A 57,671-nucleotide genomic window follows, 5' to 3' on the forward strand; every position below is an offset into this window, starting at 1 on the left:
CTGGTGTACTCTCCAATCTGCGGAAAGTGACAAGCTATGCGGCAAAGCATGAAGCCCGGTTTATGAAGCTCTTGATTGAGCAGAACGAGGACGGGGGCAAGCGCAGGAACGCCGCCAAGAAAAAGGAACTGGAAGCCGCCGAGAAACGCATAGCCGAGTTATCCGCTATCTTCAAGCGGCTGTATGAGGACAGCGTGACCGGGCGCATATCAGACGAGCGTTTCACAGAGCTGTCGGCAGACTATGAAGCAGAACAACGGGAGCTGAAAGAAAGAGCCGCCGCTATCCAAGCGGAGCTTTCCAAAGCACAGGAAGCCACCGTGAACGCAGAAAAGTTTATGAATGTTGTCCGGCGGCATACCAGCTTTGAAGAACTTACCCCTACTCTGCTGCGGGAGTTTGTAGAGAAAATCGTTGTGCATGAGTGCAGCTATGACGAGAACAAGACCCGCAGACAGGACATTGAGATTTATTATTCTTTTGTTGGCAAGGTGGACTTGCCCGAATAACCGCCCGACCTATCCGACACAAGAGCTAAGTGCCGGATAGGAACGGCAAAATTTTTTACACTTCTATTACTTCTTTATCGCACATCAGTAAAAAGCCAGGGCATGAAGCAGCTCATGGCTGGCGCTGGCGTCGCCGTGGTCGGCATGGTCCTCGTACCCCTGCTTTCCGGCTTGTTCACCGTCTGATCGTTCCCGTCGTTAAGCTGTCATAAGAAATCCTTGCCGCCCCTGCCCCCAAGCGGGGGCGGCTGAAAGGAGGTTGACACCGTATGGATTTCTTACTCGATGCCCTTACTGACTGGCTCAAGGAAATGTTGGTAGGCGGCATTATGAGCAACTTATCGGGGATGTTCGATAGCGTGAACCAACAGGTCGCAGACATTGCGACACAGGTGGGCCAGACCCCCCAAGGCTGGAACGGGAGTATTTTCAGCATGATCCAGAACCTCTCCAACTCCATCATGGTGCCGATTGCTGGCGTGATCCTGGCTATCGTGATGACGCTGGAGCTGATTCAGATGATTACCGACAAAAACAACCTGCACGATGTGGACACCTGGATGATCTTCAAGTGGGTGTTCAAATCTGCCGCCGCTATCCTCATTGTCTCCAACACCTGGAACATCGTGATGGGCGTGTTTGACGCGGCCCAAAGCGTGGTGACGCAGGCGGCAGGCATCATTGGTTCCGACGCTTCCATCGACATCTCCTCTGTCATGACCGATATGGAGTCCCGGCTGATGGATATGGACCTGGGGCCGCTGTTCGGCCTGTGGTTCCAGTCGCTCTTTATCGGCATTACCATGTGGGCGCTTTACATTTGTATCTTTATCGTGATCTATGGCCGTATGATTGAGATTTACCTTGTGACCTCGGTGGCCCCCATCCCAATGGCCACCATGATGGGCAAGGAATGGGGCGGCATGGGCCAGAACTATCTGCGCTCGTTGGTCGCCCTGGGCTTCCAGGCATTTCTCATCATCGTCTGCGTGGCAATTTACGCCGTGCTGGTGCAGAGTATCGCTACCGAATCCGACATCATTATGGCCATCTGGAGCTGTGTGGGCTATACGGTCCTGTTGTGCTTTACGCTCTTTAAGACCGGCAGCCTCGCCAAGTCTGTGTTCAATGCACACTAAGGAGGGCCTGTATGGGAAAATATCAAATCATTTATGCAGATCCTCCCTGGAGCTACCGGAGCGGCAAAGTAAGCGGGGCAGCCCAAAACCATTACCCAACCATGGCGGATGAACAGCTGTACCAGCTTCCGGTATCTACGCTGGCAGCAGATACCAGTGTCTTATTTCTGTGGTGTACCTTTCCTAAACTGCCTGAAGCATTGAAACTCATTAAGGCGTGGGGATTCACCTTCAAAACCATTGCGTTTGTCTGGGTCAAGCAGAATAAATCCGGCAACGGCTTCTTCTTGGGCCTTGGCTGGTGGACGCGAAGCAATGCTGAGATTTGCCTGCTGGCTGTGAAAGGAAAACCCAAGAGAAAGAGCGCCAGCGTCCGGCAGCTGGTTTTTGCACCTGTTGAGCAGCACAGCAAGAAACCTGATATTGTTAGGGAACGCATTGTGGAACTCATGGGTGATTTGCCGCGCATTGAGCTGTTTGCCCGTCAAACCGCACCCGGATGGGATGTGTGGGGCAACGAAGTAAACAGCTCGATTTCATTTCCATAAAGAAGGAGGTAATCCCTTTGGCTTATGTACCCGTACCCAAAGACCTTACGAAAGTCAAAACCAAGGTCGCGTTTAATCTGACCAAAAGACAGTTAATCTGCTTCGGCGGCGGGGCGCTCATCGGCGTACCGCTTTTCTTTTTGCTCCGGGGGCCTGTGGGAAACAGCGTGGCTGCCATGTGTATGATGCTGGTCATGCTGCCCTTCTTTCTGATGGCAATGTATGAGAAGCACGGCCAGCCCCTGGAAAAGATCGTGGGCAACATCATCAAGGTGGCCGTTATCCGCCCCAAACAGCGCCCGTATAAGACCAACAATTTCTATGCCGTTCTGGAACGGCAGGAAAAACTCGACAAGGAGGTGTATGACATTGTTCACCGCAACGAAAAACCGGCAGGCCGATAAGGATGGCAAACAGCCGCCGGTTTCCAAGAAGAAACGATTGTCCCGTGCCGACAGAAGGCAGATCGAGGCCGCCATCGCCCGTGCCAACCGCACAGACCGGAAAGAGAAGTCGGCCCAGGACAGCATCCCCTATGAGCGGATGTGGCCGGACGGCATCTGCCGGGTGGCAGACGGCCATTACACCAAGACCATCCAGTTCCAGGACATCAACTATCAGCTCTCGCAGAACGAGGACAAGGCGGCGATCTTCGAGGGCTGGTGCGATTTCCTCAACTACTTTGACAGCTCCATTCAGTTTCAGCTGTCCTTTTTGAACCTGGCAGCCTCCGAGGAGACCTTTGCCCGCGCCATCAACATTCCTCTCCAGGGGGATGACTTTGACAGTATCCGGGTGGAATACATGACCATGCTGCAAAACCAGCTGGCAAAGGGCAACAACGGCCTTATCAAGACCAAGCACCTCACATTCGGGGTTGACGCTGACAGCCTCAAGGCTGCCAAGCCCCGCCTGGAGCGCATTGAGACCGATATTCTCAACAACTTCAAGCGCGTGGGCGTGGCCGCCGAGTCCCTGGACGGCAAGGCGCGGCTGGCACAGCTTCATGGCATTTTCCACATGGATGAACAGGTGCCGTTCCGTTTTGAATGGGAGTGGCTGGCTCCGTCCGGTCTGTCCACCAAGGACTTCATCGCGCCGTCCGGCTTCGAGTTCCGCACCGGCAAGCAGTTCCGTATGGGTAAGAAATACGGGGCTGTTTCTTTTTTGCAGATTCTTGCGCCGGAGCTGAATGACCGGATGCTGGCGGATTTCCTGGACATGGAAAGCTCTCTGATCGTCAGCCTGCATATCCAGTCCGTGGACCAGATCAAGGCCATCAAGACGGTCAAGCGGAAAATCACTGACCTGGACAAATCCAAAATCGAGGAACAGAAAAAGGCCGTCCGTGCCGGATATGACATGGACATCATTCCTTCTGACCTTGCCACCTACGGTGCCGAGGCTAAAAAGTTATTGCAAGATTTGCAGAGCCGGAACGAGCGAATGTTCCTTGTGACCTTCCTGGTGCTGAACACGGCAGACAATCCCCGGCAGCTGGACAACAATGTGTTCCAGGCCAGCTCCATCGCGCAGAAGTACAACTGCCAGTTGACCCGTCTGGACTTCCAGCAGGAAGAAGGGCTGATGTCCGCGCTGCCCCTGGGCCTCAATCAGATCGAGATTCAGCGGGGGTTGACCACCAGCTCCACGGCTATCTTTGTGCCGTTTACAACCCAGGAGTTATTCCAGAGCGGCAAGGAGGCGCTGTACTACGGTATCAACGCCCTGTCCAACAACCTCATCATGGTGGACCGCAAGCTGCTGAAAAACCCCAACGGCCTGATTCTCGGCACACCGGGCTGCTTCGATGGAAAAACCCGTATCCTGCTGGCGGATGGGTCCACCCCGTCCTTTGCCGAGTTGGTGGAGGCCGGTATCACGGAAACGATGGTGAAAGCCTATGACTACGATACCGGCGAGATCGTGGACGCCAGGGCCATAGACATCCGCATTGAGAAATATATGGACGAGCTGAAGGTGATCGAGCTGGAGGACGGGACCCGGCTGTGTTGTACGGACACCCACCTGATTATGGACGCAGATGGTCAGTTCATCGAGGCAAACAAAATCATAGACGGCCAGCGGCTCAGCGGCGGCCATGTGGCGGTCCGGGAGGCCTTTCAGCGGCTGCCGGAAAAAGTGCCGGTCTATGACCTCACCGTACCCAAGTACGGGAATTTTCTGCTGGCCAATGGCCTGATCGTCCACAACAGCGGCAAGAGCTTTTCGGCCAAGCGTGAGATCGCCAACTGCTTCCTGCTCACCAACGATGACATCATCATCTGCGACCCGGAGGCCGAGTATGCGCCCCTGGTGGAGCGCCTGCATGGGCAGGTCATCAAGATTTCGCCTACCTCCACCAACTACATCAACCCGATGGACCTGAACCTGGACTACTCGGACGATGAAAGTCCGCTGTCCCTCAAGTCTGACTTCATCCTGTCTTTGTGCGAGCTGATTGTGGGAGGCAAAGAGGGCTTGCAGCCGGTGCAGAAAACCATCATTGACCGCTGTGTGCGGCTGGTCTATCAGACCTATCTCAATGACCCCCGCCCGGAGAATATGCCCATTTTGGAGGACCTTTACAATCTGCTGCGGGCGCAGGAGGAAAAAGAGGCACAGTACATCGCCACGGCGCTGGAAATCTATGTAACCGGCTCCCTCAATGTGTTCAACCACCAGAGCAATGTGGACATCAACAACCGCATTGTCTGCTATGACATCAAAGAATTGGGCAAACAGCTCAAAAAGATCGGTATGCTGGTGGTCCAGGACCAGGTATGGAACCGTGTCACCATCAACCGTGCCGCCCACAAGTCCACCCGCTATTACATCGACGAGATGCACCTGCTGCTGAAAGAGGAGCAGACCGCCGCTTATACCGTCGAGATTTGGAAGCGTTTCCGCAAGTGGGGCGGCATTCCCACCGGCATCACGCAGAATGTCAAGGACCTGCTTTCTTCCCGCGAGGTGGAGAACATCTTTGAAAACTCCGACTTCGTGTATATGCTCAACCAGGCGGGCGGGGACCGGCAGATTCTCGCCAAGCAGCTGGGCATTTCCCCGCACCAGCTGTCCTATGTGACCCACTCCAGCGAGGGCGAGGGCCTGCTGTTCTATGGCTCCACGATCCTGCCTTTCGTGGACCATTTCCCAAAGAACACCGAGCTGTACCGCATTATGACCACCAAACCCCAGGAACTGAAAAAGGAGGATGAATGACCATGAAACCCAACACCGAACTGGATACCATGATGTTTTTTGACGATGCCCTGGAGAGTGAGCGCACCTATCTGCTCACCGAGCTGGCCGATGCCGTCAGCGAGACCCGCACGGCGGCGGATCAGGCGGCGGAGCTGAACGAGGACGGCGAGGCGGGCCTGCTACGCCTGACGGAAATCTGGTGCGCCATGAACGGTGTTCCCGCCATCGTCATCTTCGAGGGCAGCCAGTCTGAGCTGCTGGCCAATGTGGTGGCGCAGATCTACGCCCATCTGCTTCAGCACCCCTTCCATGACCCTGTGGGGCTGGCCGTCTGTGTGGAGCTGCGCTACATGACGGACGCCCTCATGCTGGGTGAATGGTTTGAATAAGGAACCGCGCCTGCGCTTTACAGACGAGGAACGGGCTGACCCGGCGCTGGAGAAGCCCATCCGCAAGGTGGACAAGGCCGCCGCCAAAGCGGATAAGGCGCAGGCTAAAATTCCCAAAAAGCAGGTCCGGCAAAAGACGGTAGACCCGGAGACCGGTAAAGTGACCACCAAACTGGTGCTGGAGGACAAGAAGAAGCCGCCCTCCAAGCTGTCCCATGCGGTGCGGGATACCCCCGCCAATGCCGCCCTGGGGAAAGTTCACAAGGAAATCCGGGAGACCGAACAGGACAATGTGGGCGTTGAGAGCGCCCACAAGTCCGAGGAGGCTGCCGAGACCGGCGCACGGCTGATGCGGGAAAGCTACCGCAGCCACAAACTGAAGCCCTACCGCAAGGCAGCCCAGGCCGAGCAGAAGCTGGAAAAGGCCAATGTAAACGCCCTGTATCAGAAGTCCCTGCGGGAAAATCCCCAGCTTGCCAGCAACCCCATTTCCCGCTGGCAGCAGAAACAGGCCATCAAAAAGGAATACGCTGCCGCCAAGCGCGCTGGTCAAGCTGCCGGGAATACCGCAAGCACAGCCCAAAAGACCGGCAAGGCCGCCAAGACGGTCAAGGAAAAGGCACAGCAAGCGGGCGCGTTTGTCATGCGCCACAAAAAGGGCTTTCTGATTGCGGGCGCGATCTTCCTGCTGGTCTGTATGCTGCTCAACACCATGTCCTCCTGTTCCATGATGGCGCAGAGCATCGGTTCTGTGGTGTCCGGCACCACCTATCCGTCGGATGACCCGGAGCTGGTGGCGGTGGAGGCGGACTACGCTGCCAAGGAAGCGGCGCTGCAAGCCGAAATCGACAACATTGAAAGCAGCCATCCGGGGTATGACGAGTACCGCTACGACCTCGACATGATCGGGCATGACCCCCATGAGCTGGCGGCCTATCTGTCCGCCGTGCTGCAAGGCTATACCCGGCAGAGCGCCCAGACAGAGCTGGAGCGTGTATTCGACGCACAGTATGAACTGACGCTCACCGAGGAAGTGGAGATACGATACCGCACCGAAACTTCCACGGACCCTGTGACCGGCGAGACAACCACCGAGGAAGTTCCGTATGAGTATTACATTCTGAATGTAAAGCTCACCAGCAAACCCATATCTTCTGTGGCATCAGACTTGCTGACCCCGGAACAGCTGGAAATGTATCAGGTGTACCGGCAGACGCTGGGCAACAAGCCGCTGATTTTCGGCGGTGGTTCCTCCGACACCAGCGATTCCGAGAGTTTAGCTGGTGTTGAGTTCGTCAACGGCACCCGCCCCGGCAATCAGGCCGTGGTGGATATAGCGAAAAGTCAGGTGGGCAATGTGGGCGGTCAGCCCTACTGGAGCTGGTACGGCTTCAATTCCCGTGTGGAATGGTGCGCCTGCTTCGTGTCCTGGTGCTACGGCCAGATGGGGCTGTCTGAGCCGCGCTTTGCCGCCTGCCAGTCCCAGGGTATTCCGTGGTTCCAGTCTCACGGACAATGGGGCGGGCGTGATTACGCCAATATTGCCCCCGGCGACGCCATCTTCTTCGATTGGGACCTGGACGGCAGCGCCGACCATGTGGGCCTCGTAGTCGGTACAGACGGCAGCCGAGTTTATACGGTCGAGGGTAACAGCGGCGACGCCTGCAAGATCAAGAGTTATTCCCTGACCTACGAGTGTATCAAGGGCTACGGCCTGATGAACTGGTAACAGAGTTTTTTCAAGAAGGAGTGATTGATTATGGCTAAGAACAAAATCCAGCGCATTGACCAGGAGATTGCCAAGGTCCGCGAGAAGATCGCGGAGTACCAGGACAAGCTAAAAACCCTGGAGGCGCAGAAAACCGAGGCGGAGAACTTGGAGATCGTCCAGATGGTGCGCGCCCTGCGGCTGACCCCGGAGCAGCTGAACGCCATGCTCTCCGGCGGCACGGTCCCCGGCATGGCCGCTGCCTCCACCGACTACGACGAACAGGAGGACACCGACCATGAAGAATAAGAGAATTTTCAAGACCTTTTCGGCCCTCTGCGCCGCCCTGGTGCTGATGATGGGCCTTTCCGTGACAGCCTTTGCCCAGGGGACGGAGCAGCCCCCGGCAGAGGACGCCACCAACGACGCCAATGTGGTGGTGGAAGAAACCGAGGATAGTCCCGCCCTGACCCCGGAGGGCAACGCTGCCCTGGTGGATGATTTCGGGGGCAACAAGCAGCTCATCACCGTCACCACCAAGGCAGGCAAATACTTCTACATCCTTATTGACCGGGCCAACGAGGACAAAGAAACCGCCGTTCACTTTTTGAATCAGGTGGACGAGGCCGACTTGACGGCGCTGATGGAGGAAGGCCAGACCACCCAGGAGCAGCCCGCCACCTGTACCTGTACGGAGAAATGTGTGGCCGGTGTGGTGAATACGGCCTGCCCGGTGTGCGTCACCAATATGAGCGCCTGTACGGGCAAGGAGCCGGAACCGGAGACCCCGGAGGAAACCCCGGAGCCGGAGGAACCGGCGCAGAAACCCGCCGGACTGAATCCGGCCATTCTTTTGGTGGTGCTGGCCCTGCTGGGCGGCGGCGGTGCCTTTGCCTACTTCAAATTCATCAAGAATAAGCCCAAGACCAAGGGTAGCGACAATTTGGACGATTACGACTACGGCGAGGACGATACTGACCAGGAGGACGAGGACCCCTGGGAGACCGAGGAATCTGACGAGCCGGACGCTGACGGGGGCGGCGATGAGGAAAGCGAGGACAAGGCGGATTGACCCGCTTTACCGACAGCCCCTATGAACGCATGATGACACGCAGGCCGGAGGGCGGGAAGGAAACTTCCCGCTCTCCCTCTTTATCTCCCGGCCACCCCTGTTATGGCTGCGGGAATTACCGTGACGGACAGCCCTGCGTGGGATTCTGCCACCGGCAGCTGACCGCATGGCTGCGGGAAAGGAGGATGAAAAACCATGAAGCTGGTGATCGCTGAGAAACCGTCCGTTGCCCAAAGTCTGGCCGCCGTGATCGGGGCCACCGCCCGCAAGGACGGCTACCTGGAGGGCGGCGGCTGGCGGGTGAGCTGGTGTGTGGGCCACCTGGCTGGGCTGGCCGACGCCGACGCTTATAACCCGGACTACGCAAAGTGGCGCTATGACGATCTGCCCATTCTGCCGGACCATTGGCAGATGGTGGTGGGCAAGGACAAAAGGAAGCAGTTTGATGTGCTGAAACAGCTGATGAACGCCCCGGATGTGACCGAGGTGGTGAACGCCTGCGACGCCGGACGCGAGGGCGAGCTGATCTTCCGCGCCGTCTACGAGCTGGCGGGCTGCCAGAAGCCCATGAAGCGGCTCTGGATTTCCTCGATGGAGGATTCCGCCATCCGGGAGGGCTTTGCGAACCTGCGCCCCGGCGCGGACTATGACGGCCTGCGGGATGCGGCCCTCTGCCGCGCCAAGGCGGACTGGCTGGTGGGTATCAATGCCACCCGGCTGTTTTCCGTGCTGTACCACCGGACCCTCAACATCGGGCGCGTCATGTCCCCGACGCTGGCCCTCATCGTCCAGCGGGAGGCCGAGATCAACACCTTCAAGCCGGTGCCGTTCTACACGGTCACGCTGGAGCTGCCCGGCTTCACCGTTTCCGGGGAGCGCATGGCGGACAAAGCCGCCGCCCAGCAGCAGAAAACAGCCTGCCAGGGTGCGGCTGCCACGGTGAAAAAGGTGGAGCGCAAGGACAAGTCCGAGAAGCCGCCCGCCCTCTATGACCTGACTACCCTCCAGCGGGACGCCAACCGGCTGCTGGGATACACCGCCCAGCAAACCCTGGACTATTTGCAGAACCTCTATGAAAAGAAGCTCTGCACCTATCCCCGGACGGACAGCCGCTATCTGACTTCGGATATGGCGGCGAGTCTGCCGGAGCTGGTTCGGCTCACCGCCGAGGCGCTGCCCTTTGCCGCTGGCATGGAGATTTTCTGCAATGCGGCCCAGGTCATCAACGACAAAAAAGTGACCGACCATCATGCAGTGATCCCTACCCGCAACCTCCAGGGCGCGGACCTGACCGGCCTGCCGGTGGGCGAAAAGGCGGTGCTGGAGCTGGTGGCCCTGCGGCTGCTGTGCGCCGTTGCCCAACCCTATACCTTTGCGGAGACCGCCGCCACGGTGGAGTGCGCCGGAGCGGAGTTTACCGCCAAGGGCCGCACGGTAATACAATCTGGCTGGCGGGCGCTGGACGCTGCCTACCGCGCTGGGCTGAAAAATGTGGAGCCGGACAAAGAAGCCGAGGACAAGGCGCTGCCGGAGCTGTCTGAAGGTCAGACGCTTCCCCTTTCCGGCGCTGCCGTCAAGGAGGGCAAGACCACCCCGCCCAAGCACTTCACCGAGGATACGCTGCTTTCTGCGATGGAGACTGCCGGGAAGGACGATATGCCGGAGGACGCCGAGCGCAAGGGGCTGGGGACCCCGGCCACCCGCGCCGGGATTCTGGAAAAGCTGGTGTCCACCGGCTTCCTGGAGCGCAAAAAGAGCAAGAAAACTGTGCAGCTCCTGCCATCCCATGATGCGGTGTCCCTTATCACTGTGCTGCCGGAGCAGCTGCAATCGCCCCTGCTGACCGCTGAATGGGAGTACCGGCTGGGCGAGATCGAGCGTGGCGAGCTGGCCCCGGAGGATTTCATGGATGGAATTTCCACCATGCTCAAGGAGCTGGTAGGAACCTATCAGATGATTAAAGGCACCGAGTATCTGTTCACTCCGCCCCGCGAAATGGTGGGCAAATGCCCCCGCTGCGGCGGTGATGTGGCGGAGCTGCAAAAGGGTTTCTTCTGCCAGAACGAGGGCTGTAAATTTGCCATTTGGAAAAACAACAAGTGGTGGGAGCTGAAGCGAAAGCAGCCCAACAAGGCCATCGTGACGGCGCTGCTCAAGGATGGCCGCACCCATGTGAGGGGCCTGTACTCCGAGAAAACCGGCAAGACCTACGACGCCACCGTGGTGCTGGAGGACGATGGGCAGTACGCCAACTTCAAGCTGGAGTTTAACCAGCAGAAAGGCGGCAAACGATGAAGCTCTCCCTCTACGAACAGGAAACCATTATCCTCTACAACCAGGCTGAGGCTACCGCCGAAGTCTATACCCATGATTCCCGGCTGCTGGAGAAATTGCGGCGGCTGGCGGAGAAATATCCGGACCAGATCGTGAAAAAGGACCGGCAGACCTTCACGGTTCCCAAACGCTGCGTGTCCGTCCGGGAACCGTACAGCGCCGAGCGTCGCAAAGCTGCCAGTGAACGGGCCAAGGCTGCTGGGTACAGGCCGCCCACCCCCAAGAAGGGCAGCGAGTAAGCATGGCCGAGAGCGTCTTTGAGGCCGTCAAGCAGTCTGTCACCGTCCGGGAAGCGGCGCAGATGTACGGGATGGAGGTCAATCGGAGCGGCATGGCCTGCTGCCCGTTCCACGATGACAAAAATCCCAGCATGAAGCTGAACGAGGAATACTTCTACTGCTTCGGATGCGGGGCCACCGGCGATGTGATTGACTTCACGGCAAAGCTCTACAATTTGTCCCCCAAAGAAGCCGCCGAAAAGCTGGCCCAGGATTTTGGCCTGGCTTATGACAGTCAGGCTCCTCCCCGGAGGCGCTATGTCCGGCAGAAATCGGAGACACAGAAGTTCAAAGAGGACCGGGATCATGCCTTTCGGGTCCTGGCTGACTACTATCATCTGCTGAGAAAATGGGAAACCGACTATTCCCCCAAAACGCCGGAAGAACATCCCCATCCCCGTTTTATGGAGGCAATTCAGAAAAAGGACTATACGGGCTATCTGCTGGATTTTTTCCTGGAGGACGGCCCGGAGGAACAAAAGCTGTGGATTGCCGAACATCAAGCAGAAATCGCCAATTTGGAAAGGAGAGTGAAAATCATGGCTGATAAGCCCACCAACCGGGAGCGGTTGCAGGAAATCACGGCAGGCATTGAACAGGGTATCAAGGAGCTGTTCGAGAGTGAGAAGTATATGCGCTACCTGTCCGTCATGTCCAAGTTCCACCGCTACTCCGTCAACAACACCATGCTCATCTATATGCAGCGCCCGGACGCCACCCTGGTGGCCGGGTTCAACAAGTGGAAAAACCAGTTTGAACGCCATGTGAAAAAGGGTGAGCATGGCATTACCATCATCGCCCCCACGCCTTACAAAAAGAAGATCGAGGAAATGAAGCGCGACCCGGACACCCATGCCCCCATCCTGGACGCGGATGGCAAGGCGGTCATGGAGGAAAAAGAAATTGAAATCCCCATGTTCCGACCGGTCAAGGTGTTCGATGTTTCGCAGACGGACGGCAAACCTCTGCCGGAGCTGGCCTCCAGCCTGTCCGGGACGGTGCCGCACTATGAGGCGTTCCTGGAGGCGGTGCGGCGCTCCGCTCCGGTCCCCATCGAGTTTGAACCGATGACTGAGAACATGGACGGCTATTTTTCCTCCGAGCAGCAGCGGATCGCCCTCCGGGAAGGTATGAGTGAGGTGCAGACCATTTCCGCCGCCGTCCATGAGACCGCACACAGCAAGCTCCACGACCCCAAAAAGTATGAGGCGGAGCCGACCTGGAAGATCGTGATGGTGAGTGAGGGCGGCGTCAAGCAGGACTTCCGCCTGGACTTTACCACCGAAGCGGAGGCAGAGCAGGCCGCCGCCGAGGAAGGCTGGCGGTATGTGGACGAGAATCAGTTTGAGTGGCGGCTGGAGGGACAGGAAGATCTGACGGCGGTGAAACAGGCCGCCAAGAACCGCAACACCGAGGAAGTGGAGGCCGAGAGCATTTCCTATGCGGTCTGCCAGTATTTCGGCATACAGACCGGCGAAAACAGCTTCGGATACATCGCTTCCTGGTCCAAGGACAAGGAGCTGAAGGAGCTGCGGGCCAGCCTGGAGACCATCAACAAGACTTCCTGCGAGCTGATTAACGACATCGAGCGCAACTACAAGGAAATCTGCAAGGAGCGCGGCATTGACCTGACTGCCGCCCCGGAGCCTGAGCGGGACCCTATTGAGCAGCTGGTAGCAGACATCGACCAGTTCACTTTCGATTATGACCCTTATGAGTATCGGAACAATGCAGATAGCCGTGAGGACGCACTGCACGAACTGACTGCCACACTCCGAAGCGGAGATGCCAGCGGTGTACGCGAATGGCTCCAGAATATCGTGAACGAGGACGAACCAGATGAAACCACCCAAAAAGCAGCCGAGCTTATGGAGCGGCTGGATCAGCTTGTGCCGGGGCTGGAACCGGAACAGCTGGACGAGCCGGAACCTGACCCCAACCTTGTGAAGATGGCCGATGAAGCGATGGCGATGGGCGCGGATATTGACTGGAACTCCGATAAGGAATTTCCGTTGTCTTTCGATACTGAAAGTCCCCGGCTCAGCGCCGAGTACCGGGAGGCCCTGCTGGTGCTGGATGATACCGCCTATCTTCATGTTCAGCCCTGTGACACCGGCTGGGACTACACGCTCTACGATGTGGCAACCATGAAGCAGCTGGACGGCGGCCAGCTGGACGGGGTCGACATGGGCCGTTCCGCAGCAGTCGGCCATATCTGCGAGGACCTGGGGATGGGCAGCAAGTCCATCAAGTATGCACCGCTGTCCATGATCGAGACTTTGCAGGAGGCGACCTCCCAGCAGATGCAGGAACAGGTCAGCCAGCAGACCGCAGAAGCCGCAGCCGCCCAGCTGCCGGATGCCCAGGAACAGGCGTTGGACGAATATCCCATGCCGGACCCGGTACTGACCCAGGACGATCTGGAGAAATGCGGCTGCCTGGACAGTGACCTTTTGCCCCTCTCCAAAGAACGGGCCTATGAGTTGATGGAGCGTGACCTGACCGTTTACATTATCCAGGAGGGCGAAAATCCGGTGATGGCCTTTGACACCGCCGACCTGGACGCCCATGACGGTATCTTCGCCCTGCCCCGTGAGGAATGGGAGGAAACCCCGGAGTTTGATAAGCTGGTCAAGGACCGCATGGACCACCAGGAGGAACGGGAGCAAGCGTTTCTCTCCCACAAGGGGGACTGCTTCGCCATTTATCAGGTGAAGCACACCGACGAGCTGCGGGACATCCGCTACGAGGGCCTGGAATGGCTCCAGTCCATCGGGCGGACGGTGCAGCGGGATAACTATGAGCTGGTTTATACCGCTCCGCTGCTGCCCTCTGACCTGAAAGGCGATACCACCGAACAGCTCTTTTACCGTTTCAATAATGAGCATCCCGCCGATTACGGCCATCCGTCCATGAGCGTCAGCGACATCGTTGCCATCAAGCGGGACGGCAAGGTATCCTGTCATTACTGCGACAGCTTCGGCTTTCAGCAGGTTCCCGGATTCCTGCCGGACAATCCGCTGAAAAATGCGGAGATGATGTTGGAGGATGACTATGGCATGATCGACGGCATCATCAACAACGGCCCCAAAGAGCCGACAGTGGCCCAGCTGGAACAGCAGGCCCGCAGCGGCCAGCCAATCTCTCTCATGGATTTGGCTGCTGCCGCCCACCGGGAGGACCGGGAAAAGAAAAAGTCCGTCATGGAGCAGCTGAAAAGCCAGCCCAAGGCGGAACACAAAAAGGCAGCGCCCAAAAAGAGCGCGGAAAGGGAGATTTGATATGGGAAACTTCACTTTTGAGGAAACGAACCTGCTTTGTATCTACAACACCGGAAGCCGTACCGGGCTGATCGACGCCCTGACGGAGATGCGCGGCGAGCTTTCGCCGGAGGAAGCCGAGCTGCGGGAGCTGACCGACAGCGCCCTTATGAAGCTCCGGGCCATGAGCGACGCCGAGTTTGCCGAGCTGGAGCTGTACCCGGATTTCGACGAGTAAAAATCACACCAAGACCCAGTGGGGCGGCCTGATGTGCCGCCCCATTTCTATTTAACATGAAGGGAGGACAGAAAACCATGCCATCCAAAGCTGAATTTTACCGGCAGATGGCCGAGCAGGTATCGACCCGGCTTGTGGGAAGTTGGAAGGAATGGACGGCCTTTCTTACTACTGCCGCCCGCCTCTACAAATACCCATTCCATGAACAGATGATGATTTACGCCCAGCGCCCGGACGCCACCGCCTGCGCCGAGTACGACCTGTGGAATGAAAAAATGGGACGGTATGTGCGCCGTGGCTCCAAGGGTATCGCCCTGGTGGACGATTCCGGCGACAGACCCCGGCTGCGCTATGTGTTCGATATTTCCGACACCGGGACCCGTGAACATTCCCGCACCCCCTGGCTGTGGCAACTGGAAGAACAGCACATCGGGCCTGTGTCGGCCATGCTGGAGCGCAACTACGGTGTTACCGGTGGCGATCTTGCCCAGCAGCTTATTGATGTGGCCGGAAAGCTGGCAAGTGAGTATTGGGACGAGCATCAGCAGGACTTCCACTACATCGTTGACGGTTCGTTCCTGGAGGAGTACGATGAACTCAACATTGAAGTCCAATTTAAGTCCGCCGCCACCGTCAGTATCGCCTACGCCCTGATGTCCCGCTGTGGGCTGGATACGGAACAATATTTCCAGCATGAGGACTTCATGCCGATCTTCGACTTCAACACTCCCGCCACCGTCGGGGCGTTGGGAGCGGCGGTCAGTCAGATGAACCAGCAGGTGCTGCGGCAGATCGGCGTCACCATCCAGAATTATGAGCGCGAACAACTCGCGGAAAGGAGCAACCACCATGAAGAACAACCTGACTTACACGCAGAACGGGGATTACCTGATTCCCGACCTGAGCCTGAGCGAACAGCCGGAGAAGCCCCTGGGCAAGTACGGGCGGCTGCGGAAAGCGTATCTGAAGGAACACCGGCCCCTGATTTACAACCAGCTGCTGCTGACCGAGAAGCTGTACCCGCACCTCATCGAGATCGACGAGACGGCGAACAGCCGTCTGGAGCAGATGATGCCCCAGCTGGCGGAGTCGGCGGGCGCGACGGAGGAGCTGAAAGCCCGCGATCCGATGCGCTGGGTGGGCCTGATGAACACCTGCAAGGCCCAGGCCGAGGAGATTCTGATGGCGGAGCTTATCAACAGCTGACCTTAAACCTGTTCCTCTCCGAAGCGGAACAAATCCAAAGAATAGACGAAGCAGAGAATGTGCAAACATCCTCTGCTTTTTCTTTTGCCCAGACCGACATCGACCATGTGCTGCGGCTGGGAGGCAACACGGACCGGCAGCGTGAACGCATTGTGGCAGCTTTTGAAAAGCAGAAGTCCACCGCCGAGATCGCAGCCTATCTGCAAAACCTCTATACCGGCGGCAACGGGATTGGCAGCATTACCGCATGGTATGCCGAGGACGGCATCCACCTGTCTCACGGAAAGTCTGCCCGTTATGACAAGTCCGCCCAGGTCATTTCCTGGGAGAGCGCCACCGAGCGTATCGGCCAGCTTTTGCAGACCGGCCAGTTTGCCACCAATGTGGAGCTGTCCGAGGCCGAGGGCTATGAACGTTCCCTCCTTGCGGAAAAGTTCTGGAATCTGTATCACGATTTCAGCGATGAAGCCAGAGAATCCGGGTATCTGCCCAGCCTTGCCAACAATCCAGGGCGCGGTTTCCCGGAAGAATCCGCATGGCTCACCGAGCAGCTGAAAAGCCCGGAGTTCCGCCAGAACCTTGCGGAAGAATATGCTGCCTTCTGGACGGCCTACCAGCAGGATCGGGATTTGCTGCGCTTCCACTACCACAAGCCAAAGGAGATTTGGGGAAACCTGAAAGATCTGTCCCTGCCCCGCACCGCCTTTACCTCTCAGATGACGGAAGTACCTGCGGTCAAGCAGTTTATCACCGAGGACGAGATCGAGGCCGCCATGACCAGAGGCAGCGGTGTTTCTGGTGGGAAAGGCCGCATTTTTGCCTATTTCCAAAATTCCCACACCGATAAAGAAAAGGTGGATTTCCTCCGGCACGAGTACGGCATTGGGGGCCACTCCCATGCCCTGTCAGGCGCTGGGGGCAGCTGGGAAGATCATGACGGAAAGGGCCTGCACTACAAAAAAGGCGGCTGCCCGGATGTGCATTTCACATGGGAGAAGGTTGCCAAGCGGATCACCGATTTGATTCAGAAGGGCCGCTATCTCACCGAACAGGAACAGGAGGAGTTCGACAAAATCCAGGCGGAAAAGGCTCTGGCCGAAGAAGATGCCCTGCAAGCCCAGCCGCCCGACACGGAACCTGCCGATGTTCTGCGGGAGGATGTGCCGGAGCAGCCCATTCCCACCCTCCGGGAGCTGCATGAGCGATACAAGCCCATCGTGCTGGAGGCTGTTACCCAGGACATCAGATACCGGAACGCCTGCGGTCACAGTGATTATGAAAACGCTATGATCGAGTGTAATGCTGCTGTGCGCCGCGCCATTCTTGATTCCCACAATATAGAGCTGATCCGCCTGTTCTCTGATGTGCCGGAATTTCGCCAGCGGCTGCACCGGGAAGTGGCAGACGAAACCTATCCCAAGCTCCATGAACTGCTGCGCCCGCTCTCGGACAATGACATTGACCGGGCTATCCAGGACTGGAATGGCAGGATCGAGAGTAAACACGCCGTTGTCCGCTACATGAAAGACCATGCACGGGAAAAAGACACCGCTGTGTGGCTGGCCCATGAGTTTGACGGCGGCGACGGCAAAACTCCGTTTGCGGTCCGCCCGGAAAACCCCGAAGGAACGGCGCTTCCCTGGCCCAAGGTGCAGCGCCGGATCGCCCAGCTCATTAAGGAGGATCGCTTCTATACTCAGGTCGAGCAGGACAATCTGGACGATGTGGACCCCATCGCCATCCGGGAGACCCTGGCCCAACGCGGCATTGTGGACGGCCATGTGGTGGACCCGGAAAAGCTGGACAACGACCCATTTATTCAGCAGGTCATGCGGGATGTGGAGGCCATATCCAGAGAGACCGCCCAAGCAGACCAACAGGAACAGCCTTCCCCCGGTAATTCGCGTGTTCCTGTATCAGACAAGGAATATGCTGCGGCCCGTGGCACGGTCCGGGAGCGGACTTCCTACGATCCATCGGTTCCTCCCTACCATGTGGGGGATATTGTCTATCTGGATGACCGCGCACACCAGATCACAGAGCTGCGGGATGACACCGTGGAGCTGCTGCCCACCGGCATGAGCTACCCCATCTACCGGGCCGAGCGTCAGGAACAGTTTGAGCAGCTTCTTCGGGCAGATAACCGCAACGACTTCTATACCGAGTTTCTTCCGGCAAACCCGGATGCGGTGGACCAGGACCTGCGGGATGTGCTGGCCCACGGTCTGATCGGTGAGGCGGACAAGGCGGAGCTTTCCCAGCTGCTGCACAACGGCAAGAGCAACCGGGAGGTTGCCCTGTGGCTGAGCCGGGCCTATCCCAACATCGTGGAAACGATGGAACTGGAGACCGGCGACACCGCCGACTACCGCACGATGCCGGAAGGTATCGAGCTGGAAGTGCTGGACGCAGATGAAAAGCGGCTGGCCATGCTGTTTTTCCGCTGGGACGAAGTTGCGCCTTTGCTGCGCGGGCTGTACGCTCGTCAGCTGGACGGTTTTGGACAGGAACACCCGGAACCGTCTGTCGAAACCCCGGCTTACCACGCCGAGACTGTGGCCGTCTATCCAGGTGATAAGAACCATCTGCCCTATGATGTGGTGGTTCAGACCCTGCGGACCGATGAACCGGAGCCTCCCGCACCTGCCATCGAACCGGAAAAGACCCTGGATGAAGTGCTGGACGAACATCCTGTATCCGTTCAGGTCAACGGTGAGTGGCAGACTTTTCCCAACGCCAGGGACGCCGAAGAAGCCGCCTATGGGGAGTACAAGGAGAACCTGCGCCGCACCGCCGAGAATTTCCGTATCACGGACGATCACCTGGGCGAAGGCGGCCCCAAGGCCAAGTTCCAGGCCAACATTGAGGCAATCAAGCTGCTGAAATGCCTGGAGGAAACCACCGGGCAGGCAACGCCGGAGCAGCAGGAAGTCCTCTCCCGGTATGTGGGCTGGGGCGGCCTTGCCGACGCCTTTGACCCCGATAAGGAAAGCTGGAGGAAGGAATATGCCCAGCTGAAGGAGCTGCTGACCCCGGAGGAATACGCTGCCGCCAGAGGGTCTACCCTCAATGCCCATTACACCAGCCCCACGGTGATCCGAGCCATCTATGAGGCTGTTGGCCGCATGGGATTTGAGACCGGCAACATCCTGGAGCCGTCCTGCGGCGTGGGCAACTTCTTTGGTATGCTGCCGGAGAGCATGGCCGGAAGCAAGCTGTACGGCGTGGAGCTGGATTCCATCAGCGGGCGGATTGCCCAGCAGCTCTATCCCAAGGCTGACATCACCGTGGCAGGATTTGAGACCACCGACAGACGGGATTTCTACGATCTGGCGGTGGGCAATGTGCCTTTCGGTCAATATCAAGTCCGGGACAAAGCCTACGATAAGCTGAATTTCAACATCCACAACTACTTTTTTGCCAAAGCGTTGGACCAAGTGCGTCCCGGCGGCGTGGTAGCCTTTGTGACTTCCCGCTATACGATGGATTCCAAGGATTCCACCGTGCGCCGGTATCTGGCCCAGCGCGCCGAACTGCTGGGGGCCATCCGCCTGCCCAACAACGCCTTCCGCGCCAATGCCGGGACTGAGGTTATGTCGGACATCGTTTTCCTGCAAAAGCGGGATCGTCCGCTGGACATTGTGCCGGAGTGGACGCAGACCGGCCAGACCGAGGATGGCTTTACCATCAACCGCTATTTCCTGGACCACCCGGAAATGGTGCTGGGGCGTCCCACCGCTGAAAGCACCCAATACGGCAAGCAGGATTACACCGTGGCCCCCATCGAGGGGCTGGAGCTGGCCGATCAGCTGCATGATGCCGTGAAGTACATTCGCGGCACCTACCAGGAGGCCGAGCTGCCGGAGTTGGGCGAAGGCGAAGCCATCGACACTTCCATCCCCGCCGACCCCAATGTGAAGAACTACTCCTACACCGTGGTGGACGGAGCTGTGTATTTCCGGGAGAACAGCCGCATGGTGCGGCCTGACCTCAACGCCACCGCCGAGGCCCGTGTCAAAGGCATGGTGAGGCTACGGGATTGCGTCCAGGAATTGATCGACCTGCAAATGGACGCCGCCACACCGGACAGCGAAATCCGGGAGAAGCAGGCGGAGCTGAACCGGCTCTATGACGAGTTTTCCGCCAAGTACGGCCTTATCAATGACCGGGCGAACCGGCTGGCCTTTGCCGATGATTCCAGCTATTATCTGCTCTGCGCGCTGGAGATCGTGGACGAGGACGGCAGGCTGGAGCGCAAGGCGGATATGTTCACCAAGCGGACCATCAAGCCCCATGAGGCGGTGACTTCTGTGGACACCGCCAGCGAAGCCCTGGCCGTATCCATCGCGGAAAAGGCCCGTGTGGATATGGAGTACATGGAACAGCTTACCGGCAAGACCAGCGACGAGCTGGCCTCTGAGCTGCAAGGCGTGATCTTCCGCCTGCCTGGGCCAGTGCCGGAGGGAGAACGGCCTGCCTATGTGACCGCCGACGAATACCTGTCCGGCAATGTGCGGCGCAAGCTGCGTCAGGCACAGCGGGCGCTGGAGGCCAGCGAGATTTTCCGTCCCAATGTGGAGGCGCTGGAAAAGGCGCAGCCCAAAGACCTGGACGCTTCGGAGATCGAGGTGCGCCTGGGCGCTACCTGGATCGACAAAGAGTACATCCAGCAGTTCATGTATGAGACCTTCAACACCCCGTACTATCTCAAGCGCGCCATCCAGGTCAATTACGCCTCTTACACCGCCGAATGGCAGGTCACAGGCAAAAGCTCTGTGTCCGAAAACGATGTAGCAGCCTACACTACCTACGGAACCAGCCGTGCCAACGCTTACCGGCTGCTGGAGGATGCTTTGAATCTGCGGGATGTCCGTATCTATGACACCGTGGAGGACGCAGACGGCAGAGAGCGCCGGGTGCTGAACGCCAAGGAGACCACTCTGGCCGCACAAAAGCAGCAGGCCATCCGGGACGCTTTCCGCGATTGGATTTGGAGAGACCCGGAGCGCCGCCAGACCCTGGTGCGCCAGTACAACGAGGAAATGAACTCCACGCGGCCCCGTGAATATGACGGGTCCCACATCACCTTCGGCGGCATGAACCCATCCATCACCCTGCGGGATCACCAGCTGGGCGCTATCGCTCATGTGCTGTATGGCGGCAATACGCTGCTGGCACACGAGGTCGGTGCGGGCAAAACCTTTGAAATGGTGGCCGCTGCGATGGAATCCAAGCGCCTGGGGCTGTGCCAGAAGTCCCTCTTTGTGGTGCCAAACCACCTGACGGAGCAGTGGGCTTCGGAGTTTCTGCGGCTCTATCCCTCCGCCAAAATCCTGGTCACGACCAAGAAAGACTTTGAGACCCATAACCGAAAGAAGTTTTGCGCCCGGATCGCCACCGGCGACTACGACGCCGTTATCATCGGCCACTCGCAGTTTGAGCGTATCCCCATCAGCCGGGAGCGCCAGGAACGGCTCCTCTACGAGCAGATCGACGAGATTACCGAGGGGATTGCCGAGGTACAGGCCAGCGGCGGCGAGCGTTTCACGGTCAAGCAGCTGGAACGGACCCGCAAATCCCTGGAGGCGCGGCTGGAAAAGCTCCAGGCCGAGGGCCGCAAGGATGATGTGGTGACTTTCGAGCAGCTGGGTGTGGACCGCCTATTCGTCGATGAAGCGCACAATTACAAGAACCTGTTTTTATACACCAAGATGCGGAATGTGGCGGGCCTCTCCACCAGCGACGCCCAAAAGTCCAGCGATATGTTTGCCAAGTGCCGCTACATGGACGAGATCACCGGCAGCCGGGGTGTTATCTTTGCCACCGGCACCCCGGTCAGCAACTCCATGACCGAGCTTTACACCATGCAGCGGTATCTCCAGTATGACCGCTTGCAGGAACTGAGCATGACCCATTTTGACTGCTGGGCGTCGCGCTTTGGTGAAACGACGACGGCGCTGGAGCTGGCACCGGAAGGCACCGGCTACCGGGCGCGCACCCGCTTCTCCAAGTTTTTCAATCTCCCGGAGCTGATGAACCTGTTCAAAGAGGTGGCTGATATTAAAACCGCCGATCAGCTCCATCTGCCCACGCCGGAGGTGGAATACCACAACATTGTGGCCCAGCCTACTGAACACCAAAAAGAGATGGTGCAGGTTCTCTCCGAGCGCGCCTCCAAGGTACACAGCGGCAGCGTTGACCCATCGGAGGACAATATGCTCAAGATCACCGGCGATAGCCGCAAGTTGGGTCTGGATCAGCGTATCATCAACCAGTTGCTGCCGGACGAACCCGGCACCAAGGTCAACCAATGTGTCGCAAACATCATGCAGATTTGGCGGGACGGCGAGGCTGATAAGCTGACCCAGCTGGTGTTCTGCGATATTTCCACGCCCCAGGCGGCCCCCTCCAAAAAGGCGGCCAAGGCGCTGGATAATCCCACGCTCCATGCGCTGGAGCAGGCTGTGCCGCTGGACGAGCCGGAGCCGGTCTTTACCGTCTATGAGGACATCCGGCAAAAGCTCATCGCCCAGGGGATGCCCGCCGATCAGATCGCGTTCATCCATGAGGCCAACACCGAAGTCAGAAAAAAAGAGCTGTTCGCCAAGGTCCGCACCGGCCAGGTGCGTGTCCTGCTGGGCAGCACCGCCAAGATGGGCGCTGGCACCAATGTGCAGGACCGTCTGGTGGCGCTCCATGACCTGGACTGCCCGTGGCGGCCGGGAGACCTTGCCCAGCGCAAGGGCCGTATCGAGCGCCAGGGCAACCAAAATCCCCTGGTCCATGTGTACCGCTATGTTACCGAGGGAACTTTTGACGCTTATCTCTGGCAGACGGTTGAAAACAAGCAAAAATTCATTTCTCAGATTATGACCTCTAAATCGCCGGTCCGCTCCTGCGACGATGTAGACGAAACGGCGCTGTCCTTTGCCGAGATCAAGGCCCTGTGCGCCGGAGACCCCCGTATCAAGGAGCGCATGGACCTGGATGTGGAGGTCTCTAAGCTAAAGCTGATGAAAGCCGACCACCAGAGCAAGCAGTACCGTCTGGAGGACCAGCTGCTCAAATACTTCCCGGAGGAAATCGAAAAGCACAAGGGCTTCATCCAGGGCTTTGAAGCAGACCTGGAGACCCTGGCGGCCCACCCTCACCCGGAGGACGGCTTTGCCGGTATGGAAATCCGGGGCGATACCCTGACGGACAAGGAGAACGCCGGTGCCGCCCTGCTGGATGCCTGCAAGGAGGTCAAAGGCTCCGAGCCTGTGCAGATTGGCAGCTATCGGGGATTCACTATGTCCGTGGAGTTTTCCGCTTGGAAACAGGAATATACGCTCCTGCTGAAAGGCCAGATGACCCACCGGGCAAGCCTCGGCACAGACCCACGCGGCAACCTGACCCGCATTGACAATGCGCTCTCTCAAATGCCCCAACGCCTGGAGGCGGCCAAGGCCCAGCTGGATAATCTGTACCAGCAGCAGGCCGCCGCCAAGGAGGAAGTGGGCAAGCCTTTCCCCTATGAGGATGATCTGCGGGTAAAGTCCGCCCGTCTTGTGGAACTGGACACGCTTCTGAACCTGGACGGCAGGGGTCGCTCTCAGCCGGAACCTGTGATCGCCAAGAGCGCACGGCCCTCGGTGCTGGACAGCTTGAAGCGCCCGGTGCCGCCCCGAAGCTCCGAAAAGAAACCGAAACAGCATGAGGAGGTGCGATAATATGAATACCAACGATCTGAATACGGCCCTTTATGAGAAGATGGCCGCCGAGCAGGACAAATACCGGGACTGGCTGAAAAGCCAGCCTCCGGCAGAGGTCCTGAACCACGCCTATGAGTACACTGTCCGGGAGGACATCGTGATGACTATGGAGGAACTGGAGCTGACCGACGCCCAGGCCCAGGCGCTGCTGGATTCGCCCACGCCGCTGGCTGATGTGTACCGTTACTTTGAGAAGCTGGAGACCGGCTACATGGATGTGATCCGGGACAGCATTGAGAACCGGGCCGATGACGCTTGCAAGGCCCAGGCGGAGCTGCGGAAAGCCGCCATTTACCCTCACTCCGCTGCCTATGCGAAAGAGCATGGGGAGCTGGAGCAGTACCGGTCCTCCAATCGGGCCAACCTCCAATGCAAGGAAGCCATTGAAGCGGCGGTGCGGGAACACTTCGACGGGATGTATCTCAGCCACGATGCCGCCAAGGGCGTAATCGAAACCTACGGCATGGACCGGGTTATGCTGGTCCTTGCCAACACCGTCCAGCTCCAGGACTGGGATGGACGCTATTCGCCCCGGAACAAGGAATGGGCCAAGACCATCCCCAACTATAACTCCGATACCGTCCGGTGCGGCTATGCCCTGAACAGTCACCCTGCTGTCTTGAACGGGTTTATTGACCTTGTGCGCGAGGAACATCTGCGCCGCCAGCCCTTGACGGCAGAGGACATCCAGGCCGAGGCGGAACGGATTTTGCGGGAGCTGCGCGCATCGGATGCGCCGAACAGCCCCCACGGGACCCATTACATGGTCCGCATTTCCCCGGAGTTTTTGAACCGTGCCGGGAGCAAAGACCATGACCGGCTGATGAACCTCCTGCCGTTCCGTAGTCTGACCTTTACCGGCATGAAAGGGCTGCCCGGAACCTATGCCACCATCCTGGCCAGCGAGGACCGGACGAAAGAACTGCGCCAGCCCCGGCCTTCTGTCCGGGAGCATTTGAAGCAGGAACCGAAACAGGCTGCCCCGAAAGCTCCAACCCATAAGAAACGGGAGCCGGAACGGTGAGCGCCCCAAAGCGCAAACGGGAGGTCCAGGTGAATTTCCGGGTCTCCCCGGAGGAGCTGGCGCTGATCGAGCAGAAAATGTCCCAACTTGGGACGAAGAACCGGGAAGCCTATCTGCGGAAGATGGCCTTGGACGGCTATGTGGTGCAGCTGGACCTGCCGGAGCTGAAGGAGCTGGTGTCCCTGCTGCGCCGGAGCAGCAACAACTTAAACCAGCTCACCCGCCGGGTGCATGAGACCGGGCGTGTCTATGACGCTGACCTGGAGGATATAGCCCAGCGGCAAGAACAGTTATGGGAGGGCGTGAAGGAAATCCTGACCCAGCTCTCCCATCTTTCGTGACCGGGGTATATATCCCATCTGCGGAGGGAGGAACGGCGTTCTTTTCGCCGCGCCTCCCTCCGCTTTTTCTTTTTGTCTGTATCCTTGCCTTTTGACGGAGCTTGCCGGATAATAAAGGCAGATAGCAAAGTGTTCTCACATCTCACAAAGGAGTTGAGATACCAATGTTGACCTTTGAAAAGGTTTTAGAGATTTTCGAGGACTATCTGGCCCAAGATATGGAGCTGGAAGTTTACAAGAGCAGGTACGGATATGTCTGCGTGTCCTTCAACGGCTCACCCCCGGACCCGCCCTATTGCGAGGGTGATGTGTGCCGGACCCCGGAGGAACTGTTTGACCATCTGCTGGTCGAGTACGAATCCTTTGCCTCCATTCAGCTGACAAAGGGACGCCGAGAAGAAAACGAGGACGACGAGGAACAGGTCCGCCGTCTGTGCCAGAAGTATCTGGATCGTCGAGAGGAGGCTATGAAATGACCGTATTGAAGCTGATTATGAAGATCGTGATTGCGCCGGTGATCCTGCTGCTCACCCTGGCCATCTGGATTTGCGTGGGGCTGGTCTATGTGTCCGGCCTGGTGCTGGGGCTGCTCAGTACGGTGATTGCCCTGCTGGGCGTGGCCGTCCTGATAACATACTCCCCGCAGAACGGCCTTATCCTGCTGGTGATCGCGTTTCTCATAAGCCCCTTTGGGCTGCCGAAGCTGGCCTTTTGGTTGCTGGGCAAAGTGCAGGATTTGAAATATGCAATACAGGATTTGGTTTACGGTTAAAAAGACACCCTCTCCCGTTGGTGGAGAGGGTGTTCGGCTTATGATAAAACCTCCGGCGAAGCTCGTCGGAGGTCTTATGGTTCCAGATTATCTTCTTTGAAAAGTGGCGAAGCAAAAAAGGTGTCTATTCCAATTCCCAGCCCCTGGCACATCTCATGGATGATCCGCAGCTTTACGGAATCGTAAGAACAGTTGATGATATTGCCTATGGTGGACTTGGGAACGCCGCTTTTCATATACAACTGATACTGCGTCATTTTACGCTCCTCCAGCAATTCTGAAAGGCGTCTGCTGACCGCCTGATTTAGCTTCAATCGCACTCACCGTCCCTGTCCCTGTACTAAAGTTATTATATGGGCAGGCGCGTGAAAATTGGTCCCTGTACCTGTACTAATGGCGATATTTGCGCTATGATGGGATCAGGGGTGTTTTTATGACTGTTACCTTTTGCGGTCATGCACAGATTTCGCAGAGCGAGAAAATTGAGCAATGGTTATGCGATGTTACGCAGAAACTGATTGAGCAAGGCGCGACTACCTTTTACCTGGGTGGCTATGGAGCTTTTGACAGCTTGGCAGCGTCTGTTCTGAGATCGCAGAAAAAGCGGTATCCGCAGATTGAGCTGATTCTTATCTTGGCCTATCTTAACACCGGGAGAGACACTTCCGGTTACGATAGCACGGTGTACCCACCGTTGGAGACTGTGCCGCGCCGTTTCGCAATTTCGCATAGAAACCGCTGGATGGTAGAGTCCGCCGATGTGGTAATAGCGTATGTCCTCCATGATTGGGGTGGAGCTGCCACAACGCTGCGGTGCGCCAAACAGAAAAAGAAACAGATTATTTCATACCGTGACGAGATGGGCAGCTGAGGCTGCCCATTTTTTTGAAGGGAGGGAAACTTCATGGCAACCACACGCATCATGCCGCTGCATATCGGCAAGGGCCGGACCGAGAGCCGTGCCATCAGCGCGATTATTGACTATGTGGCAAATCCACAAAAGACAGACCACGGCAGGCTCATCACCGGCTATGAGTGCGACAGCCGCGTGGCCGATGCCGAGTTCATGCTGGCAAAGCGCCAGTACATTGCCGCTACCGGGCGGGTCCGTGGCGCGGACGATGTAATCGCCTACCATGTCCGCCAGTCCTTCTGCCCTGGGGAGATCACCCCGGAGGAAGCCAACCGGCTGGGCGTAGAATTTGCCAAGCGGTTCACCAAGGGCAAACACGCCTTTATCGTCTGTACCCACATTGATAAGGCCCATGTCCATAATCATATCATTTGGAGTTCGGTCAACTTGGACTGTGACCGGAAATTCCGCAACTTTTGGGGCAGCACAAAAGCCGTCCGCCGATTGAGCGACACCATCTGCATTGAGAACGGACTGTCCATTGTCGAGAACCCACAGCCCCACGGCAAAAGTTACGACCAATGGCTGGGCGATCAGGCGAAGCCCTCCCATCGGGAATTGCTCCGTGCTGCCATTGACAACGCCCTGGCGCAAAAACCTGCTGATCTGGACGAGCTGCTGAAGCTGCTCCGGGAATCCGGCTGCGAAGTATCCAAGCGCGGCAAATCCTACCGTTTGAAGTTCCCCGGCTGGGGCAAAGTGTCCCGCCTGGACAGTTTGGGCGACGGCTACACCCTGGAGGACCTGCTGGCTGTCCTCGCCGGTCATAAGCAGCACATCCCACGCAAAAAAATCATCATACAGCCGGAGCCGCCCAAGGTCAATCTGCTGGTGGACATCCAGGCAAAGCTCCAGGCCGGAAAAGGTGCCGGGTATGCTCGGTGGGCCAAGGTTTTTAATCTGAAACAGATGGCGCAGACCGTGAATTATCTCACCGAGCATAACCTGCTGGAGTATGCGGTTCTGGAGGAAAAGGCTGCTGCGGCCACGGCCCACCACAATGAGCTATCTGCAAAAATCAAAGCAGCGGAGAAACGCATGGCGGAGATCGCCGTCCTGCGGACCCATATCATCAACTATGCCAAGACCCGCGACACCTATGTGGCCTACCGGAAGGCCGGTTACTCAAAGAAATTCCGAGAGGAACATGAGGAAGAAATCCTGCTCCATCAGGCGGCCAAAAATGCCTTTGACGATATGGGGGTCAAGAAGCTCCCCAAGGTCAAGGAGCTGCAAGCCGAGTATGCCAAGCTCCTGGAGGAAAAGAAAAAGACCTATGCCGAGTACCGGCGCTCCCGTGAGGAAATGCGGGAGCTGCTGGCGGCAAAGGCCAATGTGGATCGGCTCTTAAAAATGGAGGAGGAACACGATGCCGAAAAAGAAAAAGGCCACGACCAGCGGTGAGCTGGTCATGGTCAAAAGCGTCCGTCGGACGCGCAGCCGCAGAATGAAATTCTGCGTTCATGGGGGCTTGGGGGATACCCTCAACAAGCAGCGCCGGAAGCCAAATGGCTATCCAGGGGCATTGCTTGCCTCTTTCCCGCAGGAATAAAATAAGCCAGTGACGAAACCTTCAAATTTCGCTCACTGGCCTACTTTGTTTCAAGTTTCTTGGAGAGTTCCTTTAGTTCCTCTGCAAATCCACGAGTATGGCGCAACAATGTTTCACGCATCTCTGGCGGACAATTCATATAAAGTAGCTTCATCTCGTTCTGCCCTGCTTCGTCCGGCGAGAGATCCGAGTACATAAGCGAGTCCAGTGAAAGATGAACTACCTTTGCCAATGCTTTCAAAATCAAATAGGAAGGATTTCTCCTGGCTTTCTCAATATCGGCAATCTGTTTGGTAGAAACATGGGATTCATCAGCCAGCTGTTCCTGCGTCAGATTTTTTTCTTTTCGTGCTGCTCGGAGCGCATCGCCCAAGGCAGTCAAATCATCAATCGGCATTATCGTTCACCTCAATAATATTGTATCGTTCCGGTTTGATTTGAGGAATAACCTTATCATTCCGGTTGACCAGCACGATTATACCGATTTTGAGTGCATTTATTAAGAAAACGCCAGGCACAAAGGCGTATTGCCTCTGCATCTGGCGTTTCCTTATAAGTCTGAAAAATTTGCCTGCTTATCTAAATATACGGGAACATTAAAGCAGCTTCACATCCTTTTGGGGGAACATTAGTAAGTTTGAAACTGCCGTTATGAGCTGCGGCGACTTGTTGGACAATCAGTAACCCAAGCCCATGTCTTAAATCAAGCCGTTCATCCGTGCTTTCCATATAATGCGGCTTTTCTTCCAGCTCTTGCAGCTTTTCAGCAGACAGACCCGTTCCGTTATCCGTAACCGCCAAGATAAGCTGATTTTGTGATGCTGAAAGAGAAAGGCGGATTTCACAGCCCTGCGGGTTGTGTTTCATGCTGTTCTGGACAAGGTTGTTCACCGCCCGCGAAATCAATCTGGCATCACATTCGAACACAGCATTTTCGGCGTCTGGAGCAATCTCAATTTCAATGTTGTAGCTATCAGAAATTCCCGTATTCAACAGATCTGCTACATAGGAGCGCAGCAGTTTAGATAGGCGAACCCCCTCTTTATGAAGCGGCTGCATCTCATATTCCAACTGCGATACTAAATTCAAATCCTGTACCAGCTCTTTGATTTTTACACTTTGCTTCCGTACTATTTCTGCCTGTTCCCGGATGCTCTTGCTGGCAGCTTCACTTTCCGCAATACGGCCCGCATACCCCATAATCATGGAGAGCGGTGTGCGAATGTCATGGGAAACGCCGCTGATCCAGTTCGCCCGTGCTTCATTTTGCCTATTCAAAATGGAAGAAGCCTTGTTTACGCTACTTGCAATTTCCGACAGTTCTCCGCTGATATGAAGTGAAACCGGCTTTCCGTCTGCAAGAGTTTCCACAGCGGACACAATCGGTTCGGTATTGTGAATGATTCTGCGTTTGGAAAAGTAATAGGCTAAAAAGAGGCACAGCACATCCAATCCCAGCATCCCCACTACAAAGAGAGGAAGCCGTCGAAGCGCCGCAATGGAATAGTAATTGCTGGTGAGTTTTGTATAGCTGTCTGTGGGATAGCCCAACACCAACAGCCCATCATCGGTGTTCCAAACAAAAACCGGGTAATCCTCAATATATCCTTTTGAAAATAGTGCAACATCTTGAATGGTGTAACTTTCCGGCACATTGTCCGGCAAATCAACCGACCAATAACATTGTCCATCTGCGTCCAGGTAGATTGCCCAAATATGATTCTGCCGGAGTTTTTGCACCGCATCATCCGACAATTGTTCCGGCGTGGCGGCAGCAGCAGTCATTTCCAACATGGATTGCGGGGATGAATCTCCATAATCCTCGGTCACAATCTTTTGAAATGTCAGGCCGAATACCACCGCGTTAAGGAACAGCAATATCAAAATAAAGGTAGCGAACGACACAAGATATTTAGATATATAACTTCCGAATGATCTCATGGCTTCACTTCCTTGCTATCAGCTTATAGCCCAAACCTTTAATGGTTATCAGGGATACGGGTTTTGATGGATCAGTTTCAATCTTTTCTCGGACGCGCCGGACATGAGCATTGAGGCTGTTTTCGTAGCCAAAAGGATTGTCCCCCCAGAGGGCTTCACAAAGCGCATCTACGGTAACAATCTTTCCAGCATTACGGGCAAGAGTTTCAAGTAAGGTGTGTTCTTTGGCTGTCAGTGAAATAATCTCGTTGCCCTTATGGACTTCGGCCCGGCTGAAATCAATCGTACATCCACCCAAAACAAGCAGCGGCGAATCCTCTTTGTAGGTTCGCCGCAGTACCGCATAGATACGCAGTAACAATTCTTGCGGCATAAAGGGCTTAGAAATGTAGTCATCTGCACCAAGTCCCAATCCCGACAATTTGTCTGCTGCCTCGTCCTTTGCTGTTAAGAAAATGATCGGCACATTGGTAAAGGTGCGGAGCTGCTGCATCAGAGAAAAGCCGTCCCCATCTGGCAACATGACATCCAAAACGATTAAATCAGGAGTGTCCTCTTTTGCGGTCAGAATAGCTTCTTTGACCGTCATAGCGGTAAGGACAGTTTCAAATCCCGCATCTTTCAATATATCTGATACCATCTTCAATAGTTCCTGTTCGTCATCCACCAACAGGAGCCTTTTACTATGTAAAAAAGAATTATCCATAGCATCCTCTCCAATCTGATTTTCTTTGTTTCTATTATATCATAGGCTGTCCATTCTGCGATCTTGTCTCTTAAAAAGTAAGGTAAAAGTAAGGACGAGAGAATGTAGATGTCAGGTTGAGGTTGTACCATAAAAACATCGAAAGGAGATGTTTCTATGGACTATATCATCACAACGGAACAGTTGACTAAGAAGTATAAGAACTTCACTTCGGTCAATCATGTTTCGCTTCATATTCGCAAGGGCAGCATTTATGGTTTTCTCGGCCCCAACGGTGCGGGGAAATCTACGACCATGAAAATGCTGCTGGGCCTGACCGCGCCGACAAAGGGCAGCTTTACTATTGATGGAAAGCAGTTCCCGAATGATCGGATTGCCATTCTCAAAGAGATCGGCTCTTTCATCGAAGCGCCGTCTTTCTACGCAAACCTGACCGGGCGGGAAAATCTTGATATTATCCGCCGCATTTTGGGACTGCCGAAAGCCGATGTGGAAGATGCGCTGGAACTGGTGGGGCTGACCGAGTTTGGCGACCGGCTGGCAAAAAAGTATTCGCTGGGAATGAAGCAACGCTTGGGCCTTGCCGGGGCGCTGCTGGGGCGTCCGCCAATCCTCATTCTGGACGAACCCACCAACGGCCTTGACCCGTCCGGTATCCACGAAATTCGCAATCTGGTAAAATCCTTGCCCAGCCTTTACGACTGCACGGTGCTGATCTCGTCCCATATGCTGTCTGAAATCGAATTGATTGCAGATGACATTGGGATTCTCAACCACGGGCGGCTGCTGTTTGAGGGAAGCATGAATGATCTGCGTCAATACGCCCTGCAATCCGGCTTCGCTGCGGACAATCTGGAAGATGTGTTCCTTTCTATGGTTGAGAAAGATAACATGGACAGAAAGCAGAGGGCAAAATTATGAAAACGCTGGCAATCGAACTTCGGAAAGAAAAGCGAACCGGCGTGATTCCCGTGCTGCTGGCCGTTGGTGTCTTGGGAGCCGCCTACGCATTTGTCAATTTCATTGTGCGGAAAGACACACTTCTGAATCTGCCGCTGGCCCCGATGGATGTCTTGTTGACCCAGCTCTACGGCATGATTATGGTGCTGAATCTGTTCGGTATCGTGGTTGCTACCTGCATGATCTACAACATGGAATTTAAGGGAAGCGCCGTTAAGAAGATGTATATGCTTCCCGTGAGTGTCCCGGCCATGTACCTGTGCAAATTTTTGATTCTGACGGTCATGTTTTTGGTTGCAATCGTGCTGCAAAATCTGGCGCTTGCACAAATCGGAATGACGGATTTGCCGGACGGAGCGTTTGAAATGGGAACGCTGGTACGCTTTGCCGGATACTCTTTTCTCACATCCATGCCGGTACTGTCGTTTATGCTGCTGATTTCCTCGCGCTTTGAAAATATGTGGGTGCCGCTTGGAATTGGCGTTGCCGGTTTTCTAAGTGGTATGGCACTTGCAAATTCGGGACTGGCACTTCTGCTGGTGCATCCTTTTGTGATTATTCTGAAACCTGCGGTAGCCATGAGCGCCCAGCCTGATCCGACGGTTGCCCTTGTCGCTTTGGCGGAAACGCTGTTGTTCCTTGCTGTGGGTTTGTGGCTGGCGAAGTACAGACGCTACGAGTAAGGAGGGATAATAAGAAATGAGCTTTTTGGATTTACTCAAAATCGAGTTTATAAAAGTAAAACGCTCAAAAATCGTACCCCTGATTTTCATTGCACCTTTATTGGTGGTAGTTTCCGGGGTTGCGAGTTTGAGCAACTATTTTACACCGGAATACACCAATGCGTGGCCTGCCATGTTCATTCAAAGTGCGCTTGTTTACGCCTACTATCTGCTCCCGTTCAGCATGATTGTAGTCTGTGTGATGATCGCAGGACGAGAAACAGGAAATAACGGTATTCTGAAAATGCTGGCGCTGCCGGTCAGCCGCTGCGCATTATCCATTTCCAAATTCTGTGTGCTTACCTTTTATCTGTTTATGGAAATGGTGGTATTTCTTGTCGTGTTCGTAATCGCCGGGTTGATTGCAACACAGACAATGGGAGTAACAGAAACCTTGCCAATCCTGTATCTTCTGAAATGGTGCTTGGGGCTGTTTCTGACTATGCTGCCGTGCATTGCGGCTATGTGGGCCATCACCGTACTGTTTGAAAAGCCGCTTCTTTCTGTGGGATTGAATTTGCTGCTTGTGATTCCTGGTGTATTGGTTGCGAATACGCCGCTGTGGATCGCCTACCCGTACTGTTACAGCGGTTATCTCGTTTCCTGCTCTCTCCATGACTTTACAGCAGAAACTTCCGACGCCGCTTTTTCGATGTTTCCGTTCCTGCCGTGCGCGATTGTAGTGTTTGGCCTGTTTTTCGCGCTGGCTGTCACCCAATTTGGGAAAAAAGAAATGAGGTAAAACTATGGAAAAGAAAGAACTTCAATCAGTTAGTATCGCTGCGCTCATTGTGAGCATCCTACCGCTGGCGGCTCTTGCCCCATCGCTTCTGCGCCTTTCGCTGTCGGACGGAGTCCGAACCGCTTGGGCCGGAGCCAATATCGTTTTTGTCCTGCTGGGCCTGATTCTTTCGGTAGTATGTGTGCGGAGCAAGGAAAGCCGCAGCGTTATCAATATCGTATCTACGGCAATCAGCGCGTTTTGGGCGCTGCTGATGGTGGGAATTGTTGCGCTTGCCATGTTCCTTACTTTCGTTCAGTGAGGAAACGGTTATGTGCAAAATTGGAAAATTTATCGGGTGCTGTCTGATTGCGGCTTCTTTGCTTGCCTGTACTGCCTGTTCCGGCCTCGATAAGTTAAGTGAAAATCTCAAGGATGGGGCAGAGCAATTAAGCGACGATGTGGTGATCGGGAAAAGCAACGCTCTCATAACCCCTTATCAGTCTTTTGAGGGCAGCCGGACTGCGGACAACGAGGCTTTTCTGGCCACCTATGACGCTTCCGTAACTGGATTTAACGGACAGGATATTTTGGTTGCTGACACCGACCTCAAGGAAAATGAGTGCCGTGAAATTATGATCCAATACCAGTTCAGTTCGCTTAACGGAGACTGTCAGCTCATTTACATTTCCCCGGACTTGGAGGAGCAAGTGCTTTCTGAATCTGCCAGCGGAAGCGTTGCCGTTCAGCTTCAAGCTGGAGCGAACTACATCGGAATCATCGGCACAGACTATTCGGGCGCGATCCAGATTACCGTGGAATAAGCGGTAGAATGATATGAAACGAATATTGGTAGTGGATGACAACACGGAATTTCTTCAAACCCTGTCAACCGTGCTATCTGGCGATTTTGATACGATTAAGGCTACGGGCGTCAAGGAAGCATTGGACATACTTCAAGCAGTCACAGTTGATGCAATCTGTTCCGATTTCAACATGAAAGATGGCACGGGGTTGGATTTGCTTGAAAAAATCCGTCAAAAAGGTCTGAAAACCCCTTTTCTGCTGATGTCTGGTGATGACAGCAGAGCATTAGAGCAAAAAACCAAACTGTACTATGGTGATTTCTGCTGCAAAACAGATTTTGATTTAATCCGTAAAATTAAAGTCTTAGTCAGCAACTAAATAAAGATACCATCTGCCGGACGACGGCAAAAGAAAAAAAGCCGTCGTACAGCAGCCCTTTTGACACGCCCGTATACCCAGCGGCGGCTTTGAAAAATCAAGGCCGCCGCTTTCTTTATGTCTAAAGGAGAGTGATACCAGGACCGGCGGCCCAAGGAGGGAGCCGCCATGAGAGCAGTAATATGTAGTTCATCAAAAAAAGCCTTGCTTGCGCCCCGGCTCTTTCCGCTCCTCCTCCGGCATTATCCTGCCGACTAATCGGCAGACACAGAAGGAATGAACTTAACGCCAGTTTCCCACTTCGGGAGACTGGCGTTTTTGTTTGTCGTTTTTTGTGGAATGGCCCCGAATTGTGCCGGTGCCGTTCTCCGCCCCATTTCGGCTCACTCGCCAACTGGACCCGTGAACCGAAATGGAGGTACATAATGCAAAAAATCAATCTTCGGGAGCTGTATCCCGATATTTATAAAACAGATACTTTTTTGGAAGTGGCCGATGAAGTACAGGCCGTTTTTCTGGCCGACAAACGAGCTGAAGCGCGCTACCTGCGGCAGATGTATAACTATAAAGCGCACTATTCCTTGGACTGCGACAATGGCATTGAGAAGGCTATTGTGCAGCACCCGCCGACCCCGGAAGAAATCCTGGAGGACCAGCAGCTCCGCGATCAGCTTTACTCTGCGGTGATGGAGCTGCCGGACAAGCAGGCCAAGTGGATTTATGCCCGGTTTTACCTGGGCATGACTGTCAAGGAAATTGCCCAGGCGGAAAGTGTTGATCTCAGCTGGGTGTATAAGAGCATAAAGCGCGGTTTGAAGCGCCTGGGAAAAAATTTCAAAAACTTTAATTAACCTGGCCAAAATATCGCCGTTTTCTTCACTACCATTAGAAGGACAACTTTTCACCTTCATTGGTACATTGACAACCGAATAGACGGCATTTCTGGTACATAGCCCATGTACGAGCGAATCAGGCGCGCCGCCAGGAAGGACAAGCCAAGGAGGTGATGAACCGGCTGTCCTGAGCGATCAACGCAAGCCTGAAACCCGGAGGTGGCACTTCGGGTCGCGGTGACTGCATGGGGGCTTAAAGATACTTCCTCACGGCCTCCTAAAGACTTGGGGGGAACCCTGCGGCGCACGAGTAAAACGACGCTGCGGAGTTATGACAGCCGCGCCAGCGGAGACCAGGAATGTCCCTATCGTCAGGGGCGCGTGGCAAATGTGACGAAAGCAACGGATATAATCTGAAAGGCTGCATCCATTTGCTGTTAGCAACAACAAGGCATCATTTGGGTGCAGTCCTTTCTTTTCAAAGTCAGATACCATGAGCTGGCAGCTCTGGTGGCCAGCTCATTCATGTGATTTTGAAACTGACTTCAAAGAAAGGAGAACCCTTATGAGCCAGCTAACACAAACAACAACCGATGAATTGGTTGACATCCGTGAAGTCGCGGTAGATAAAGACCTCCCCAAAGAGGAACGGATCGCGGCCTTTCTTCACCAGATCAAAAACCCCTATCGCTTTCGCTGCGGCGATTTTGTGGTAAACGCTGCATTTTCCAGCAACGGGGTCACATTGGAGGAATGCCTGCAAGGGATTTTAAGGTAATCGACATCCTCGCTCTTTTCCCAAAATCGTGCTACGATGTGCATGGAAAAGGATGAAAACTGAAAGCCTCGAAATCCACTCTTTTCTTGCGGGAGCTTCCGGGAGGAAAGGAGTGCTTTTTCATGCCAAAATATCAGGCAACAGCTTATATTCGTCTGTCTTACACAGATGATCGCTCCAGCGAGAGCGACAGCGTTACCAACCAGCGGAAGCTGATTGAGAACTTCATTGAACGAAACCCGGACATCCAAATCGTATCCGAAAAAATCGACGATGGTTACAGCGGTATTATTTTTGACCGTCCGGCGTTTAAGGAAATGATGCAGGACATCACCGATGGCAAGATCAACTGCGTCATTGTAAAGGACCTCTCCCGCCTGGGACGAGAGTACATCGAAACCGGACGCTATCTGCGCCGGGTATTCCCAACTTATGGGGTCCGCTTTATTGCCATCACGGATAACATCGACACCGCCCATGAAGGCAGCGGTGACGATCTGACCGTATCCGTCAAAAACATTATGAACGAAGCCTACTGCCGGGATATTTCCATCAAGACCCGTACCTCTTTGGATATAAAGCGCCGTAACGGAGATTTTGTTGGAGCCTTTCCCGTTTACGGCTATATGAAGTCTGAGGAAAACAAAAACCTGCTTGTACCTGACCCGTATGCTTCCCGCGTTGTCCAGGACATCTTCCGTATGCGCCTGGATGGGACGAGCGCCCTGCGAATCGCCACCGTGCTGAACGAAATGGGCATCCTCTCCCCCCTGGCTTATAAGAAAAACAATGGTTTTCCTTATGCCAAACACGGCTATGCCGACAAAGAGGATTGCAAGTGGTCTGCTACAACGATTATTCGTATTTTGCAGGATGAAACCTACATCGGCACATTGGTACAGGGCAAGCAAGGCTCCCCGCACTACAAAATCAAGCAGATGGAGCAACGCCCATCCTCTGAATGGATTCGCGTCCCAGACGCCCATGAGCCGCTGATTGCCAAGCAGGATTTTGAACTTGTCCAGCGTATCCGCAGACTGGATACCCGGACTTCTCCCAAGCAGGATACGGTGTATCTGTTTTCCGGTGTCTTAATCTGCGGGTGCTGTGGGAGCCGCATGACGCGAAAAACAAACCGGGTCAAGGGCAAGGAATATCACTATTATTATTGCCCCACCGGGAAAAAGCATGGCTGCACCAACCCGGTAATGCTCAAGGAAAGCGATCTTGTAGAGTGCGTCAAGGACAGTCTGAAAGGCTACATCGACAATGTGAGCTGCCTGCAAGCCATCCTGGATGGCATCGACCAGAGCAGCATCAACCAAGCACTTGCCAATGAATACGCCTCCCACATCGCCGCCAATGAGCAGCAGGTGGAACAGGCGCTTGAATTTAAGGCCCGCCTGTATGAAAGCCTGATTACCGGCACCATCAGCAAAGAGGAATATACCGACTATAAGGCCAGATACACGAGAATTGCGGAAAATGCAAAAGAGAGCATTCGGGTCTTAAAGGAAAAGCTGGCTGATGTTCTGGAGAACCGGAGTGAACGGAACCGCTGGATTTCCCACTTTACACAGTTCTCTACGATGGAGACCCTAGACCGCAAGGCTGTGGTTCACATGATACAGAGTATCAAGGTGATTGGAAAAAAGGAATTGGAGATCACCTTTACATACCAGGACGAATACCAGAAAGCGATCCAGCTGATTCAGCTGGCAGAGCAAACAAGCCAAAGAAAGGTGGGATGATTTGTGGCAAGAAAAAGCAGAAAAGAAACTGTGGTGCTTCCTGCACCGGAGATAGATACTACTTGCCGCGCAGGAGTTTATGTGCGGCTTTCCGTTGAGGATAAGCATACTCACACCGCCTCTATCGAAACCCAGCAGCTGATTATCGCCCGGTATCTGGAGCAGAACCCGGAGATTATTGTGGTACAGACCTACATTGACAATGGCGCAACGGGTACGAACTTCCACCGTTCCGGCTTCCAGCAGATGCTCTCCGATATTGAAGCGGGTCTTATCAACTGCGTCATTGTAAAGGACCTCTCTCGCCTGGGGCGAAATGTCATAGACACCGGCTACTATATCGAGCGTTACTTTCCCATGCAGAAAGTCCGCTTTATTGCCGTGAATGACCGCTACGATTCTTCTTCCCCGGATAATGCCCATGATGGTATCATCATCCCGCTGCGAAACATGATTAACGAAGCCTATGCGATGGATATTGCCAGAAAAATCAAAGCCCAGCAGCGGCAGGCCATGAAAGACGGCAAGTATGTTGGCGGGCGTACACCCTATGGATATTTGAAAGCTCCAGATGACTGCCACCAGCTGATCGTTGACCCGGTGGCTGCTGAGGTAGTCAAAACCATGTTCCAATGGGCCGCCGAGGGCGCAGGATTAAACACTATTGCGGTACGATTGAACGAGGCCGGGTATCTCTCTCCCAGCCACTACAAGAGGACTTTGGGAGAAATCACCCATGAAAATCTGGTAGGCAATGGGCATTGGCAAACCCGCACCGTAGCCAAAATTCTCCGCGCAGAGGTTTATACCGGTGATCTGGTGCAAGGGGTATCTAAAATCATTGACCACAAACAGGTCAGAGCCAGCGCCGATGAATGGACAACAGTACGAGGCACCCATGAAGCTATCATCAGCAGAGAACTGTTTGCCGCTGTTCAGAAAGCATTGGACCAGGCTGCACAGCAGGCAAAAGACAGGGAGATACATTCCTGGTCTCCCAATCTTTTGAGAGGCAAAATCTTCTGCGCCCACTGCGGACGCAGCCTTCACCGACAAAAATGCGTCCGCAGAAAGTCACAAGAGGTATATGTCTACCACTGTATCAGCAACAACCGTATCAAAAAGGGCGTTTGTCCTGGTGCGTTTATCTTTGAAAAAGAGCTGCTGGATGCCTTGGCCGATATGATACAGGAACAGCTTGATACCACGCTGGGGCAATACTCTCTTGGCCTGGAAAACCTCTCCAAAGAAGCCGAGGAGCAGAAAAACATACAGGCTAAAATCGCCAGCCGGAAACAGGAAATCCAGCAGCTGCGTACCTACCAGCGCGGATTGTATGAGGGCCTGATCCAGAACCATCTGTCAAAAGACGAGTATTTTACCTTCAAAGAGAAGTACGAAGCCAAAATCGAGGCAATCAGCGGGGAAATTGAACAGCTGAAAGCAGGGCTTGCAATCATCGCCAAGCAGCTGGAACAGTACAAAATGCTGTCCCAGGATGCACAGCATATCAAGGAAGATCGCCAGCTGACGGCAGCCCTGATTGACCGCCTGATTGACCGTGTAGAGGTCTCAAGAGAAAAGCGGATTACGGTTCGTTTCCGCTTCCAGAGCGAATTTGAACATTGTGAGGAGGTGCTGAGCCAGTGCAGAAATATGTGATTGCCCTTTATATCCGCCTTTCCCTGGAGGATTATAAATACGTCAGTATGAGCATTGAAAACCAGCACCTTGCGCTGAACGAATTTGTTTCGTCCATGCCGGAGTCCGCCAATGCAGAAGTCCTTGAATTTATCGACAACGGGTATAGCGGGACAAACTTTGAGCGGCCCAAAGTCCAGGAGCTGATTGAGATGGTGCGGGCCAATAAGATCGACTGCATCATCGTAAAAGACTTTTCCCGATTTGGACGAAACAGCATTGAGACCGGCTATTTCATTGAGCGTGTGTTCCCGCTGTTTCACACCCGGTTCATTTCCATCAACGATGATTTTGACAGCGATCAGCACAAGGGCGATACCGGCGGTATGGATGTAGCTTTCAAGTATCTGATCAGCGAGTATTACAGCCGTGATATGTCCATCAAGACCAAAAGCGCCAAGTATGCCAAAATGCAGCGCGGCGAATACCAGAGCAAAGTTTGCCCTTATGGGTATCGCAAAAGCGCCGATGGCAGAATGGAACCGAACCCGGAAACCGCTGCGGTGGTACAGCTCATTTTCCAGCTTGCCGCAACCGGCATTGGAGCGGCAGCCGTTACCAGGGAACTGTTTAAGCGAGGTATCCCGACCCCCGGAGAATACAAAGCAGCTCATGGGCAGCAGTACCACGATGTCTCACGCTCCCGTGGCCGCTGGAGTGGCGCTACGGTTCTCCGTATCCTGGAGGACGAACGCTATATCGGCTCCTATGTCATCGGGCGTCGTGCTGTCATTGAAGTGGGCGGCACACGGAGCCGCAGGAAGGATCGGGACAAGTGGTTCATTATTCCCAACCATCATCCGGCAATCGTTGACAAAGAATTGTTTGAAAAGGTGCAGGCTGTGCAGCGCCGGTTTTCCTTGCCGACCAGGAAAACCAAGGAGTACCCACTGAAAGGCAAGGTCTATTGTGGCTGCTGCGATCATGCACTCTCCCGCATCACCCAAAAGAAACCGTTTTATATGTGCCGCCATTCCACAGCCGATTTGAACAGCCGCTGCCGCGATGTCCGGGCAGATGCTGCTGGTCTGGAAGAAGCCGTCCTCCTCACTTTGAAAAAGCAGCTGGAAGTCCTGCTGCCCGTACATGAGGACGGCACTATTCACCTGGAGGCCACCGCTGCCAAATGCTCCGAGTATGAGAAGCAGCTGGAAGCTCTGAAGGACGAGAAGCAAGCTCTCTTTGAACGGTATCTCCTGGGGCAAATCGAGCTGGACACTTATAAATCGGAGAAAGCCGTTTATGACGCAGAAATACTGAAAGTCAAAAACGCCTATGCAGCTGTCACCGCCCAGGCAAAGCTGAAGCGAGAAGAACAGGCCCGTCAAAGCAGCCGACAAAACATTGCTCACTCGATTGCGGAAGCGGATGTGCTAACCTCGGAGCTGACCGATCTGCTGATCGAAAAGGTGTATGTATTCCCCGACAACCGTATTGAGATTGTTTACAAAATCCATGATCTCTTTGAATAATTGAAGATACAAAAACGGAAAACCCAGGCTATCAAATCCATCTTGGTAGCTTGGGTTTTCTGCTTTTCAGAATTATATTTTTTTGTCGTGTGCTTGACATACGGGTGTCGAAAATCATGAGGATGTAAAGTTGGCGCACCAATCATTTTCCCGATTTTCTTACACCATTCATTTAATGTACTATCTTTAATCGGTTTATCATCTGTAACAAATGTTGACACAAACAGCCATCCATGATCATTAATTCCTTTTCCTTTTCGATATTCAATAAGCTTCTTAAGATAATCTCTGGCTTCCTCACTAAAACTTAATTCAACAATTTTCCCTTCTTTTTCGAGTACATTAGAACAAATTCTTTCTTCAAGATCTACTTGTTCCCAACGTAAATTGGCAATAGCATGAACGCGAGCCATAGTAGTTAGCGACATAAAAGCATATGCTTGTAACTGGATATCCCCATATTCTTCCAATTTTTCTCTCATTAACTTAACTTGTTCTTTTGTTAAATATGTCTGTACTGTAATTGGTTGTCCAGCCTTTGGACGATCAATAAATTCAACAGGAGATTCTTGAATTAATCTTTTTTTCCTAAGAAATTTATAAAAGGCAGAAACAGATGCCATAACTCTTTTCTGCCTGTTTACATTATTTCCCTGTTGTTTTCTCCAGTAATAATATTCAGTAATGTCATCTTCTGTTGCTTCGAGTACAGATAGATTAAATTGATTATCGTACATGTATATAAACCACTGTTGTAAATCTGAATTATATTGCTCTACTGTATTTTTAGATAAATCTCTTAACGACATATCAACTTGGTATTTCTGAAACAGTTTTAATGTTTCTGGATTAATATGTTTCAGTTTTTCTTCATCATGCATCAAAATTCTTTTGCTTTTTTCTGCCATTTATTCACTTCCTTCCCATATAAAAAACACGCTCGCTCCGATTCGAACGGAGGTTATAGATTTTGGAGATCCAGGTGCTGAACCAGCTACACTACGAGCGCGATAATAAACACGCACACACATTGCTGCATGTGCGCGAAAATATTAAAATCCAAAATTCTTCAACATTTTTCCAATGTCATCCTGAGATAACCGCTCGGAAGAGTAAAAAGAATAGGTCACAGTGCCATTTTCGGTAGATTTGGATGCCGTAAAACCATGCATGGCGTCATCATCGCAGTCATCAGTATCCTCACAATCGTCCTTACAATCACAGTCTTTGCAGCACTCACACTGACACCAATCGGCTTCCGGCAGATCGTCCTCGTCTTCGTATCCAAAAAGGTGAACTTCCTTATCAGAATTCAGGCAATAGTCGATACAGAACTGGCTTACTTCACCTTCCATAGAAATATAAATTACATCTGCCTGAGTTACATCTCCATACCATTCAACCTCTTTAACAGTAAGATTGCCGTCCTGATCAATCAGAATCATCCACTCTTCATATTCCTCGCAATCTTCCGGTTCGGCAGTTAAATCAATAAACTTAACTGCAGTTTCATCAGACTCCATCATGACATCCATCACATATGTTACAAGTTCCTTGTCGGCCACCAGAGCAATAGATTTTCTTTTTGGCGCATCATACCAAGATTCAAAGAAAATGTCTGCCATGTCGTCCATATTTTCAAGCTCAATAATGTCGAGATCTTCGTAAATATTTTTCTTCTTATTCACAAAATCACCGCCCAACATTAAATATTTTTTGCCGCGCTGCCTACGCGGAAGCTGATTTCTCTATGAGCTGGTTTTACCCATTCCTTACCATTAAGTGCAGTAACTCCATGCTTCTCTGGAACTTCCTTGCCAATAAATTTACCGAGCTTGCCAAAAGTAACAGTATCTGTAATATCAGCACTGATAGAATCCGCAATAACCTCCTCGAAAGCCTGTAAAACGGCTGCTACGAGCTTTTTAGAGACTTTTACCTTCGCCTTTGCTTCCTCTGTTTCTGCCTGCTCTACGAGGATATCAGTTGTAAGACCAGCTACATTTGTTAATACATCGTTTTTATTCATAATTTAAAATCCTTTCATTCCTAAAAAATAATAAAAGAGGGTATATGCCATAGTGGTCATATCCCTCATGCTTGTCATATTTGCATTATTCTGTTATAATATTTTTCGTGGGGTTCTCCCACATTCTCGGCTGCCAGCTTTCCCAAAGATGTCAGATGAATCTAAAGGAAGGACGGTGGTGCTATGTTTGAGTGCGTATACCCATTCGTAGTGCATGTCAGAGCGTACTGGCGTTTTCGTTTCGGAAGATTCGAACATGTCCGCGCGCATTGGCGCAGACTCCCTCTATATAGGTAGTCTATAATCGTTCATCTTGAAGTCAGGATCAAACTCTCATGAAAATCCTGCATTTCTTGTGACTGGCAGCCATCATCTTAATAAGACGGATCTAACTCCATCCAATAATCGTTCTCAGCTCTGAGAACCTGTTTTACAATTTCTTTATTTATTCCTGTGCGATTCACGATAAAATCAGCACAAAATTCCATATCCATAACTGTTGATTCCGGCATAGAAACACCTCGGTCTAATCGTCCAATTGAATATCGTATAGACAAACCAGACCATTATCATCAATAACTGATACGGTTTGTTCTGGGCGATTTACCTTCCTGATTGAAACGGCAAAATTGTCGCTTCCAGAGCAGCACCCTGATTCGATTACTTTTGTATCAAACACTGTAGTCATGCCGTTTGTATGCCTATGTCCAAGCAATACGATATCCGGCTTGATTTTGAACATCATGGAGAAATTCTGCACAACGTTTTGCGGAGAATCTTTGTGTCCATGCGCCGAAAATACCTTAGTGCCACGAATTACAAAAGTCGCAATTTCAGGATCAAGAACATTCTCGCAAATTGAAATATTTGTATAATTCTGTAATCTAGCTCTTAAATAAAATGGTAATAACACGTCCATGTTTTCACCATCTAATGCATCTTCTTTTTTAGGAGAAATGCGGGAGTGATTTCCAGGCGTAACATAGACATAAACCTGTTTAAAATGAGCTGATAAATCGGAAAGAATGCTTGATAAAAGCTCAGAAATGAACTTGAATTGTTCCATTAGATCCATATTATTTTGAAGACGGAGATTGTTATGGATAATCCCCGAGATGATCTCGCCTATAACAACAAAAGCATTCTCAGAAGCGTGCCTTTGCTGGATTTTAATAATTTCGGAAACATACTTTTCGAGGCGCTTTTTGAGAATATCTTCGTCAAAATCGTTTTTCCAGTTATGAATTTCAATTCCTGTATGAATATCACTAATATGGATTAAGAGATCATTGTCTCCAGGTTTGTAATATTTAAAATTGTTTCCAATATCAGTTTTAATTGGCTCTACATTTTCACAAATAATACGTTTCACCATATCCATATAAGATTCTTTTCTTGCTTCCTGGCGAACTAATCTGTTATAATCAACTCTTGCATCAGAAAGCTTAATACGCTCTTTTTGTAATTCTTGGATTTGCTGGCTGATATCCGTAGAATCGGTAGATGTGCTAAAAATATTTCCTTCGGCAAATTCTTTCGCAATCGCATACTTTTTACGGTATGCACTTTCAGATCTGTATTCGGATACATCTTCTCGGAACTCTTTATTGATAAGTTCTGCAATTTCCGTCCATGTCAAACCAAGAATTCCGTTATCCTTTGCTTGGCCGAGCCGCCAAATATACGCAGACTCCGTTTCAGTTGGTTGTCTTTTTACGTTCAATCATTCACCAACTCTCTACATCTCAATTTCATCAGAATCATATTCGGAATCTGTTCCGAGAAGCTCAAGATCTTCATCTGTCTTAAGTGCAACTGAGAAATCAATTACCTGATTCTTGAACGCTGCAAGAAGGTCGGCTACACGTACAACCTGTTCACAATCGTTTTCATCAGTATAAGCAATTTCTGTGCAATCTTCAGATAATACACCGGCTTTTACTGTTAATTTATCTGTTGTCGTTCTCGTAAAGTTAAGTTTACTCTTACTCATTTTATTTACTCCTTTTATTCCTATAAAAAATAGAAGAGCGGTGCTCTTCCTAAATGATTTCGTCTATATCACAATCAGTGCCGATAATCTTATCTACGCAGCCAAGCTCTTTTGCATCGTCCGCATAAATATAAAATTCTCGATCCTGATGATCATCATAAAATTCTTCAGTAATTTTTGTATATTTTAATACATGCTGTTTTGTACGGTTATCCATATTTTCAAAGAACCGCGCAATGTCCTTAAATTTTCCGCCAGAAGATGCTGCAGATTGTTCCCCATCGTGCATGAGTAAAATTGTGTCCTTGAATGCATAGCGCTCTTTACAAGCGATGTAAATATGGAATGCCATGCTCGCCACAAGTCCGACACCAATTGCAACAATAGGGGTTTTTGATTGCTCAATACAATTTACCATTCCACCAAAACCAATCATGCAATCTCCACCAGGGGAGTTTAAGATGAGAGTGATCTTACGACGTTTTGATGGTTCAATGTTTTTATCTTCTCGATTCCATTTAAGAATGTATAAAATATAATTCTCAATTAAAGAATCATTGACTTCATCATTAAAAACCAACACACGATTTTCAAGGTTTTCTTTAATAATTTCTGTATATAAGTCGTCGTTTCCGTTACCAAGTGGTAGTAATAGTTCTGCCATAGGCACACGACCTCCAATTTCATAATATTTTTATAAAGTGAATTTTAAACTTGAGTTAGCAATTACAACACGAGTCGATTTGCACTGCCTTTCAAATTCCTTTTCCAATGTCTTTTTTAACATCTCTTTTGCAGAAGAAGATCCGTGATGGAGAATAAGCTTCTGACAATTAATAGAAGTATAATCATCCACTAATTGATTAAACGGTGCGTGTCCAGACATTGATTTGAGAGAATAAGATGCACATTTGCAAGCATATTCTTTTTGATCAATAGTCACAGATTTCCGCTTAGAATCCTTCAGCAAAGACGCCAAACTGCCCTCTGTACTAAATCCTACAAATAGGATAGTGGCATTGGGATTAGAAATGTTTGCTTTTAAGTGATGCCGCACCCTTCCGACTTGGCACATTCCGGCTGTAGAAATTATGCAGCATGGTTCAGAGCTACTTACAAGAGCTTTACTATCCTCAGTTTCTTTTACAAAAGTAAACATCGGATCACTCATAATCCTCTTGAGATCTTCTTTTTCGTCACCATCCAGACATTCCGCATAATCTTCGAAAATTTTAATAGCAAGCGGAGAGTCGATATAAACCTTTGGTTTCCACTCGGAGTCTTTATACAGATCGTAAATCATGTACGCAAGTGCTTGGCAGCGCGATTGTGCAAAACTTGGAATAATAACTCGCCCATTCATATCACGCACCTGAGTGTCAATAATGGATTTTAATTTATCCAGATCGTTTTTTCGCTCTTTTGTCCCCGTTTTAAGATCAGGACGATCCCCATATGTAGATTCGCCAATGACACAATCAGCGTATTCGACCTGTTGATATTTCCCAACAAATTTGTTATCTACAATTTTATTTCCAATGTCACCAGTAACCAAAATTGTCTTAGTAACCTCATCTACAGTAAAATACAATTTTACTTGACAACTGCCAAGAAGATGACCGTTCGGAATTAATTCAAAAGCCAATTCTTCGTCTACAGTAATTTTTGTATTTACCGGTTCCTCAATGGTATATTCCAGCATTTTATTAACGTCGGAAACATCATATAGAGGCTTGTAATTCTTATTGTTTTGGGAATTAATTAAAAGAACGTCACGCTCGGTAATATAGGCCGCATCCATAGACATATCTTTCAAAACCTGTCTGGACCCCATAGAAATAATTGTGGCAGCTTTACAACCGTCACGATATAGGCGTGGAACCAATAAAACATGGTCACCGTGTACATGTGTCACAAACACAAAGTCTATGTCCCTCGGTTTAAATTCTTTGAATTTTCGATTATTTACCAGAAAATCTTCAAAACGATCATTTGTCTGATGTAGTCCACAATCCACCAAAATCTTATGATTTGGCGACTCAATATAAATAAGACTTCCGGTTACGTCCTCCGAAGATGGTGAATCCACAAAGGATACCGTAATATTATTTTTCTTTTTCTTAGCGATGACTATGTACCGCCTTTCTTTCAGTTCAAATTTCGCTATTTCGCGATCATTTCCAGATATTTTTTATGAAGTTCCATGTTTCTTGAACTCTCTGTTAAATAATAAGTTTTTCTTTTGTGGCAGCTTTCTGTATGGCTTACACCATACTCGCCGTACTTTACGCCGTTCTTTACCAGAAATTCAACTTCATTTTTGTTAATCTTAATTATAATAATTCACATCTCTTTCTTTGTAATTTCCCCATAATGGGAGAGTAGTGATCTCGGCGGGGTTTGAACCCACGTTACTACCGTGAAAGGGTAGTGTCTTACCACTCGACTACGAGACCAATATAAAAGAGGTCATTTCTGACCTCTAAATTACGCCCCTGTGCCACGTAGGTTATTAGGGTACTATCCAATAAATTAATAATAAAATTGCTACGCCCAGGAGTTGCGCCTGGTTAATCAGGTTTATGAGACCCAACGAGATATCTGACCTCCCGCCAGCTTTATTTTCTCTTGACCAGAAAATGGCGGCATACCACCGATCAGTAGTACACCGCCATCAAGAGAGAGGGAAGAAATTATGAAAAATGAAACCTATAACAAAATACATAGGTACAGAAGTGCGGTTACCCGCAAGGCGGGATAGGAGATTCGAACTCCAAATCACCCCATTGTGATTACCATGCATCCCGCATGATTGCAACTATCACAGCCAAGTGCAAATCTTTCCGTCAATTACGCAACACGTATATAAACTTTATCCTGGATTTTATCGACCTTTATTACTTAAATCCTGATCTTTAGAAGAAAAGAGTTTTAATAATTGAACATTGAAAATTGATTTCTGAACGCTGAACTTTCATAAATGTTTTCGCCACCTAAGTGTTCATCTGCGAAAGAAAATAAATTTGTATATTCTTATATAATATCTAAAATCATTTTCAGAATGATTTTAACATAAGAATTTGTTCTTTTATTTAATAGGCTGCTGGCAATTACCCGTGCCAGCAAAGCGGGGCGTAAGTATAAGATTTTCGTGATAGTTGCAAATATATTCCGTTCTGGTTATTGTTTAATTATTTAGAAGTCAAGCTCAATGAATGTTGTGGCATTACATAAGCTGAGTTTCCCGTCTACCTGAGATTCAAATGTGTCGATATCAGTTTCAAGTTTAGTCATGAGGTCAAGAAGATTAAGCGGATCCACAAGTTCCCACTCATTCTTTGCTCTATATGGAGCTTCTACAGCCGCCTGTTCGTCCTTATCTAATTTTTTAGTGGTATCGCGGCCAACAAGAGTCTGGATCAGTTCATCCACCTTTGCATCTACTTTTGCATTCTCTTTATTTACTGTCGTAGTAACAGATCCATACTGAGCTTTCATGGTAAGTAAAAGTTCCTTCTCATACTGGATAGAAATCTTTCGCTCAATAGCCTCGGCAACTGTCATTTTCTGATCACCAATCTCTAAGTATGTAATGGCGTTAGATTTCACAATAGCCGCCTTTAGTGCATTTCTATTTCTGATAAGATCCATGACAGACTGATGTGTTGCTTTTGCATCGGCAATAAATTTCTCGACATTTACAACACCAACTTTTTCAGCAGCCTTTTTCTTTGCGCCAATGAGTTTAAGATTGTTGATTGCCTTTTCGATTTTAGAATCATATAACTTTAACTCATTAAGACCTTCTGTAACTGTGATTTTTCTCATATCCTGTTTCTCCTTACAATTCAAGCACCAAAAATAGGCGCAGCATATGTATATTCATAAAAAGAAAAACAGGCATAGTGCCAGAAAACCCTTATTTTATGCTGGTTCTAAGGGTGTTTCTGAATCAAGATTTTTCATTTTATCGCGTTCTCTTTGCTTTTCGAGGTTCATTTTTTTCGAGCATTCAAGGCAATAAATTTGATTATTGGTCTTTCTTTTGACAAGTCTACCACACTCAGAGCATTTAAAGAATTTGTTTTTTCCAATATAGCTTTCATATTCATATCCTAACTCTCGAAAGTCGGTTATTTTTAAAACGACCTCCCCATCTTTATCAATAAAATCAACTCTCATATTGAGGTTGTCGTTTTTATTAGAAAAAGATATTAGTTTTGTTTTTTCAAGGTCGTTTAGATATAAAAATTTGTCATTTTTATACTTTACTATTACTCTGGCTACTCTATACAATTCTGGGATGTCAGTATTCACCCATCCATTGTTGGTTTTTGAAATGGTGTTATATAACTTCGCATAGCAAAGCATTGTAAATAACAGCTTTTGATATTTTAATCCCTTAATAGAGGAGATTTGATTTAGTTCTTCCTGAGTAATTCCAATATATTCAATTTCTTGCAATAAATATTTTTTTCCTTTTCTGGAAACATCCTCAATTAAATCTTCCCATAGGGCAGGATTATAATCTTTATAATTTTTCTCCATAAACTCATTGAGTTTTTCTGCAGTTTTCTTTTCGCTCAACTTTACTTCTTGGCGATAATATTTGGATAAGAGAAAAAGGGTAGAAGTTGGTTTCTTACCAACTTCCCCTTTCTCAATTATTTTCTCGACATATTCCTTCTCATTCAATATAACTGGCATTCGTTATCCTCCATATCAACATCCACTTTTATATTTGCTTGTTTCATAGAAAAGCTCATTCCGGCAAATTCGATATCGCCATTTTCATCAATTTCAGGATATGAAATTTTATAATTGTTGCGGCGAAGAAGATTTTTTACAAATGTTTCTCCGCACATATCCCATGCAAACTGCTTGCTACTTTTAGATTTCGAATAACATAAATCGAGGACAATGTTGCAAAGCATATCTTCATTTGGACAATCGCGCAAACATTTTTCTTTGAACTCCTCTTTTAGGAGATATTTCTGAATCTGACGATCTTCGGATTTGAGTCGTTCGGCTTTCGCATACTGAACATAATTTTGAAGATTCTTTTTGTATGATTCGTATATTTTTTTAATTTTATTATATACTTTATCAGAATAAGCAATATCACTTTTTAAGATGGAATAATCAAAATCCACACCATCAGAAATAGTCACATGATCAAATAATTCCTCAATTCTCCAACAGATTTTATTGATCGTACATGGACCCATTCCTAGGGGAATACGATCATAATAACAAGAAATAAAGCGTTCTTCTTCTCTAGTCTTATTCTCTTTTTTCATAAGTTGATCCAACGTTAATCTGAATCGCATTAAGCATTTCTCGTTGTTTTTTTTACGGTAATTATTTAATTCTGCACGCTCTGAAGGGTAAATGTACTGCATAAAATAAGGCTTCTTATCGGCAATAATTCGACGGTTCATCCAAAATGTCTTACGTTGGTTATTGTCGCCAGCTTTCGACAATTTATTTGCAATCCAATTGTACCAAGTATCAGGCATTGGTTTTGCTTCGATGCCTTTGGTCTTATCGATCGCATTCTGCTGATAAAGCTGTCCACACTTAATTCTATAGTCAAGCAATTTATATTCGCGGCTATCCTTGGGGAAATTTGCCTGGACCTCAAACATAGATGTGATTTTATTTGTGACGCCTCCGACGGCATTTCCAAAACTATTGATATTCGATTTCATAATATCATCATCGGTCGGAACACATTTCGGGGCCTTTCGCTGTACACATACAATTGCCGGAAACTGCTGCGTCTTTCTAACAAGCAAATCAAATGAAGTATTGATAACACAATCCCCGTCTTTGTCGAAGCCGTTCATGGCGTCCGCGCAGGTGTCCCAGCTATTAAAAATAGTCGGCGTGGTCATATATCGATAAAACTCATCCATAGTCTCATTATGCACGACCTGTAGCTTTCGAATGTTATTATGAGATGTCATTGGCGCTCGAAAGCTCACAATTGTCTCTATACCTTTATCAATCCAATATTTAGAATATACTTGCCCGGCTTTTAAAAGTCCTGTAACCTCCATCCCAAACATTGATTGGCAAAGAGAATAAGGATCACCTGATACAAGAGAGTAGTTGGCCGGTACTTTAAGTACCCCCACTTTGGCATCATCAATACGCTTACGAATCATAGAACGAATCTGGTTTCTAATAAATGGGTCATTAGCCATGCCTGGTTCTATCATAAGTGCCGTAGCAAAAGAGTTGTCCAAGTGTTGTACACTATTCGCATTTAGTCCAACACCTTTTGCATACAAGACGGTTTTACGGTAATCATCTGCTAAAATGTCTTTAATCTCATTAACCGTCGGCGCAATCAGCTCATCAATTTCCTCATCAGTAAAATCGTAGCTCTGTAGGAACTGATAATTCATAGTTCTAACATTCTCAAGCTCCTCTTCCGATGATTTTGTGATTGCAAACGTATAGTGATTTTTTTCGCAGTTTTTCAAATAATTCTCGATAGAAGAATAGGATTCCCAAAGTTTAAGCATAGATTCTGTAAGAATTAACTCAACCTCGTTGATGTTATAAGTATTTCCCCATACATCAGTAATTTCTGTAAATCCATGGTTGGCAGCAAATTTCTGGAAATCCACTGGAAAAACAGCGCCTTTACAAAATGAATTCCTGATCACACAGCCAGGAAGTAAGAAATCTTCATGAATTTCTTCTCCCCAACGCTGCATTAACTGTGGCATCGCCAATCCATATCCATCACTGTCAATCAGTTCAACATCTTTATCTTTTATGTGTTTCATGCTTGGTTGATCAAGGTCTGTATCATCCAACTCAATCACATCAGATTTAAAATGAGTAATACAATCATGAACAACTACAATACCATTCGGCATAGAGACAGGAGTGGATGAACTGCACACCAGCGCTATATATGCTTCAAGTTTTGCAGGTGCGAATTTCATATTTGTATTCCGACCATTATCAATTCTGGTCCGAAGATCAGGAAGTAGCTTTTCGTTTACAAAAACCAAAGTATTGTTCTTAACGCCGCCGGTCGTACCAAGCAACCATCTATACTTAATACCATTGATTGTAAAACCGTTCTTATAGATATATTCGAAATCTTTCACCTTATCAATTACGACGCATACATAGTCTTTCTTAAATTGATAGCTGTCCAGCTCTGTATATAATTTCTTGATTTTCGGTCTGGAAATAGAAAGATTTTCTTCCTTTTTTAATTTTTTAATTTGCGAGCGAATATCAGAAATATGTAACTCAGGATTTGTAATTCCGTTTAGTTCATCAATCCAGCGCATAATCTGGCTTTCGCTTAAAGCGATCAGCTCCTGATTTTCTCTGGCATCTGAAATAGAAAGCTGCAGATTCCACTTTTTCCTTCTTAAACGAGAGGTGCGAATTTTATATACATATCTTTGTGATGTTAAATGCTTACTCATGTGTAACCTCCAAAAATCTTAAATCTCGATGATGGTACTGTAATAACGTATTGATGTTTTTCTTCATAATTGGTCTCAATAAATTTTTGAGATATTCAGGATTTCTGCAATTTTGATATTCTTCGAAGCTCATGTTATACAATTTGATTTTTTCCAAATGGTCCTCGAAATGAATGCTTGCAAAATATGTTACTTCCCTATCCTCTAAGATTCTCGGAATGGCTACAATGTATTTGAATACCTTATATTTACTATGAGTAGTTTCTACATGAAAGTTCCAATTTTCATTGCTGAAATTTGCCAAATTACTTTGTAATACAGAAAATATTCTATTTAATTGCCTATTTAAAAATTCATTACTCTCTCGAAGGTCATAAGTTTTAGAAACCATTTTTCTGCGTTTTCTCTTCTCGAAAATCACATCTGGATTCCCTAAATAAACATTGTATATATGCCCGTTCGAGAAATAATAATCTTTTAAGTTTGAACCCCTAAAATAACAATGGTTATGATAATAATGGCTGATTTTTAAGGTTTTCCCAACGAATAGATAATTGTAGTCAATGGGTATAAAATTCTTTTCTTTTGAATCGTAAAAACCAACAGCTGCTGTCTCCAAATACTTTTCTCGCATGTTTTTTTGAAAGTATTTTTCGGTGCCACAAATCCAAATATCATGAATTCCTGCCGTCTGATACAATTCATGTCGTTCTACATATTCTGTCGCAATAGGAGAACACTGGTACTCAATGACCCATAGCTCATTCCTATATGTAAACATGATATCAGGACGCTGTTTTGTTTCTGGGATCCAGCCTTCGAGAACCACATCGCGGACGCCTTTTTGTTTTTTGATCCACTCATATAAATCAATTTTTCCTTGCATATGCTCGTTAGTTTCTGGCTCCGAATAGCTCTCACATTCGGTTTTGTCCGCATGTCTGAAGTACGGATCTACAATTCGCCCATGACAATATTCATACGGTTTTCCACATGCTGGACATAATAAAATTTTCTTTTTGGACCACTGTTTTAACTGTTCTCTGGTGTGTGTTCCATCATAACAGTTGATGATTTCGTTTCGAATCTTACAAGTTAAAATAGCAGCTACCTCCTTTGTTTCATTTTCTACATACTAATTCTCCATTTTTCAGAGAAATTTTCTTAACCCTATCGCTCTAACCATACTTTCCAGTAGCCGCACCCGCCGTCAGGAACATATTTTGTTCTCAGATCCTGAAGGTGGAAGCGCAGTAGTTCCTCAATCTGGAAGATAAAATAAAGATAGTCAACCTGACCTTCACGAATATTTTTCAACACATCATTGATATAAGAGCAGTAGTCCTGCCAGTTAGTAGCTCCGCAATATTTTCCCAATGACTCCTCGTTCCACTGACCGCTTTCCTTGGAATATTTGCCGCCCATTCGTTTTTCTTTAGTTGGTTTGATCAAAAATTTGCGGATTTCAAATTCTCGCTGCCACTTTTCATCAGTGAGACTGAATTCCGGTCGGCCATTTGTGTTAGATACTAATTTCATTGCGCGAAGTTCTTCCAGTGTGTAAGATTGCATTTTTTTCTTCTCCTCATTTTTAATTTTTTTGTTTTTCAGTTCTTCCGGTAGTTTGTCGGCTACCATCTGTGTATTTATTCTCTTTTTGTTCGGAGAAAAAGTTGAAAAATCTTCCACTGTGAGATCTCCGCTATAATTGCTATGGTTCTTTACTGCACTTACCTGTGATGTTCCTGTCATATAGATGTCTCCTTGTGATCTTAAAAATGTTCATAGTAATCGCTCCGTTTCTATTTGGTTCGATTGTTTAGTTGCTGGAATTTGTCCGAATCGGATAGAAGAGGGCGGCGAGAATACCGCCCTGAAATAGTTAATACGTGATCAAGAAATTAGTGAATCAAATGCAGCAAATAATAATGCATTCTTTTTTGAACAGCATTCGTTGTATCGCATAAGAATGCCGAAGGCCATTTTAATACCGACATTTTTTGTTCGATTATATGTATCAGCCTTTTCCTTAATCTTAATAAAGTTTGCTTGAGAAATTTCTTTCGTGGCTCTATCAATAAATACCTTCTGAAATTCCTTTTCAATAATAGATGTTTTGTATACGGTATAAAATTTTGAAAAACCTTTTAAAAAATTCGCCTGTAATGAGTATTTATTTCCTGAGCAAACGCTGGATAATAAACAAAGCATATCTACAAAATCAATATCACCTAATTCGTCATACACTTCTTCAAGAGTAGCAGGACAACCAAACGTATTTACTCTTGCACCACCGGAATAAACAATAGAAAAACCAGCTTTTCTGGCGCATTCAATCACATACTTCCATTTGGGATCAAAGTGAGAGCGCGCCTCGTAATCTTCATTGGTTCCATACGAACGCTTTCCATTGTTCAGCTGTGAAAACAACTGATATTCATCCTGTTCTGTCAAGTCTCTATAAATGTGGCATACAAGAGTACCTTCTGAATCAATCATCATTTTTGCAAGTTTTCTTTTCTGACCTTCTACAATTCCATACTGACCATCGCGATAACTTACGTGAATTGGATCGCATAATTTATCTTCCCAGGTGGAGGCCAGCGCTCGAATATCACTTTCCTTTGGAGGTTTCTGGCATTTTAATTTTGCATGTAAAATTTTACACGGTACAACCTCTGTACTATTCGGAACAAATAATCCATTTTTCTTTTTCATAATTAATTTTCTCCTTTGATACTTTTTTTGATTTTTTCTTCTAACTCCATGATTGCTGTAATTACACTGTCGAATTTTTCAATAGCATAATCTAAATCATTTTTTTCCATTTTCTTATACACTTCATGCAAATCGAAAATACGGTAATCGCACGATTCAACATTCTCCAATAAGGTTTTCGACATGATATCAAATTCTTGTTTTGGAATAATAGAATCTAACACATTGACAGGTGTTTTTGCAGAGATAAGGGCATTTACCAACTGTTCCTCAGTGAATCCATCGTCAATGACTTCCTTATTTTTTCGGTTTGGAAGATGTCCCTGTTGGATTCCGCCATATAGCTGTGCGGCTTCTTTATAAGTCTTTGGTACGGAAGGGTTTTCATTAGATATATTCTCTTTTTCCTTTTCTTTTTTTCGTACTTCTTCATATGCTCTATTTACAGTAACTTCGCCAGAATTTACCTTTTCTTTTAAATTTTCATCGTCGGAATTCATTACACGATTATATCTGGCAACAGTTCCAACAGCGACCCCCGCCATTTTTGCAATTTGTTCACGAGTGTTTGTGGAACGATTGCGGGGTGCGTCCAAATGGACGCAGGCCGTTTTGCCATTAGTGATATCTGCACCAATCTTTCCGCCAGTTGACATTTTCTCCTTGTTTTCCAGTGCAATTTCTTTTTGCATCATAGAATAAGCAGAAAGTTTTTCTCCAATAGAAAGATTCCTTCTCGCTTCCTGATGGGAAATCATCCACTGCATAACATCTGATCTGGAACAATCCTCTCCTAAGAAGTCCTCCACATTTTCAACATTAAAGTCAATGTTATACTTCTTCATGATGGGATAGCGGTTATGTCCATCTACGATGATGTCGCCTTTCCAGACATAAAGCGGGGTCCCGTCGTATTTTGCTTTGAGTTTTTCTTCAAGCTCATCAAGCTGTTCTTTTTCGAGCGGCTTAAAGAGTGCCGCTAATTTTTGATCAATTTTCAGTTCTTTCATTGGTTGTTGTCTCCTTTGGAAATGTAAATATTTTGTTTCTATAATTATTCTCCAATTTTCACGCCACTTCTTCAAAAGCGTAGCCATCATTGGTCGTATAGTATATTTCTCTTATTCCAATGTCCTTGATCGCAGCAATGCACGACGGACATGGCCGCCCCATTCCGCACGGCTGGTCCTCCCTGATTCTAAAGATGTAGAGTTTCACTTTGGAAAAATTGATGTCGAGATTCTTGATCTGATTAAGACATGCGATTTCGGCGTGAAGTTTTGGGAGAAGTGAATCCGACTGGATTCGATAGCGATTGTAGTAACGCTGGCGGGGGTGCGTTTTTTGCCGATTGAATCCGGCAGCAATCACCTGACCGTGACAAACCGCCACGCACCCAATGTGCGGACGCGGGAAGTCGGAGATGAGTGCTGCCTGACGTGCTTTGTCGAAATATTTGTAATCTGATGCGTAAAACAATTGTGATGCTCCTTTTATATAGAAAATAATGCCATGTAAAACTGATGGCATAATATTTATTCTCCATTTTTAAAAAAAACATTTTAAAATTTGTCCGTATGAGGGAATAAGGAACTCACAAAAAAAGAAAATGATAAATGTAGTAATTGTCAGACAATTATCAAATATACAAAGAATGTAATACACAATATTAAATTGACAGAATATTCAGAAAATATAAATATACCTAAAACCTCGGAAAAACAGTGCTTAGACGCATATAAAAAAGTTGTCCGTTTAAAAGGTCAATATAGTAATAATTATATTACCCCTTTTAAACGGACAACTTTTTTATTTAATAGTTTTTAACTTTAATCAGCTTTTGAAACGACCACTTCCGGTGGTCGGTTTCAATTGCTGATTAAAACTTTTCTCGGAAATAGGATTTCATGCGCGTCCTTTGCGCATGGAAGACTAATTACGAGAAAAGTGGCTGTCTGCAAGACAATGATTTATTTGTCAAATATAAATAATTCATCAAGATCGGTGTTACTTTCAATAAATTCTTCTTTTGAAAATTTCATATCTTTATGACCTATTTTAATTAGTTCATTTGTAAGAACGCTTTGAGCATTAAGATATGTATCTGGCGGACACCAAATATTATCATTAATATCTTGAGGTATTTCTCCCCAATATTTATTCATCAATTCATTTTCATGCTTTTGAGATTCTAATTTGTTTTTTTCAAAAATATTTTTCGCATTAACTTCTAAACAATCTACAACTTTTTCATTTAAAAGTTCTCTTTGTAATTTGATCTTTGCTTCAGGAAGAACTTCCCTGATTCCATCTGGTAAATAAATTATTTTTAGTTGTTTAAAATAGCGGGACCAGTCGTAATTGATCTTTAACATTTCACTTACCTTAGAATAGAATTCTACTTGCTGGAATTTTGAAAAAACCTGAATGATATTTTCGTATCCCATCAAATCATAA

Annotated in this window: 52 protein-coding genes, 1 tRNA gene and 4 pseudogenes (1 of these 57 running past the window's edge); 36 read left to right on the forward strand and 21 right to left on the reverse strand. The window is 49.7% G+C overall.

Translation table 11 applies throughout. The features are described from left to right. From FN001_RS06800 to FN001_RS06895, 22 genes and pseudogenes are all read left to right on the forward strand, one after another. On the forward strand, positions 1-509 hold a 509-nt coding region (locus FN001_RS06800; protein WP_142411275.1), incomplete at its 5' end, for a DUF4368 domain-containing protein. A gap of 90 nt (positions 510-599) precedes the next feature. Further along, positions 600-695: pseudogene (locus FN001_RS18695) on the forward strand (Maff2 family mobile element protein); the annotation flags it as partial. 83 nt (positions 696-778) lie between these two features. Then, on the forward strand, positions 779-1,648 hold the full coding sequence (locus FN001_RS06810; RefSeq protein ID WP_142411276.1) for a VirB6/TrbL-like conjugal transfer protein, CD1112 family: 870 nt from the start codon (positions 779-781) through the stop codon (positions 1,646-1,648). 11 nt (positions 1,649-1,659) lie between these two features. Then, positions 1,660-2,196, forward strand: a complete 537-nt coding sequence (locus tag FN001_RS06815; protein WP_142411277.1) for an MT-A70 family methyltransferase — start codon at positions 1,660-1,662, stop codon at positions 2,194-2,196. A 17-nt stretch (positions 2,197-2,213) separates the two neighbouring features. Next, positions 2,214-2,600 carry a PrgI family protein gene (locus FN001_RS06820; protein WP_142411278.1) on the forward strand — a complete coding sequence of 129 codons (387 nt, stop codon included), beginning with the start codon at positions 2,214-2,216 and terminating at the stop codon, positions 2,598-2,600. Further along, positions 2,560-3,999: pseudogene (locus tag FN001_RS18700) on the forward strand (VirB4-like conjugal transfer ATPase, CD1110 family); the annotation flags it as partial. The gene FN001_RS06820 and the pseudogene FN001_RS18700, both read left to right, overlap by 41 nt. Further along, positions 3,982-4,221 (forward strand): annotated as a pseudogene (locus tag FN001_RS18705) (Hint domain-containing protein); the annotation flags it as partial. The pseudogenes FN001_RS18700 and FN001_RS18705, both read left to right, overlap by 18 nt. A gap of 9 nt (positions 4,222-4,230) precedes the next feature. Continuing rightward, positions 4,231-5,421 (forward strand): VirB4-like conjugal transfer ATPase, CD1110 family, encoded by a 1,191-nt coding sequence (locus tag FN001_RS18710; protein WP_486463507.1) that lies wholly within the window; start codon positions 4,231-4,233, stop codon positions 5,419-5,421. Between the two features lie 2 nt (positions 5,422-5,423). Continuing rightward, positions 5,424-5,792, forward strand: a complete 369-nt coding sequence (locus tag FN001_RS06830) for a DUF3851 family protein (RefSeq protein WP_142411280.1) — start codon at positions 5,424-5,426, stop codon at positions 5,790-5,792. Then, positions 5,785-7,521, forward strand: a complete 1,737-nt coding sequence (locus FN001_RS06835) for a CD1108 family mobile element protein (protein ID WP_142411281.1) — start codon at positions 5,785-5,787, stop codon at positions 7,519-7,521. Before FN001_RS06830 ends, FN001_RS06835 begins: the two co-directional genes overlap by 8 nt. A gap of 30 nt (positions 7,522-7,551) precedes the next feature. Beyond that, positions 7,552-7,809 (forward strand): DUF4315 family protein, encoded by a 258-nt coding sequence (locus FN001_RS06840; RefSeq protein ID WP_006573253.1) that lies wholly within the window; start codon positions 7,552-7,554, stop codon positions 7,807-7,809. Then, the gene (locus FN001_RS06845; RefSeq protein ID WP_142411282.1) at positions 7,799-8,572 is read left to right on the forward strand and encodes a DUF4366 domain-containing protein; all 774 of its coding nucleotides are present in this window, start codon (positions 7,799-7,801) and stop codon (positions 8,570-8,572) included. The genes FN001_RS06840 and FN001_RS06845 overlap by 11 nt, the downstream gene beginning before the upstream one ends. Further along, positions 8,569-8,787 (forward strand): hypothetical protein, encoded by a 219-nt coding sequence (locus FN001_RS18400; protein ID WP_142411283.1) that lies wholly within the window; start codon positions 8,569-8,571, stop codon positions 8,785-8,787. Before FN001_RS06845 ends, FN001_RS18400 begins: the two co-directional genes overlap by 4 nt. Then, positions 8,768-10,867 carry a type IA DNA topoisomerase gene (locus tag FN001_RS06855; RefSeq protein WP_142411284.1) on the forward strand — a complete coding sequence of 700 codons (2,100 nt, stop codon included), beginning with the start codon at positions 8,768-8,770 and terminating at the stop codon, positions 10,865-10,867. Before FN001_RS18400 ends, FN001_RS06855 begins: the two co-directional genes overlap by 20 nt. Further along, positions 10,864-11,145, forward strand: a complete 282-nt coding sequence (locus tag FN001_RS06860) for an immunoglobulin (protein WP_142411285.1) — start codon at positions 10,864-10,866, stop codon at positions 11,143-11,145. Before FN001_RS06855 ends, FN001_RS06860 begins: the two co-directional genes overlap by 4 nt. Before the next feature lie 2 nt (positions 11,146-11,147). Then, positions 11,148-14,465, forward strand: coding sequence for a YodL domain-containing protein (locus FN001_RS06865; protein WP_142411286.1), 3,318 nt, complete (start codon positions 11,148-11,150; stop codon positions 14,463-14,465). 1 nt (position 14,466) lies between these two features. Next, positions 14,467-14,682, forward strand: a complete 216-nt coding sequence (locus tag FN001_RS06870) for a transposon-transfer assisting family protein (protein ID WP_142411287.1) — start codon at positions 14,467-14,469, stop codon at positions 14,680-14,682. A 77-nt stretch (positions 14,683-14,759) separates the two neighbouring features. After that, positions 14,760-23,600, forward strand: a complete 8,841-nt coding sequence (locus tag FN001_RS06875) for an SNF2-related protein (protein WP_142411288.1) — start codon at positions 14,760-14,762, stop codon at positions 23,598-23,600. Position 23,601: 1 nt separating this feature from the next. Next, a pseudogene (locus FN001_RS06880) lies at positions 23,602-24,303 on the forward strand (DUF3848 domain-containing protein); the annotation flags it as partial. A gap of 359 nt (positions 24,304-24,662) precedes the next feature. Further along, positions 24,663-25,007 (forward strand): plasmid mobilization protein, encoded by a 345-nt coding sequence (locus FN001_RS06885; protein ID WP_142411290.1) that lies wholly within the window; start codon positions 24,663-24,665, stop codon positions 25,005-25,007. Between the two features lie 164 nt (positions 25,008-25,171). Continuing rightward, the gene (locus tag FN001_RS06890) at positions 25,172-25,483 is read left to right on the forward strand and encodes a hypothetical protein (RefSeq protein ID WP_006573240.1); all 312 of its coding nucleotides are present in this window, start codon (positions 25,172-25,174) and stop codon (positions 25,481-25,483) included. Then, the gene (locus tag FN001_RS06895) at positions 25,480-25,779 is read left to right on the forward strand and encodes a CD1845 family protein (RefSeq protein ID WP_142411291.1); all 300 of its coding nucleotides are present in this window, start codon (positions 25,480-25,482) and stop codon (positions 25,777-25,779) included. Before FN001_RS06890 ends, FN001_RS06895 begins: the two co-directional genes overlap by 4 nt. A 74-nt stretch (positions 25,780-25,853) precedes the next feature. On the opposite strand, the gene FN001_RS06900 is transcribed toward FN001_RS06895, so the two are convergent. Next, a complete protein-coding gene (locus tag FN001_RS06900) occupies positions 25,854-26,099 on the reverse strand; it encodes a helix-turn-helix domain-containing protein (RefSeq protein WP_275533054.1) in 246 nt (81 codons plus the stop codon). A gap of 113 nt (positions 26,100-26,212) precedes the next feature. Between FN001_RS06900 and FN001_RS06905 the strand changes: the two genes are divergently transcribed. Genes FN001_RS06905 through FN001_RS06915 form a run of 3 tightly spaced genes read left to right on the forward strand, consistent with a single transcriptional unit; the run spans position 26,213 to position 28,244 of the window. Continuing rightward, positions 26,213-26,650 (forward strand): DUF1273 domain-containing protein, encoded by a 438-nt coding sequence (locus tag FN001_RS06905; protein WP_142411292.1) that lies wholly within the window; start codon positions 26,213-26,215, stop codon positions 26,648-26,650. Positions 26,651-26,683: 33 nt separating this feature from the next. Further along, positions 26,684-28,096, forward strand: coding sequence for a relaxase/mobilization nuclease domain-containing protein (locus FN001_RS06910; protein ID WP_142411293.1), 1,413 nt, complete (start codon positions 26,684-26,686; stop codon positions 28,094-28,096). After that, on the forward strand, positions 28,062-28,244 hold the full coding sequence (locus FN001_RS06915) for a hypothetical protein (protein WP_142411294.1): 183 nt from the start codon (positions 28,062-28,064) through the stop codon (positions 28,242-28,244). The genes FN001_RS06910 and FN001_RS06915 overlap by 35 nt, the downstream gene beginning before the upstream one ends. A gap of 40 nt (positions 28,245-28,284) precedes the next feature. Here the strand turns inward: FN001_RS06915 and FN001_RS06920 are convergent, their stop codons facing one another. The 3 genes from FN001_RS06920 to FN001_RS06930 form a co-directional block, all read right to left on the reverse strand. Next, positions 28,285-28,641, reverse strand: a complete 357-nt coding sequence (locus FN001_RS06920) for a helix-turn-helix transcriptional regulator (protein WP_142411295.1) — start codon at positions 28,639-28,641, stop codon at positions 28,285-28,287. Between the two features lie 182 nt (positions 28,642-28,823). Then, a complete protein-coding gene (locus FN001_RS06925; RefSeq protein ID WP_142411296.1) occupies positions 28,824-30,185 on the reverse strand; it encodes a sensor histidine kinase in 1,362 nt (453 codons plus the stop codon). A 4-nt stretch (positions 30,186-30,189) separates the two neighbouring features. Then, positions 30,190-30,891 (reverse strand): response regulator transcription factor, encoded by a 702-nt coding sequence (locus FN001_RS06930; RefSeq protein ID WP_142411297.1) that lies wholly within the window; start codon positions 30,889-30,891, stop codon positions 30,190-30,192. Between the two features lie 156 nt (positions 30,892-31,047). Between FN001_RS06930 and FN001_RS06935 the strand changes: the two genes are divergently transcribed. The 11 genes from FN001_RS06935 (at position 31,048) to FN001_RS06985 (ending at position 41,014) form a co-directional block, all read left to right on the forward strand. Next, complete coding sequence (locus FN001_RS06935) at positions 31,048-31,812, forward strand: ABC transporter ATP-binding protein (protein WP_142411298.1); 765 nt, start codon at positions 31,048-31,050, stop codon at positions 31,810-31,812. Then, a complete protein-coding gene (locus FN001_RS06940; protein ID WP_142411299.1) occupies positions 31,809-32,534 on the forward strand; it encodes an ABC transporter permease in 726 nt (241 codons plus the stop codon). Before FN001_RS06935 ends, FN001_RS06940 begins: the two co-directional genes overlap by 4 nt. 16 nt (positions 32,535-32,550) lie before the next feature. Next, positions 32,551-33,315 carry an ABC transporter permease gene (locus FN001_RS06945; RefSeq protein WP_142411300.1) on the forward strand — a complete coding sequence of 255 codons (765 nt, stop codon included), beginning with the start codon at positions 32,551-32,553 and terminating at the stop codon, positions 33,313-33,315. 4 nt (positions 33,316-33,319) lie between these two features. Beyond that, positions 33,320-33,616 carry a hypothetical protein gene (locus tag FN001_RS06950; protein ID WP_142411301.1) on the forward strand — a complete coding sequence of 99 codons (297 nt, stop codon included), beginning with the start codon at positions 33,320-33,322 and terminating at the stop codon, positions 33,614-33,616. 10 nt (positions 33,617-33,626) lie between these two features. Further along, positions 33,627-34,118, forward strand: coding sequence for an anti-sigma factor (locus FN001_RS06955; RefSeq protein ID WP_142411302.1), 492 nt, complete (start codon positions 33,627-33,629; stop codon positions 34,116-34,118). 13 nt (positions 34,119-34,131) lie between these two features. Beyond that, positions 34,132-34,479: a response regulator gene (locus tag FN001_RS06960; protein ID WP_142411303.1), complete on the forward strand. Its 348-nt coding sequence runs from the start codon at positions 34,132-34,134 to the stop codon at positions 34,477-34,479. 425 nt (positions 34,480-34,904) lie between these two features. Continuing rightward, positions 34,905-35,330, forward strand: a complete 426-nt coding sequence (locus FN001_RS06965) for an RNA polymerase sigma factor (RefSeq protein WP_142411304.1) — start codon at positions 34,905-34,907, stop codon at positions 35,328-35,330. 547 nt (positions 35,331-35,877) lie between these two features. Beyond that, entirely contained in the window at positions 35,878-36,090 is a 213-nt protein-coding gene (locus FN001_RS06970) for a DUF6870 family protein (RefSeq protein ID WP_142411305.1), read from the forward strand. Between the two features lie 122 nt (positions 36,091-36,212). Beyond that, positions 36,213-37,841: a recombinase family protein gene (locus FN001_RS06975; RefSeq protein WP_142411306.1), complete on the forward strand. Its 1,629-nt coding sequence runs from the start codon at positions 36,213-36,215 to the stop codon at positions 37,839-37,841. Between the two features lie 3 nt (positions 37,842-37,844). Continuing rightward, a complete protein-coding gene (locus tag FN001_RS06980) occupies positions 37,845-39,503 on the forward strand; it encodes a recombinase family protein (RefSeq protein ID WP_142411307.1) in 1,659 nt (552 codons plus the stop codon). Continuing rightward, positions 39,500-41,014, forward strand: coding sequence for a recombinase family protein (locus FN001_RS06985; RefSeq protein WP_486463508.1), 1,515 nt, complete (start codon positions 39,500-39,502; stop codon positions 41,012-41,014). The genes FN001_RS06980 and FN001_RS06985 overlap by 4 nt, the downstream gene beginning before the upstream one ends. Here the strand turns inward: FN001_RS06985 and FN001_RS06990 are convergent. The 17 genes from FN001_RS06990 to FN001_RS07070 all read right to left on the reverse strand — a co-directional run. Continuing rightward, a complete protein-coding gene (locus FN001_RS06990) occupies positions 40,987-41,922 on the reverse strand; it encodes a tyrosine-type recombinase/integrase (protein WP_142411309.1) in 936 nt (311 codons plus the stop codon). The genes FN001_RS06985 and FN001_RS06990 overlap by 28 nt on opposite strands. Before the next feature lie 144 nt (positions 41,923-42,066). Then, the gene (locus FN001_RS06995) at positions 42,067-42,702 is read right to left on the reverse strand and encodes a hypothetical protein (protein WP_142411310.1); all 636 of its coding nucleotides are present in this window, start codon (positions 42,700-42,702) and stop codon (positions 42,067-42,069) included. Positions 42,703-42,719: 17 nt separating this feature from the next. Next, positions 42,720-43,043 carry an HU family DNA-binding protein gene (locus FN001_RS07000; protein ID WP_142411311.1) on the reverse strand — a complete coding sequence of 108 codons (324 nt, stop codon included), beginning with the start codon at positions 43,041-43,043 and terminating at the stop codon, positions 42,720-42,722. 526 nt (positions 43,044-43,569) lie between these two features. Further along, positions 43,570-44,766: a metallophosphoesterase gene (locus FN001_RS07005; RefSeq protein ID WP_142411312.1), complete on the reverse strand. Its 1,197-nt coding sequence runs from the start codon at positions 44,764-44,766 to the stop codon at positions 43,570-43,572. Between the two features lie 15 nt (positions 44,767-44,781). Then, entirely contained in the window at positions 44,782-45,036 is a 255-nt protein-coding gene (locus FN001_RS07010; RefSeq protein WP_142411313.1) for a hypothetical protein, read from the reverse strand. Between the two features lie 49 nt (positions 45,037-45,085). After that, positions 45,086-45,700: an ATP-dependent Clp protease proteolytic subunit gene (locus tag FN001_RS07015; RefSeq protein WP_142411314.1), complete on the reverse strand. Its 615-nt coding sequence runs from the start codon at positions 45,698-45,700 to the stop codon at positions 45,086-45,088. A 30-nt stretch (positions 45,701-45,730) separates the two neighbouring features. Then, positions 45,731-47,125, reverse strand: a complete 1,395-nt coding sequence (locus FN001_RS07020) for an MBL fold metallo-hydrolase (protein WP_185911861.1) — start codon at positions 47,123-47,125, stop codon at positions 45,731-45,733. 296 nt (positions 47,126-47,421) lie between these two features. Next, positions 47,422-47,492: transfer RNA gene (locus FN001_RS07025), tRNA-Glu, on the reverse strand. Between the two features lie 739 nt (positions 47,493-48,231). After that, positions 48,232-48,864, reverse strand: a complete 633-nt coding sequence (locus FN001_RS07030; protein WP_142411316.1) for a hypothetical protein — start codon at positions 48,862-48,864, stop codon at positions 48,232-48,234. A 96-nt stretch (positions 48,865-48,960) separates the two neighbouring features. Beyond that, entirely contained in the window at positions 48,961-49,743 is a 783-nt protein-coding gene (locus tag FN001_RS07035) for a hypothetical protein (RefSeq protein WP_142411317.1), read from the reverse strand. Then, positions 49,728-52,496, reverse strand: a complete 2,769-nt coding sequence (locus FN001_RS07040) for an RNA dependent RNA polymerase (protein WP_142411318.1) — start codon at positions 52,494-52,496, stop codon at positions 49,728-49,730. Before FN001_RS07040 ends, FN001_RS07035 begins: the two co-directional genes overlap by 16 nt. Next, positions 52,489-53,598, reverse strand: coding sequence for a competence protein CoiA family protein (locus FN001_RS07045; RefSeq protein ID WP_142411319.1), 1,110 nt, complete (start codon positions 53,596-53,598; stop codon positions 52,489-52,491). Before FN001_RS07045 ends, FN001_RS07040 begins: the two co-directional genes overlap by 8 nt. A gap of 68 nt (positions 53,599-53,666) precedes the next feature. Beyond that, positions 53,667-54,248 (reverse strand): hypothetical protein, encoded by a 582-nt coding sequence (locus FN001_RS07050; protein WP_142411320.1) that lies wholly within the window; start codon positions 54,246-54,248, stop codon positions 53,667-53,669. Positions 54,249-54,389: 141 nt separating this feature from the next. Then, entirely contained in the window at positions 54,390-55,214 is an 825-nt protein-coding gene (locus FN001_RS07055; protein WP_243121964.1) for a DUF6551 family protein, read from the reverse strand. Positions 55,215-55,216: 2 nt separating this feature from the next. Next, positions 55,217-56,224, reverse strand: a complete 1,008-nt coding sequence (locus tag FN001_RS07060; protein ID WP_142411322.1) for a ParB N-terminal domain-containing protein — start codon at positions 56,222-56,224, stop codon at positions 55,217-55,219. A 58-nt stretch (positions 56,225-56,282) separates the two neighbouring features. Continuing rightward, positions 56,283-56,744, reverse strand: a complete 462-nt coding sequence (locus tag FN001_RS07065; RefSeq protein WP_243121965.1) for a tRNA-specific adenosine deaminase — start codon at positions 56,742-56,744, stop codon at positions 56,283-56,285. 440 nt (positions 56,745-57,184) lie between these two features. Then, positions 57,185-57,671, reverse strand: partial view of a hypothetical protein gene (locus tag FN001_RS07070; RefSeq protein ID WP_142411323.1) — the end only. Its footprint extends 599 nt past the window's final position; 487 of the gene's 1,086 nt are visible here — the last part of the coding sequence; the start codon falls outside the window, past its right edge; the stop codon is at positions 57,185-57,187.

The organism is Clostridium sp. Marseille-P7770, assembly GCF_902143525.1.
Classification (GTDB): domain Bacteria; phylum Bacillota; class Clostridia; order Lachnospirales; family Lachnospiraceae; genus Pilosibacter.

Bases quoted from the DNA above. Each gene is read 5' to 3' on its own strand.
- FN001_RS06815 (WP_142411277.1), top strand. From the start codon at position 1,660: ATGGGAAAATATCAAATCATTTATGCAGATCCTCCCTGGAGCTACCGG.
- FN001_RS06960 (WP_142411303.1), top strand. From the start codon at position 34,132: ATGAAACGAATATTGGTAGTGGATGACAACACGGAATTTCTTCAAACC.
- FN001_RS06845 (WP_142411282.1), top strand. From the start codon at position 7,799: ATGAAGAATAAGAGAATTTTCAAGACCTTTTCGGCCCTCTGCGCCGCC.
- FN001_RS06930 (WP_142411297.1), bottom strand. From the start codon at position 30,891: ATGGATAATTCTTTTTTACATAGTAAAAGGCTCCTGTTGGTGGATGAC.
- FN001_RS07015 (WP_142411314.1), bottom strand. From the start codon at position 45,700: ATGGCAGAACTATTACTACCACTTGGTAACGGAAACGACGACTTATAT.
- FN001_RS06920 (WP_142411295.1), bottom strand. From the start codon at position 28,641: ATGCCGATTGATGATTTGACTGCCTTGGGCGATGCGCTCCGAGCAGCA.
- FN001_RS06970 (WP_142411305.1), top strand. From the start codon at position 35,878: ATGAGCCAGCTAACACAAACAACAACCGATGAATTGGTTGACATCCGT.
- FN001_RS06840 (WP_006573253.1), top strand. From the start codon at position 7,552: ATGGCTAAGAACAAAATCCAGCGCATTGACCAGGAGATTGCCAAGGTC.
- FN001_RS06875 (WP_142411288.1), top strand. From the start codon at position 14,760: ATGCCATCCAAAGCTGAATTTTACCGGCAGATGGCCGAGCAGGTATCG.
- FN001_RS07055 (WP_243121964.1), bottom strand. From the start codon at position 55,214: ATGAAAAAGAAAAATGGATTATTTGTTCCGAATAGTACAGAGGTTGTA.
- FN001_RS18710 (WP_486463507.1), top strand. From the start codon at position 4,231: ATGGACGCAGATGGTCAGTTCATCGAGGCAAACAAAATCATAGACGGC.
- FN001_RS06915 (WP_142411294.1), top strand. From the start codon at position 28,062: ATGCCGAAAAAGAAAAAGGCCACGACCAGCGGTGAGCTGGTCATGGTC.
- FN001_RS06925 (WP_142411296.1), bottom strand. From the start codon at position 30,185: ATGAGATCATTCGGAAGTTATATATCTAAATATCTTGTGTCGTTCGCT.
- FN001_RS07030 (WP_142411316.1), bottom strand. From the start codon at position 48,864: ATGAGAAAAATCACAGTTACAGAAGGTCTTAATGAGTTAAAGTTATAT.
- FN001_RS06975 (WP_142411306.1), top strand. From the start codon at position 36,213: ATGCCAAAATATCAGGCAACAGCTTATATTCGTCTGTCTTACACAGAT.
- FN001_RS07065 (WP_243121965.1), bottom strand. From the start codon at position 56,744: ATGCCATCAGTTTTACATGGCATTATTTTCTATATAAAAGGAGCATCA.
- FN001_RS06855 (WP_142411284.1), top strand. From the start codon at position 8,768: ATGAAGCTGGTGATCGCTGAGAAACCGTCCGTTGCCCAAAGTCTGGCC.
- FN001_RS06870 (WP_142411287.1), top strand. From the start codon at position 14,467: ATGGGAAACTTCACTTTTGAGGAAACGAACCTGCTTTGTATCTACAAC.
- FN001_RS07040 (WP_142411318.1), bottom strand. From the start codon at position 52,496: ATGAGTAAGCATTTAACATCACAAAGATATGTATATAAAATTCGCACC.
- FN001_RS06895 (WP_142411291.1), top strand. From the start codon at position 25,480: ATGACCGTATTGAAGCTGATTATGAAGATCGTGATTGCGCCGGTGATC.
- FN001_RS07060 (WP_142411322.1), bottom strand. From the start codon at position 56,224: ATGAAAGAACTGAAAATTGATCAAAAATTAGCGGCACTCTTTAAGCCG.
- FN001_RS06860 (WP_142411285.1), top strand. From the start codon at position 10,864: ATGAAGCTCTCCCTCTACGAACAGGAAACCATTATCCTCTACAACCAG.
- FN001_RS06945 (WP_142411300.1), top strand. From the start codon at position 32,551: ATGAGCTTTTTGGATTTACTCAAAATCGAGTTTATAAAAGTAAAACGC.
- FN001_RS06810 (WP_142411276.1), top strand. From the start codon at position 779: ATGGATTTCTTACTCGATGCCCTTACTGACTGGCTCAAGGAAATGTTG.
- FN001_RS07000 (WP_142411311.1), bottom strand. From the start codon at position 43,043: ATGAATAAAAACGATGTATTAACAAATGTAGCTGGTCTTACAACTGAT.
- FN001_RS06910 (WP_142411293.1), top strand. From the start codon at position 26,684: ATGGCAACCACACGCATCATGCCGCTGCATATCGGCAAGGGCCGGACC.
- FN001_RS07035 (WP_142411317.1), bottom strand. From the start codon at position 49,743: ATGCCAGTTATATTGAATGAGAAGGAATATGTCGAGAAAATAATTGAG.
- FN001_RS06965 (WP_142411304.1), top strand. From the start codon at position 34,905: ATGCAAAAAATCAATCTTCGGGAGCTGTATCCCGATATTTATAAAACA.
- FN001_RS06890 (WP_006573240.1), top strand. From the start codon at position 25,172: ATGTTGACCTTTGAAAAGGTTTTAGAGATTTTCGAGGACTATCTGGCC.
- FN001_RS06940 (WP_142411299.1), top strand. From the start codon at position 31,809: ATGAAAACGCTGGCAATCGAACTTCGGAAAGAAAAGCGAACCGGCGTG.
- FN001_RS07010 (WP_142411313.1), bottom strand. From the start codon at position 45,036: ATGAGTAAGAGTAAACTTAACTTTACGAGAACGACAACAGATAAATTA.
- FN001_RS06990 (WP_142411309.1), bottom strand. From the start codon at position 41,922: ATGGCAGAAAAAAGCAAAAGAATTTTGATGCATGATGAAGAAAAACTG.
- FN001_RS07050 (WP_142411320.1), bottom strand. From the start codon at position 54,248: ATGACAGGAACATCACAGGTAAGTGCAGTAAAGAACCATAGCAATTAT.
- FN001_RS06865 (WP_142411286.1), top strand. From the start codon at position 11,148: ATGGCCGAGAGCGTCTTTGAGGCCGTCAAGCAGTCTGTCACCGTCCGG.
- FN001_RS06935 (WP_142411298.1), top strand. From the start codon at position 31,048: ATGGACTATATCATCACAACGGAACAGTTGACTAAGAAGTATAAGAAC.
- FN001_RS06830 (WP_142411280.1), top strand. From the start codon at position 5,424: ATGAAACCCAACACCGAACTGGATACCATGATGTTTTTTGACGATGCC.
- FN001_RS06950 (WP_142411301.1), top strand. From the start codon at position 33,320: ATGGAAAAGAAAGAACTTCAATCAGTTAGTATCGCTGCGCTCATTGTG.
- FN001_RS06905 (WP_142411292.1), top strand. From the start codon at position 26,213: ATGACTGTTACCTTTTGCGGTCATGCACAGATTTCGCAGAGCGAGAAA.
- FN001_RS06955 (WP_142411302.1), top strand. From the start codon at position 33,627: ATGTGCAAAATTGGAAAATTTATCGGGTGCTGTCTGATTGCGGCTTCT.